Annotated in this window: 43 protein-coding genes, 1 CRISPR repeat array and 1 riboswitch (1 of these 45 only partly in view); of the genes, 32 read left to right on the forward strand and 11 right to left on the reverse strand. The window is 67.8% G+C overall.

Annotated features, from left to right (window positions below; genetic code table 11):
* Positions 1-54: 54 nt before the first annotated feature.
* A complete protein-coding gene (locus KGQ91_RS05190) occupies positions 55-324 on the forward strand; it encodes a hypothetical protein (protein WP_224420445.1) in 270 nt (89 codons plus the stop codon).
* Between the two features lie 9 nt (positions 325-333).
* Here the strand turns inward: KGQ91_RS05190 and KGQ91_RS05195 are convergent, their stop codons facing one another.
* Positions 334-2,229 carry a PHA/PHB synthase family protein gene (locus KGQ91_RS05195; protein ID WP_224420446.1) on the reverse strand — a complete coding sequence of 632 codons (1,896 nt, stop codon included), beginning with the start codon at positions 2,227-2,229 and terminating at the stop codon, positions 334-336.
* A gap of 555 nt (positions 2,230-2,784) precedes the next feature.
* Between KGQ91_RS05195 and cas3 the strand changes: the two genes are divergently transcribed.
* The 8 genes from cas3 to cas2e all read left to right on the forward strand — a co-directional run bounded on the left by cas3 (position 2,785) and on the right by cas2e (position 11,915).
* Positions 2,785-5,472: a CRISPR-associated helicase Cas3' gene (cas3, locus tag KGQ91_RS05200; RefSeq protein WP_224420447.1), complete on the forward strand. Its 2,688-nt coding sequence runs from the start codon at positions 2,785-2,787 to the stop codon at positions 5,470-5,472.
* 327 nt (positions 5,473-5,799) lie between these two features.
* Positions 5,800-7,458, forward strand: coding sequence for a type I-E CRISPR-associated protein Cse1/CasA (casA, locus tag KGQ91_RS05205; RefSeq protein ID WP_224420448.1), 1,659 nt, complete (start codon positions 5,800-5,802; stop codon positions 7,456-7,458).
* 5 nt (positions 7,459-7,463) lie between these two features.
* Positions 7,464-8,111 (forward strand): type I-E CRISPR-associated protein Cse2/CasB, encoded by a 648-nt coding sequence (gene casB / locus KGQ91_RS05210; protein ID WP_224421380.1) that lies wholly within the window; start codon positions 7,464-7,466, stop codon positions 8,109-8,111.
* Between the two features lie 29 nt (positions 8,112-8,140).
* The gene (gene cas7e, locus KGQ91_RS05215; protein ID WP_224420449.1) at positions 8,141-9,214 is read left to right on the forward strand and encodes a type I-E CRISPR-associated protein Cas7/Cse4/CasC; all 1,074 of its coding nucleotides are present in this window, start codon (positions 8,141-8,143) and stop codon (positions 9,212-9,214) included.
* A gap of 10 nt (positions 9,215-9,224) precedes the next feature.
* Positions 9,225-9,980: a type I-E CRISPR-associated protein Cas5/CasD gene (gene cas5e, locus KGQ91_RS05220; protein ID WP_224420450.1), complete on the forward strand. Its 756-nt coding sequence runs from the start codon at positions 9,225-9,227 to the stop codon at positions 9,978-9,980.
* Positions 9,980-10,672 carry a type I-E CRISPR-associated protein Cas6/Cse3/CasE gene (gene cas6e, locus KGQ91_RS05225; protein WP_224420451.1) on the forward strand — a complete coding sequence of 231 codons (693 nt, stop codon included), beginning with the start codon at positions 9,980-9,982 and terminating at the stop codon, positions 10,670-10,672. Before cas5e ends, cas6e begins: the two co-directional genes overlap by 1 nt.
* Before the next feature lie 24 nt (positions 10,673-10,696).
* Positions 10,697-11,617, forward strand: coding sequence for a type I-E CRISPR-associated endonuclease Cas1e (gene cas1e / locus KGQ91_RS05230; RefSeq protein ID WP_224420452.1), 921 nt, complete (start codon positions 10,697-10,699; stop codon positions 11,615-11,617).
* A 1-nt stretch (position 11,618) separates the two neighbouring features.
* Positions 11,619-11,915: a type I-E CRISPR-associated endoribonuclease Cas2e gene (gene cas2e, locus KGQ91_RS05235; RefSeq protein WP_224420453.1), complete on the forward strand. Its 297-nt coding sequence runs from the start codon at positions 11,619-11,621 to the stop codon at positions 11,913-11,915.
* 106 nt (positions 11,916-12,021) lie between these two features.
* Positions 12,022-21,943: a CRISPR direct-repeat array (repeat unit 29 nt; unit sequence CCGATCCCCGCAGGCGCGGGGATAACCCG).
* 380 nt (positions 21,944-22,323) lie between these two features.
* Here cas2e and KGQ91_RS05240 read toward each other — a convergent pair.
* From KGQ91_RS05240 to KGQ91_RS05250, 3 genes are all read right to left on the reverse strand, one after another.
* The gene (locus KGQ91_RS05240; RefSeq protein ID WP_224420454.1) at positions 22,324-22,500 is read right to left on the reverse strand and encodes a hypothetical protein; all 177 of its coding nucleotides are present in this window, start codon (positions 22,498-22,500) and stop codon (positions 22,324-22,326) included.
* A 57-nt stretch (positions 22,501-22,557) separates the two neighbouring features.
* Positions 22,558-22,761 carry a metallothionein gene (locus tag KGQ91_RS05245; RefSeq protein ID WP_224420455.1) on the reverse strand — a complete coding sequence of 68 codons (204 nt, stop codon included), beginning with the start codon at positions 22,759-22,761 and terminating at the stop codon, positions 22,558-22,560.
* A 248-nt stretch (positions 22,762-23,009) separates the two neighbouring features.
* Positions 23,010-23,318: a hypothetical protein gene (locus tag KGQ91_RS05250; protein WP_224420456.1), complete on the reverse strand. Its 309-nt coding sequence runs from the start codon at positions 23,316-23,318 to the stop codon at positions 23,010-23,012.
* Between the two features lie 183 nt (positions 23,319-23,501).
* Between KGQ91_RS05250 and KGQ91_RS05255 the strand changes: the two genes are divergently transcribed.
* On the forward strand, positions 23,502-23,963 hold the full coding sequence (locus KGQ91_RS05255; protein WP_224415981.1) for a DUF2231 domain-containing protein: 462 nt from the start codon (positions 23,502-23,504) through the stop codon (positions 23,961-23,963).
* Between the two features lie 51 nt (positions 23,964-24,014).
* Here the strand turns inward: KGQ91_RS05255 and KGQ91_RS05260 are convergent, their stop codons facing one another.
* On the reverse strand, positions 24,015-24,641 hold the full coding sequence (locus tag KGQ91_RS05260; protein ID WP_224415980.1) for an OmpW/AlkL family protein: 627 nt from the start codon (positions 24,639-24,641) through the stop codon (positions 24,015-24,017).
* A gap of 220 nt (positions 24,642-24,861) precedes the next feature.
* A complete protein-coding gene (gene typA, locus KGQ91_RS05265; protein WP_224415979.1) occupies positions 24,862-26,688 on the reverse strand; it encodes a translational GTPase TypA in 1,827 nt (608 codons plus the stop codon).
* Between the two features lie 179 nt (positions 26,689-26,867).
* On the opposite strand from typA, the gene KGQ91_RS05270 reads away from it, so the two are divergent.
* A complete protein-coding gene (locus tag KGQ91_RS05270; protein ID WP_224420457.1) occupies positions 26,868-27,506 on the forward strand; it encodes a periplasmic heavy metal sensor in 639 nt (212 codons plus the stop codon).
* Between the two features lie 10 nt (positions 27,507-27,516).
* On the opposite strand, the gene KGQ91_RS05275 is transcribed toward KGQ91_RS05270, so the two are convergent.
* Both KGQ91_RS05275 and KGQ91_RS05280 read right to left on the reverse strand, forming a co-directional pair.
* On the reverse strand, positions 27,517-28,506 hold the full coding sequence (locus tag KGQ91_RS05275; RefSeq protein ID WP_224415977.1) for a polysaccharide deacetylase family protein: 990 nt from the start codon (positions 28,504-28,506) through the stop codon (positions 27,517-27,519).
* An 80-nt stretch (positions 28,507-28,586) separates the two neighbouring features.
* Positions 28,587-29,150: a glycosyltransferase family 2 protein gene (locus tag KGQ91_RS05280; protein WP_224420458.1), complete on the reverse strand. Its 564-nt coding sequence runs from the start codon at positions 29,148-29,150 to the stop codon at positions 28,587-28,589.
* A 558-nt stretch (positions 29,151-29,708) separates the two neighbouring features.
* Here KGQ91_RS05280 and glnA point away from each other — a divergent pair.
* The 10 genes from glnA to KGQ91_RS05330 all read left to right on the forward strand — a co-directional run bounded on the left by glnA (position 29,709) and on the right by KGQ91_RS05330 (position 41,495).
* A complete protein-coding gene (gene glnA / locus KGQ91_RS05285; RefSeq protein WP_163647855.1) occupies positions 29,709-31,118 on the forward strand; it encodes a glutamate--ammonia ligase in 1,410 nt (469 codons plus the stop codon).
* A 135-nt stretch (positions 31,119-31,253) separates the two neighbouring features.
* Positions 31,254-31,850: a DUF4124 domain-containing protein gene (locus tag KGQ91_RS05290; protein WP_224420459.1), complete on the forward strand. Its 597-nt coding sequence runs from the start codon at positions 31,254-31,256 to the stop codon at positions 31,848-31,850.
* 203 nt (positions 31,851-32,053) lie between these two features.
* Positions 32,054-33,097 (forward strand): nitrogen regulation protein NR(II), encoded by a 1,044-nt coding sequence (gene glnL, locus KGQ91_RS05295; protein WP_224420460.1) that lies wholly within the window; start codon positions 32,054-32,056, stop codon positions 33,095-33,097.
* Between the two features lie 85 nt (positions 33,098-33,182).
* Complete coding sequence (gene glnG, locus KGQ91_RS05300; RefSeq protein WP_224420461.1) at positions 33,183-34,592, forward strand: nitrogen regulation protein NR(I); 1,410 nt, start codon at positions 33,183-33,185, stop codon at positions 34,590-34,592.
* Between the two features lie 426 nt (positions 34,593-35,018).
* A complete protein-coding gene (locus tag KGQ91_RS05305) occupies positions 35,019-35,969 on the forward strand; it encodes a hydroxymethylglutaryl-CoA lyase (RefSeq protein ID WP_224420462.1) in 951 nt (316 codons plus the stop codon).
* A 5-nt stretch (positions 35,970-35,974) separates the two neighbouring features.
* Positions 35,975-37,204 carry a CaiB/BaiF CoA transferase family protein gene (locus KGQ91_RS05310; protein WP_224420463.1) on the forward strand — a complete coding sequence of 410 codons (1,230 nt, stop codon included), beginning with the start codon at positions 35,975-35,977 and terminating at the stop codon, positions 37,202-37,204.
* A 22-nt stretch (positions 37,205-37,226) separates the two neighbouring features.
* On the forward strand, positions 37,227-38,222 hold the full coding sequence (locus KGQ91_RS05315) for a Bug family tripartite tricarboxylate transporter substrate binding protein (RefSeq protein WP_224420464.1): 996 nt from the start codon (positions 37,227-37,229) through the stop codon (positions 38,220-38,222).
* A gap of 8 nt (positions 38,223-38,230) precedes the next feature.
* Complete coding sequence (locus KGQ91_RS05320; RefSeq protein WP_224420465.1) at positions 38,231-38,692, forward strand: tripartite tricarboxylate transporter TctB family protein; 462 nt, start codon at positions 38,231-38,233, stop codon at positions 38,690-38,692.
* 13 nt (positions 38,693-38,705) lie between these two features.
* Positions 38,706-40,208: a tripartite tricarboxylate transporter permease gene (locus KGQ91_RS05325; protein ID WP_163647847.1), complete on the forward strand. Its 1,503-nt coding sequence runs from the start codon at positions 38,706-38,708 to the stop codon at positions 40,206-40,208.
* 234 nt (positions 40,209-40,442) lie between these two features.
* A complete protein-coding gene (locus tag KGQ91_RS05330; protein ID WP_163647846.1) occupies positions 40,443-41,495 on the forward strand; it encodes a class I fructose-bisphosphate aldolase in 1,053 nt (350 codons plus the stop codon).
* Positions 41,496-41,612: 117 nt separating this feature from the next.
* On the opposite strand, the gene tkt is transcribed toward KGQ91_RS05330, so the two are convergent.
* Positions 41,613-43,607 (reverse strand): transketolase, encoded by a 1,995-nt coding sequence (gene tkt, locus KGQ91_RS05335; RefSeq protein ID WP_163647845.1) that lies wholly within the window; start codon positions 43,605-43,607, stop codon positions 41,613-41,615.
* A 532-nt stretch (positions 43,608-44,139) separates the two neighbouring features.
* Between tkt and metK the strand changes: the two genes are divergently transcribed.
* The 4 genes from metK (at position 44,140) to KGQ91_RS05355 (ending at position 49,079) form a co-directional block, all read left to right on the forward strand.
* The gene (gene metK / locus KGQ91_RS05340) at positions 44,140-45,360 is read left to right on the forward strand and encodes a methionine adenosyltransferase (protein WP_163647844.1); all 1,221 of its coding nucleotides are present in this window, start codon (positions 44,140-44,142) and stop codon (positions 45,358-45,360) included.
* Positions 45,361-45,616: 256 nt separating this feature from the next.
* Entirely contained in the window at positions 45,617-46,009 is a 393-nt protein-coding gene (locus KGQ91_RS05345) for a hypothetical protein (protein WP_163647843.1), read from the forward strand.
* Between the two features lie 195 nt (positions 46,010-46,204).
* Positions 46,205-46,287: riboswitch (S-adenosyl-L-homocysteine riboswitch) on the forward strand.
* 26 nt (positions 46,288-46,313) lie between these two features.
* The gene (ahcY, locus tag KGQ91_RS05350; protein ID WP_377172873.1) at positions 46,314-47,717 is read left to right on the forward strand and encodes an adenosylhomocysteinase; all 1,404 of its coding nucleotides are present in this window, start codon (positions 46,314-46,316) and stop codon (positions 47,715-47,717) included.
* 105 nt (positions 47,718-47,822) lie between these two features.
* Positions 47,823-49,079: a cation:proton antiporter gene (locus KGQ91_RS05355; protein ID WP_224420467.1), complete on the forward strand. Its 1,257-nt coding sequence runs from the start codon at positions 47,823-47,825 to the stop codon at positions 49,077-49,079.
* Positions 49,080-49,089: 10 nt separating this feature from the next.
* On the opposite strand, the gene KGQ91_RS05360 is transcribed toward KGQ91_RS05355, so the two are convergent.
* Positions 49,090-49,548 carry a hypothetical protein gene (locus KGQ91_RS05360; RefSeq protein ID WP_224420468.1) on the reverse strand — a complete coding sequence of 153 codons (459 nt, stop codon included), beginning with the start codon at positions 49,546-49,548 and terminating at the stop codon, positions 49,090-49,092.
* Positions 49,549-49,730: 182 nt separating this feature from the next.
* Between KGQ91_RS05360 and KGQ91_RS05365 the strand changes: the two genes are divergently transcribed.
* The 6 genes from KGQ91_RS05365 (at position 49,731) to KGQ91_RS05390 (ending at position 55,565) form a co-directional block, all read left to right on the forward strand.
* Entirely contained in the window at positions 49,731-50,465 is a 735-nt protein-coding gene (locus tag KGQ91_RS05365; protein ID WP_224420469.1) for a DUF4396 domain-containing protein, read from the forward strand.
* A 313-nt stretch (positions 50,466-50,778) separates the two neighbouring features.
* On the forward strand, positions 50,779-51,030 hold the full coding sequence (locus tag KGQ91_RS05370; protein WP_224420470.1) for an SHOCT domain-containing protein: 252 nt from the start codon (positions 50,779-50,781) through the stop codon (positions 51,028-51,030).
* An 86-nt stretch (positions 51,031-51,116) separates the two neighbouring features.
* Positions 51,117-53,432, forward strand: a complete 2,316-nt coding sequence (locus KGQ91_RS05375; RefSeq protein WP_224420471.1) for a copper-transporting P-type ATPase — start codon at positions 51,117-51,119, stop codon at positions 53,430-53,432.
* 53 nt (positions 53,433-53,485) lie between these two features.
* Positions 53,486-53,824 carry a cation transporter gene (locus KGQ91_RS05380; RefSeq protein WP_224420472.1) on the forward strand — a complete coding sequence of 113 codons (339 nt, stop codon included), beginning with the start codon at positions 53,486-53,488 and terminating at the stop codon, positions 53,822-53,824.
* A 112-nt stretch (positions 53,825-53,936) separates the two neighbouring features.
* On the forward strand, positions 53,937-54,758 hold the full coding sequence (locus tag KGQ91_RS05385) for a UDP-2,3-diacylglucosamine diphosphatase (RefSeq protein ID WP_224420473.1): 822 nt from the start codon (positions 53,937-53,939) through the stop codon (positions 54,756-54,758).
* Between the two features lie 75 nt (positions 54,759-54,833).
* Positions 54,834-55,565, forward strand: coding sequence for an AraC family transcriptional regulator (locus KGQ91_RS05390; protein ID WP_224420474.1), 732 nt, complete (start codon positions 54,834-54,836; stop codon positions 55,563-55,565).
* A gap of 218 nt (positions 55,566-55,783) precedes the next feature.
* Here KGQ91_RS05390 and KGQ91_RS05395 read toward each other — a convergent pair whose 3' ends face one another.
* Positions 55,784-56,716, reverse strand: coding sequence for an AEC family transporter (locus KGQ91_RS05395; protein WP_224420475.1), 933 nt, complete (start codon positions 56,714-56,716; stop codon positions 55,784-55,786).
* A gap of 134 nt (positions 56,717-56,850) precedes the next feature.
* Between KGQ91_RS05395 and yddG the strand changes: the two genes are divergently transcribed.
* Positions 56,851-57,671: the 5' portion of an aromatic amino acid exporter YddG gene (gene yddG, locus KGQ91_RS05400; protein WP_224420476.1), read on the forward strand. Its footprint extends 67 nt past the window's final position; 821 of the gene's 888 nt are visible here — the first part of the coding sequence; it begins with the start codon at positions 56,851-56,853; its stop codon lies off the right edge, out of view.

Genomic DNA, 57,671 nt, shown 5'->3' on the forward strand with positions numbered 1-57,671 from the left:
TCTATCATAGTTAATGAGAATCATTATCAATTGTAGAAGCCGGCGGAGAACCCCATGTCCTATCGCATCCACAGCACCCTGCACGGTGCCAACCCCTGCCTGGAAATCCTCGACGCCAGCTCCGGCAGCGTGCGGCTGGCCTGGGAGTATCCGCGACGGCCTGCCGGTGGCGAGGTCGCCGATCCGGACCTGCTGGCCCTGGCGCGCGAGCGCGCCGTGCATCGGCTGTTCTGCCGACTGTTCCTGCTGACCACCGAGCAGTATCTCAAGGGCGAGCTCGACGACCGGCTGCCGGTCGGCGAGACGCCCCCGGTGAACGCTTGACCGCATGGCTCAGCGCTCGAGCACGTAGTCTCCCGGGGCCTCGCCCAGCGGCGGATAGCCCGCGTCCGGCTTGCCCAGCGGCGGCGGTGTGACCCGGGCGCCGGAGTGCTGGTGCAGCCAGGCCTGCCATTCCGGCCACCACGAGCCGGATCGCTCGGCGACCTGCTCGCGCCAGGTCTCGGCGCTGACCCGAGTGGCCGTGGCCGGCTTGTCGGCGACCTGGTAGACCCGGTGGTGATGGCCGGGTTCGCTCACCACCCCGGCGTTATGGCCGCCGCTGGTGAGCAGGAAGGTGACGTCGCCGCCGAGGTAGGACTGGTTGCGATAGACCGAGCGCCACGGCGAGATGTGATCCTTGCGGGTGGCGACGACGAAGCCGGGGACGCGGATGTCGCCGAGCAGCACCGGCTGGCCGTCGGCGCGATAGCGCCCGCGGGAGAGCGCGTTGTCGAGGTAGAGCCGGCGCAGGTATTGGGAGTGCATGCGATAGGGCATGCGGGTGCCGTCGGTGCTCCACGCCATCAGGTCGAAGGTCGGCTGGCGCTCGCCCATCAGGTACTCGCGCACCAGCCGCGACCAGATCAGGTCGTCGGACTGCAGCAGCTGGAAGGCGCCCTTCATCTGCCAGTCCTCCAGGTAGCCCTGCTCGCGCATGGTGTCCTCGAGGAAGTGCACCTGGCTGTCGTCGATGAACAGCTCCAGCTCCCCGGCCTCGGCGAAGTCGGTGAGGCTGGCGAGCAGGGTCAGGCTGGCCAGGCGCTCGTCGCCGTCGCGGGCCATCGCCGCCGCGGCGATCGACAGCAGGGTGCCGCCCAGGCAGTAGCCGACGGCATGGACCTTCCGCGAGGGCACGATGGCGTTGACGGCGTCGAGCGCCGCCATCACCCCGAGCCGGCGATAGTCCTCGAGGCCCAGGTCACGCTCCGCCTCGCCGGGGTTCTTCCACGACACCATGAACACCGTGTGACCCTGGTCGACCAGCCAGCGCACCAGCGAGTTCTCGGGCGACAGGTCGAGGATGTAGTACTTCATGATCCAGGCCGGCACGATCAGCAGCGGCTCGGCGTGGACCCGTTCGGTGGTCGGCCGGTACTGGATCAGTTCGATCAGCCGGTTGCGGTAGACCACCTGGCCGGGCGTGACCGCCACCGCCTCGCCGGGAGTGTAGCGCTCGGCGCCGACCGGCGGGCGATGCGCGGCGAAGCGCGAGGCGTCCTCCCAGGCGTGCCGGGCGCCCTCCACCAGATTGCGCCCGCCCCGTTCGGCGGTGCGCGACAGTACCGCGGGGTTGGTCAGCGGGGTATTGGCAGGCGAGAACAGGTCCAGCACCTGGCGGGTGATGAAGTTGGCCACCGCCTCGTGATGCGGCGTCACCCCCGGCACCCCGGACATGGCATCGTCCCACCATTGCTCGGTCAGCAGGAAGCCCTGATGCAGCAGATTGAAGGGCCAGTGCTGCCACTCCGGCTCGTCGAAGCGGTCGTCGCGCTCTGCCGGTTCGATGCAGTGCTCGCAGTCGCTCGTGCCCCAGGCCCGGGATGCGTAGTCGGTCAGCCGTGCCGCGCCGCGCTGGGTCGCGAGGGCCAGCTGGGCCTGCTTGCCCGGCGACAGCAGCAGGTGGGTCCACCAGTCGCCGTAGGCCTGCAGGATCGACGCCGGCGAGAGGCCGGCGGTCAGCCGGGCGATGGCGGCGTGGGTCTGCCGGTTCCAGGCCGTGAACGGATCGTCGGTGGATGCCGGCTCATGCGCTGCATCGGCCGCGTCGGCGTCGCCGGTGGCGGACGCGGATGCCGGTTCGTCGACGGCATCGGCGGTGGGGGCGAGCGGCCGTCGCCCGTAGTCCGGCGCGGGCTGTGCCCCGTCCCTGGCTGTCTGGGCTGACGTGGTCGAATCGTTCGTCGCCATGGCGGTCTCCCTGTCGCGTGCACGGGCCGCAGAACCCGGCGGTGGGCGGCTCGGGCGCCGATGGCGCCGTGCCGGCCTTCGCCTCGCCGGTCCCGCGGCCACGCGTCGTGAATGAACCTCCCTTGATTGCCTTGCTGACGCACCTTTCAACCATAGTGGCTATGACGCGCGAGTGCAGGGAGAGGTTCGCCGGGGCCGGTCATGTTCAGGGGGGCGGGAAAGGAGATACTTGGACGATATCCCGCACCGCTGCGCCGAAACTTGGCGGAAGAGGCGTTTTTGACATCGTTAAGAATCATGAAATTGACGATATGCTTCTTTCTTATTATTGGGGCGAGAGCCCTGGGTTTCGGCACCAATGTCTCGGGAATTCAATAACCCATCGGCTGACTTGGGGGCTCGTCATCGATTTCTGACAGGGGATGTAAGCCCGGGATTACAGGTAGATCATCGAGATCAAGGCAGCCTGAAAAGTTGACTGATTATTTGCCCTACTTCTGGAATGAGAACAGTGGTTCTGCTTTATTGGGTTAATCTTAATTCGGATTAGCCCATATGTATTACTATCTGTACTGGGGCAAGGCCCGGCCTGACGGCGCAGGTGCGCAGTGCCACCTTCTGCCCTATCACAGTCTGGACGTGGCCGCCGTCGGGTGGTACCTGCTCGCCCCCGAGCGTCCCTTGACCCAGCGGCTGGCGGCCCGGCTCGATATGCCGCCCGAGGCGCTGCGGCGTTTCTTCGTCTTCCTGCTGGGCCTTCACGACCTCGGCAAGTTCGCTCGCGCCTTCCAGGGACTGGCCCGGCCCGAAGGTGTCGAGTTGGTACCACCGATCGAGCGACTGGTCTATACCGAACGGCATGACCGGCTGGGTGCCCTGCTGTGGCAGACGTGCTGGATCGAGTGGTGGCAGGACGGCACTCTGGGAGGGGCTGGAGAGTTGCCACCGCGACACGAGCGTCGCCAGTTGGGTGAAACCCTGCGTGCCTTGCTGGCGCCGATGTTCGGCCATCATGGCCTGCCGGTGGAGGCTGGCCGGCTGGATCTTTCCCGGTTCTTTGGCAGCGGTGATATTGCCGATGATGTTCAGGCGGCACGACAGTTTGTTGCCGACTGGGCCGCCCTGATCGGGTTCAATTGGCCGGTCGACAAGCTGGTTGCTCCCCAGTGGCGGGAAGCCTTTCTGTCGGTGAGCTGGACGATTGCCGGCTGGGCCACCTTGAGCGACTGGCTGGGCTCCAACCGAGATCATTTCACCTACTGCCAGAATCCGATGCCGCTGGCCAAATACTGGCCCATGGCACTCGAGCGGGCCGAACGAGCGCTGGCCGAGACGGGATTTGCTCACCCTCCCGAGCCGATACCCTACGCCGGACTGGCCAGCTGGTTCGGCGGCCGGTCGGTCACACCGACTCCCCTGCAGCGGGAGGCCGAGACCCTGGTTCTCGGCGATGGTCCGCAGCTCTTCGTCCTCGAGGACGTGACCGGTGCCGGCAAGACCGAGGCAGCCTGTATCCTCGCCCAGCGTCTGCTGGCAGCGGGCCACGGCGAAGGGCTCTATTTCGCATTGCCGACCATGGCAACCTCCAACGCCATGTACGAGCGTCTCGGCCATCTGCATTGGCATTTCTACGCCGAGGCGTCGCATCCCTCCTGCGTGCTGGCACATGGTGCCCGCGAGCTCAACGATACCTTCATGCAGGCCATCGCCGCCGAGCAGCCGGGAGATCGTGATTACGCCGCCGACGACATGACGGCCACCACGCGCTGCAACCGCTGGCTGGCCGATTCCCGCAAGAAGTCGCTGCTGGCCGATGTGGGCGTCGGCACCATCGATCAGGCACTGATGGGGCTGCTGCCGTTTCGGCACCAGTCGCTGCGCCTCTATGGCCTGGCCCGCAAGGTGCTGATCGTCGACGAGGTGCACGCCTACGACCACTACATGCAGACCCTGCTCAACCAGCTGCTGGCCCATCATGCGCGTCAGGGCGGCAGCGCCATCCTGCTGACGGCCACCATGCCGCGTGCCATGCGCGAGGCGCTGGCCGCGGCATGGCGTGAAGGGTTGGGGCAGGCACCGGCCTCGCTGCAGAACGATGCATTCCCGCTGTTGACCCAGGTTGGCGACGGTCTGGAGCGCGAGACCCCGCTGGCCACGCGCCCGGAAGTATCGCGTGAGGTCGGCATCGACTGGCTGGCATCCGAAGAACAGGCGCTCGATGCCGTGATGGCGGCCGTCGAGGTGGGCGAGTGTGTCGCCTGGGTGCGCAATACCGTAGACGACGCTATTCGTGCCTACGAGCAACTCCGCCAACGCCATCCCGCCCCCGAGCGCTGCCTGCTGTTTCACAGTCGCTTCGCCATGCTCGACCGCCAACGTATCGAGTCGGATGTCATCGAGCGGCTGGGGAAGGCCTCCACCCCCGACCAGCGTCATGGCCAAGTCCTTGTAAGTACTCAGGTCTTCCAGGAATCCCTCGACTGTGACGTGGACTTCATGATCAGCGACCTGGCGCCTATCGACCTGCTGATTCAGCGTGCTGGACGCCTGCAGCGCCATGTGCGCGGCCCGCGTCGCGCACCGCTGCTGTCCGTGCTGGCGCCCGAATGGAGCGATGAACCGGATGGCCAGTGGCTGAAGCGTTCTCTGCCGGGCACTCAGGCGGTCTATCGCGACACCTCCCTGCTCTGGCTGACTCAGCGCGTGCTGCGCGAACTGGGCGCGATCCGCATGCCCGACGAGGCGCGGTCGCTGATCGAGGGCGTTTACGGCCCGGTTACTGACCTGGTGCCGGATGGCCTGCAGGAGGCGCGGTGGGAGCAGCGCGGCATGCAGGGCGTGGCCGTCTCGATGGCCAACTTCAACGCCCTGTCGCTTGAGCAGGGCTATCTTCGCCAGCCGGAAGTCGACCAGTGGCAGGAGGAGCTGGAGATCGGTACCCGGTTGGTCGACGAACCGTCGCTCAACGTCGTGCTGCTCAAGCGTTCGACCGATGGCGAACTGGCGCTGTGGGCCGAGGACGAGCGCCACGCCGCCATGCTCAGTCAGGTCAAGCTACGCCAGAGCCAGGCGGAGAAGCTGGCGGACCTGCCGGCCGGGGACCAACTCCAGTGGGAAGCGCTTCAGGAACGCGACAAGGCGCTGCGTTTCACGCGGCCCTGGCTGGTCGAGGCCGATACCGGCTGCGGCTATGACGCCCGGTGGGGAGTGAGGTTTTCGAGGGACGGTGAAAATCCCCGCTGATGCGGGGAACGAAGTAACGCATGAGTCTGGCGTATGAGCCAATACCGGCTTATCCCCACGTGGGTAGGGAGCGGAACAGATCATCTCATTGCCTTGGGCTGGATGTCTAAATATATGTTTGAGCTAATACCTTATTGATTGATGCTGAGCCTGAAGCTACCCTTTGGCTGCCATTTGCTGATGAGGAGGTGCGTTCGTGCGGGGCTGGCTTGAGGAAGCGTTATGGAAGATTGCCGAATGGGACTGGGTGAGTATCGCCGTGAAGGCTGTCTGTTTCTCTATCCCGCGAGTGATTCTTGGCCTCATCAAAAGAGGGGGAAAGAGGTAATGAACCTGCTCAATGACCCTTGGCTGCCTTTCCGTACCAGGGACGGTGCCATCGACTACCGGCCGCCCAGCGCGGTGGCTGATCCCGAGATCGTCGATCTCGCCCTGCCGCGGGCCGATTTCCAGGGTGCCGCCTACCAGTTCCTGATCGGCCTGCTGCAGACCGCGCTGCCGCCGCAGGATCACGGCGACTGGCTGGACCGCTTTCTCGAGCCTCCCAGCGTCGCCGATCTAGAGGCCGCCTTCGCGCCTTTCAGCGATGCCTTCGAGCTGGACGGTGACGGGCCGCGCTTCATGCAGGATCTCGATCCGCTCGAAGGCACTGACTCAAGCTCCGTGAGTGGGTTGTTGATCGACTCTCCAGCAACCCACTTTGTGAAACCAGGTACGGTAGATGCCCTTTGCGGGAAATGCTCAGCATTGGCTTTATTCAATATCCAGGCCAATGCCCCATCCGGGGGGCGTGGTCATCGGGTGGGGTTGAGGGGTGGTGGGCCTTTAACCACGCTGGTTATGCCTGATCACCCCGAGGAAAAGCTATGGGTTAGGCTGTGGATGAATGTGACAGTCAGCCAAAAAATAATCCGGCCTGGCCAGGCTTGGAAAAAGCCAAGTTCTGACAATGCTGACCTGTTTTTTTGGATGGGACCCACCCGGGTCAGTGAGAATAAGGGCTCGGAAATTTTCCCCGAGAATACGCATCCGTTACATCCCTTCTGGTCCATGCCGAGACGCTTCCGACTGATCTTTGAAGCGGAAGGCCGCTATTGCGACATATGTGGGGAAATGGAAAGCCGCACCGTGCGTCGGATCAAGTCTAAAAACTATGGGGCTAACTATGACGGGCCCTGGCTTCACCCGCTGACGCCCTACCGGCGCGACCCCAAGAAACCCAACGAACCGCCGTTGTCCATCAAGGGGCAGCCCGACGGCCTGGGCTATCAGCACTGGTCGAATCTGGTGCTGCACGATGCCGACGGCAGCGGCGCGCTGCCTGCATTGGTGGTGCAGGACTATGTATCCGAAAAGGTGCGGATTGTTGACGAGGAGCGTCGTTTCGGGGAGGAAATCGCCGCGCTACCCAAGCATGTGCGGCTTTGGGTCTTCGGTTATGACCTGGAGAAAATGAAGCCGCGCGGCTGGTACAACGTCGAGATGCCGCTGGTCGCGGTGCCTCCCGCCCAGCAGGAGCGGCTGCGCGCCTGGGTTCAGCAGCTCACCGACCTGGCTCGGCAGGTCGCCTGGAGGGTACGCACCCAGGTCAAGAATGCCTGGTTCGATCGGCCTTCCGAAGCCAAGGGCGATATGAGCCATATCGATCTCGCGTTCTATGACGCGACTCAAGGTGCCTTCTTTCATGCCCTGCGGAACTTCCAGGAAATCTTGTCAGCCGCTGACGATGCCTCGGACCTGCCTTCCGAGGTGGCCGAGCGATGGTATCTCACGCTCAAGCGCGAGGGCATGGCGCTATTCGAGGAGCAGGCCCTGAGCGGCGCCCTGGAAGCGGCAGACCTGAAGCGCGCAACCGCGGCGCGACGCCAGCTGCAAGGCTTCCTGGCCGGGCGCAGCAAGGACAGCAAGGTCATTCGTCAATTTGCCGAGATAGGTGGATTTTCATTAACCGCCGAGCCGGCAGCTACCGAGGAGACCGTGTCGTGAGTGAAATGCAACTCGCACCCACAGCAGAGGCACCGCCGCGCGTGCCCGAGTGGCTGCATGCCATCGAGCGCAGGGAGGCTGATGTTCTACGGCGTTGGTGGCAGCGGCTGACGCTGCCGGCAGAAACGCTGAAAACCCATACCGATGCGCCGCCCTGGCCCAAGGGCCTACGGGCGACGCTGCGTCGCTGCGACACCATCGAAGCGGCGATGCTGACGGAGGCGTTTCGCCATCTATGGCAGCAGTTGCCGGATGAGGGGGGTGAGCCCGAGTGGCGGCGCAATCAGCGGCTTCAGGCCTGGTCCTGTATCGCCCTGGTGGTGGCAGAACTTCGCGAGGATGCGCCCAGAATGCCCTTGGGAGCCGCTCTCGGCCAACAGAAGCGCGAGACTGGCAAGCCGTTCATGAGCGAACTGCGCTTTCAGCAGCTGATGACCTCGCGCACTCCGGAGGAGCTGGTGCAGCGTCTGCGCCGGGCCTTGGCGCTGATCGACAAGCGTGGCGTCAGCGCCGTCCACCTGGCCGACAACATCGCGCTGTGGTGGCGTGAATATCAGGGCGATGTCGCACCCAAGCCTACCAGGCGTCTGGGCTTTATCTGGGCCAACGACTACTTCGGCGCCACGACCGCCTATCGACAAGACAACCAGTGATTCGTCAACCACGTCAGGGAGCCAACCCCATGAGCCATTTCATCCAACTGCACCTGCTGACTGCCTACCCGCCGGCCAACCTCAATCGCGATGACCTGGGACGACCCAAGACTGCAATCATGGGCGGTGCCAAGCGCCTGCGTGTCTCGTCGCAGAGCTTGAAGCGGACCTGGCGGACATCGGCGCTGTTCGAGGAGGCCGTGGGCCAGCATCGTGGCATGCGCACCAAGCTGGTGGGCGTCCAGGCCGCCAAGCGCCTGCAGGAAAAAGACGTGAAAGAGAAGGATGCCCGCGCCTGGGCCACAGAGATCGCCAAGGTCTTCGGCGATGTGGCCAAGGGCGAGCTGGAAACCAGTCAGCTGGTCCATGTCGGCCCCGAGGAGCAGGCGGCGGTCGACGCCCTGGTCGAGACGCTGGCTGCGGAGAACCGCGCGCCGGAGAAGGAAGACCTGAATCTGCTGCGGCACAAGCCCTCGGCCGTGGATATCGCACTGTTCGGCCGCATGCTGGCGGCGTCGCCGGCCTTCAATGTCGAGGCTGCCTGTCAGGTCGCCCATGCCATTACCGTGCATGCCGCCGAGGTCGAGGACGACTATTTCACGGCGGTGGATGATCTGAACACCGGCGACGAGCATCGCGGGGCGGCGCATGTCGGCGAGGCCGGTTTCGGTGCGGGCCTGTTCTACAGCTACGTGTGCATCGACCGCCGGCAGCTGATCGAAAACCTGGGCGGCGAAGAGGAACTGGCCGACCGGGCCATCGCGGCCCTGGCCGAGGCCGCCGTGAAGACCTCGCCCAAGGGCAAGCAGAACAGCTTCGGTTCCCGGGCCCATGCCAGCTATGTGCTCGCCGAAAAGGGTGATCAGCAGCCGCGCTCGCTGGCGCCGGCTTTCCTGCGCCCCGTGGCCGGTCAGGATCAGGCGCTGGATGCCATCGGCCGGCTGGAGCGCCAGGCTCAGGCCTTCGATGATGCCTATGGGGCCGGCGCCGAGCAGCGTTTCGTCGTGGCGGCCGATCCCGACTATCGGGAACCGCAGCTGTCCGGTGGCGTGCTCAAGGGCAGTCTTGCCGAGCTGATTGACTTTCTCAATCGGGATCACTGAAGGAGTCGTCATGACGGAGTATCTGGTCTTTCGACTCTATGCGCCGCTCGCCAGTTGGGGCGAGGCGGCCGTGGGCGAGTCGCGCCCCACCGCCACCTATCCCGGACGCAGTGCCATTGTCGGATTGCTCGGCGCGGCGCTGGGCGTGCGCCGGGATGATGACGAGGGGCAGCGTCGGCTGCGCGATAGCATCGGCATCGCCATCAAGCAGCGCTCCCCCGGCATCCTGCTGCGCGATTACCACACCGTGCAGGTGCCGGCATCGCAGTCCAGGGTGACCTATCGCACTCGACGGGACGAGTTGAGCGCCCCGAAGAAAGTCATCAATACCATTCTTTCCAGCCGTGACTATCGCTGCGACGGGCTGTGGACCGTCGCCGTCTGGCTGACACCACAGGCCGAGTTGACGCTCGAGGCGTTGGAACAGGCGCTCAAGGCGCCGCACTTCCCGCTCTATCTGGGACGCAAGGCCTGTCCGCCGGGGGCACCGCTCGCACCGCGGCGCGAGGCGTTTTCTCGGCTACGCGATGCCTTGGATGTCGACTTTACGCCGCTGTGCGGGAGAAACGCCGAAGAGGAGCGCCGCGCGTTGCGGCTGCCGGATAACGCGCTCTATGCCTGGGAAGGCGATGCCAGGGACCTGGATGGCAATGGCCAGGGTGTGGAGTCCAGTGAGTCCTGGGATATGCCGCTCAATCGCCGCCGCTGGCAGTTCGGACCGCGTACCGAATATCGCCGCGTGGTCCGGGCACGGGAGGAGCACTGATGTACCTTTCTCGAGTGCGAGTCGACCTCAACGGCCTGTCCCGAGGGGCCTTGTTCGACATCATGGATGGCAGGGCCTATGCCGCCCACCAATTGCTGTGGCGACTGTTCCCTGAATATCAGGGACCTCGGCCATTCCTGTTTCGTCAGGAAATGGAGGAATCCGAAGACGGAGGCGCGCCGCGGGGGTTGCCGCTGTTCTATGTGCTCTCCGAGCGAGAGCCGGTGCCGATTGCCGGGCTGCTGGAGGCACAGTGCAAGCCGTTTTCCCCGGTGCTGGAACCCGGGGAGCGGCTTGCCTTTCGCCTGCGGGCGAATCCTACAGTGGCCAAGTCAGTATCAGGCAAGCGGGGACAGCGTGCCGACGTGCTGATGGCCGCCAAGTATCCCTTCGAGGCCGGCGGCCAGAGGAAAAGCCAGGCCTGTGTCGAGGCGATGGATGCGGCCGCTCGCGAGTGGCTGACAGAGCGTGCCGAGTCCTGGGGATTCCGTTTACCGATGTCGCCTGAAGTGGGGGCCTATCGTCAGCATGCGTTATCGAAGGACAAGGGCCGCCCCATCCGGTTTTCCAGCGTCGACTATGAAGGCCTGCTGGAGGTCACGGATTCCGGCCGGTTGATCGAGACTCTGGCGCAGGGTGTCGGACGAGCCAAGGCCTTTGGCTGTGGCCTGATGCTGTTGCGTCGTCCCTGACCGATAGCGGACAAGGAGTGCAGGATGGGGTTCATTCCGCTCAAGCCGATCCCCGAGAAGGATCGCATGTCGATGATCTTCGTCGGCATGGGGCAGATCGATGTGCGCGATGGCGCTTTCGTCGTCATCGACGAGGTCAACGGCGAGCGCATGCATATTCCCGTCGGTTCGGTTGCCTGCCTGCTTCTCGAGCCCGGTACTCGGGTCTCCCACGCTGCCGTGAAGCTGGCCTCGGTGGTGGGAACATTGCTGATCTGGGTCGGCGATGCCGGCGTGCGGCTCTACAGCGCCGGCCAGCCGGGTGGGGCTCGCTCCGACAAGCTGCTCTATCAGGCGCAGTTGGCACTGGATGACACGCTGCGTCTGAAGGTGGTTCGCAAGATGTTCGAGCTGCGGTTCGGCGAACCACCTCCCTCGAGGCGCAGCGTCGAGCAACTTCGGGGCATGGAAGGCGCCCGGGTTCGCAAGACCTACCAGCTACTCGCCAAGCAATATGGACTCAAGTGGCAGGGGCGGCGCTACGATCCGACGCAATGGGATGCATCGGACGTCGCGAATCAGTGCTTGTCTGCCGCGACGGCCTGTCTCTATGGCATCACCGAAGCGGCGGTTCTGGCGGCGGGCTATGCACCGGCGATCGGTTTCCTGCATACCGGCAAGCCGTTGAGTTTCGTCTACGATATCGCCGATATCGTCAAGTTCGAGACCGTGGTTCCGGCGGCCTTCCGTGTCGCGGCACGCAATCCGCCGATGCCGGAAAGGGAAGTGCGAATCGCCTGTCGAGATGCCTTCAAGCAGACACGGCTGTTACAGCGGCTGATACCGATGATCGAGGAGGTATTGGCAGCCGGCGAGATCGAGCCGCCGCCTCCCGCTCCGGAAGCGGTACCGCCGGCGATCCCCGAGCCGGAATCGATCGGCGATAGCGGGCATCGGAGTAAGTGATATGGCAATGGTTGTCGTCGTGACCGAAGCGGTTCCACCACGCCTGCGCGGGCGCCTGGCCGTCTGGCTGCTAGAGATTCGTGCCGGCGTCTACGTGGGCGATGTCAGCAAGCGGATTCGCGAAATGATCTGGGAGCAGATCGAAGCCCTGGGCGAGGAAGGCAATGTCGCCATGGCCTGGGCGAGCAATCATGAGTCCGGCTTCGAGTTCCAGACTTATGGTACCAACCGTCGTGAACCCGTTGATCATGATGGCCTGCGCTTGGTGCGTTTTTTACCGCCAGAGCCAACTAGCTGATTTTTAAGGCTCTTTAACAATGCAGTCTGGTCAAAAAGTGATCAAAATCGCTGGTGGAAACCCCGCTGGTGATTTTCTTCATTATAAACAAGTGGCTACAATTAGTCCGATCCCCGCAGGCGCGGGGATAACCCGTTCGTGTTCCACGCGTTGCTGCTGCTGTTCTCCCGATCCCCGCAGGCGCGGGGATAACCCGCTGAGCCTGGCGGGGCGGCTTCAGGACGAGTGCCCGATCCCCGCAGGCGCGGGGATAACCCGGTCGCCCCGGTCTCGATGGCCAGCTGACGGCGCCCGATCCCCGCAGGCGCGGGGATAACCCGATCCACCGGCCGTGGGGCATCCAGGGCGGCGACCGATCCCCGCAGGCGCGGGGATAACCCGAACACGGCATGTGTCATGCCGTGGTCCGATGCCCGATCCCCGCAGGCGCGGGGATAACCCGCACTGCCGCTGCTGCCGTGATCGTTACAGGCCCCGATCCCCGCAGGCGCGGGGATAACCCGGAATTGACCGATCAAGCCCACACTGCCGGTGTCCGATCCCCGCAGGCGCGGGGATAACCCGGACATCAGCGAGGCCTATCGTCGCGGCGACATCCGATCCCCGCAGGCGCGGGGATAACCCGTTCCTGTCCTCAATTACGCCTGCTGCACGTATCCGATCCCCGCAGGCGCGGGGATAACCCGCTCATCGCGCTCGGCGCGGGTCGCGTCGCGAACCGATCCCCGCAGGCGCGGGGATAACCCGGATCTGCCGCGGGGCGCCCAGGTCAACGTCATCCGATCCCCGCAGGCGCGGGGATAACCCGGGTGACCCAGGAACGTACCAGGACCCCGGTCACCGATCCCCGCAGGCGCGGGGATAACCCGGCTGGGCAGTTCTTCCAACTCCGTATTGGATCCCGATCCCCGCAGGCGCGGGGATAACCCGCAGGTGCTCGACGACATCGCGCAGCAGCAGCGCCGATCCCCGCAGGCGCGGGGATAACCCGGAGACCGCCACCATGATCAACCACTACCAGGACCCGATCCCCGCAGGCGCGGGGATAACCCGAACTACTGCTGCAGCCTACGAGAAAGATCGGTCCGATCCCCGCAGGCGCGGGGATAACCCGCGCATGAAGACCTCGGCGCCGCGCATGGAGAACCGATCCCCGCAGGCGCGGGGATAACCCGCCCGACGGCACATTCGTGTCGCGTTCCTGCGGCCGATCCCCGCAGGCGCGGGGATAACCCGATCAAGAAGTGCTTGCGGCTGGCGCAGTCGAGCCGATCCCCGCAGGCGCGGGGATAACCCGACCCGGCGCTTTGGCCGGGTCGTGGTGGATGCCCGATCCCCGCAGGCGCGGGGATAACCCGTCCCAGACGATCTGCTCCCAGGTGGTCAGCGGCCGATCCCCGCAGGCGCGGGGATAACCCGATGCTGGCGACGTTGAAGCCGGCGCCGCGCGCCCGATCCCCGCAGGCGCGGGGATAACCCGGCCGTGTCGATGCAATTCCTGGTCTGCCTCGGCCGATCCCCGCAGGCGCGGGGATAACCCGGTCGGCGCCTTCCCCGAGCTGACCACCAGGGCCCGATCCCCGCAGGCGCGGGGATAACCCGGGGCCATCGGCAAACATCCCGCGCGTATGCTCCCGATCCCCGCAGGCGCGGGGATAACCCGCACCGCCGCGGCGTCGAAATAGACCGACCGCCCCGATCCCCGCAGGCGCGGGGATAACCCGCATCCCGGCCGCTGGCTGGGCACCGGCAACCGCCGATCCCCGCAGGCGCGGGGATAACCCGCCCGCAAACCCCCTCGACTTGGCCATCGTGCCCCGATCCCCGCAGGCGCGGGGATAACCCCCGCGCGAGCTGGTGGCGGTGGTGCGCACGGTCCCGATCCCCGCAGGCGCGGGGATAACCCGGACGCCGCCTTGATCGACCTGCGCAACCGCTACCGATCCCCGCAGGCGCGGGGATAACCCGCGACATGCAAGGCGCCCAATGACGTCGCTCAGCCGATCCCCGCAGGCGCGGGGATAACCCGACGAGCGGCATGCACCCCGAGGACCTGATCATCCGATCCCCGCAGGCGCGGGGATAACCCGCCGATCCCTGTCATGAGGGCGGAGACCACGACCCGATCCCCGCAGGCGCGGGGATAACCCGGCGTCGCGTCCCGGTTTCATCACCACCGCCCACCGATCCCCGCAGGCGCGGGGATAACCCGTTTCTTCACGGTGCCGAGGTGCTGGAGATCGACCGATCCCCGCAGGCGCGGGGATAACCCGCCCAGCGCCGAGCCCGCGAGTACGTCGACGAGCCGATCCCCGCAGGCGCGGGGATAACCCGCCCAGGTCCTCCAGGGGCGGCACCGGCGTGTACCGATCCCCGCAGGCGCGGGGATAACCCGGCCGAAAAGGACACGAAAACCGGCTCTCATTACCGATCCCCGCAGGCGCGGGGATAACCCGTTGACCCCGCGGCTGACCGGGGCGATGGTCCACCGATCCCCGCAGGCGCGGGGATAACCCGATCGTCCTCGCCGGCAGCGGCGACAACGCCAACCGATCCCCGCAGGCGCGGGGATAACCCGCGCCGACGTTCCTTGGCCTCCAGCCGGGCGAGCCGATCCCCGCAGGCGCGGGGATAACCCGCGCACCCGCCGGCTGACGCTGATCGCCAACCGCCGATCCCCGCAGGCGCGGGGATAACCCCGCACGGGCAGCCTTGGCAGCATCCTTGATCGCCCGATCCCCGCAGGCGCGGGGATAACCCGTCCACATACCAGCGCGTCGCCAAGCACCGCGCCCGATCCCCGCAGGCGCGGGGATAACCCGCCGAGAGCGCCCGGGCGGCTGAAGCGAATGCCCCGATCCCCGCAGGCGCGGGGATAACCCGTCGTCGCGGATTTCCGGGAGCTTGGCGCCGACCCGATCCCCGCAGGCGCGGGGATAACCCGTCGACCAGGTCGAACCGGTTGGCCAGGTCGTCCCGATCCCCGCAGGCGCGGGGATAACCCGCGGATGATGTCATTGCCGTGTTCTGTCAGGAACCGATCCCCGCAGGCGCGGGGATAACCCGTGCCGGGCCTCGAGGCGACGATCCTGATGGAGCCGATCCCCGCAGGCGCGGGGATAACCCGGGGTTCGCCGCAGCCCGAGAGATGAAGAACGGCCGATCCCCGCAGGCGCGGGGATAACCCGGGCTCAGAATAGGTGGCCAGCTTGTCGTTACTCCGATCCCCGCAGGCGCGGGGATAACCCAGCATCTCATTCGTGCTGACCGAGGCGCTGCGCCCCGATCCCCGCAGGCGCGGGGATAACCCGCAGATCAGCGGCATCGCGGCGCTGTTCCAGGATCCGATCCCCGCAGGCGCGGGGATAACCCGGTATTCGAGGCCCGGTCGGCGTCATCGACGATCCGATCCCCGCAGGCGCGGGGATAACCCGTCGCGGTTACTCGTGACGGGCAGCTGTGGCGCCCGATCCCCGCAGGCGCGGGGATAACCCGCCAGGGTGCCATCGATCGGATCCTCGACAAGTCCGATCCCCGCAGGCGCGGGGATAACCCGACATCGGCCTGCCCCTCCTTGTCGACGTTAAACCGATCCCCGCAGGCGCGGGGATAACCCGCCGGTGACGACCCCGGCGGATTGACGGTCGATCCGATCCCCGCAGGCGCGGGGATAACCCGGCCGTGCGCGCCGGGCTGGTCAGGGCAGTGTCCCGATCCCCGCAGGCGCGGGGATAACCCGGTCTGGCCTCCATGTTCATGGCGTCGCGGCCGCCGATCCCCGCAGGCGCGGGGATAACCCGTACCTCGCCCGTCACCCACTTCCGAAAAGGTTTCCGATCCCCGCAGGCGCGGGGATAACCCGCGCGAGTGTTGCCGCACATAGACCGCTTGGCTCCGATCCCCGCAGGCGCGGGGATAACCCGTGGCAGAAGCCGGGGCCGGGCTGCTCGACAGCCCGATCCCCGCAGGCGCGGGGATAACCCGACCGGCCACGCAGATCTCGCGTGGGCGACGATCCGATCCCCGCAGGCGCGGGGATAACCCGCGCACGCGGACGTTGTCGGCGGTGCCCATCAGCCGATCCCCGCAGGCGCGGGGATAACCCGACGATGGCCAAGTCGGCCATCGCCTCTTCCACCCGATCCCCGCAGGCGCGGGGATAACCCGGAATAACACGCCCAGTCGTCCTAGCAACTGCCCCGATCCCCGCAGGCGCGGGGATAACCCGAACACGCCAGATGGTGCGCAAAGTCTTGCCAGCCGATCCCCGCAGGCGCGGGGATAACCCGGACGGCCTTGACCTGCTTCGCGTAGCGATACCCCGATCCCCGCAGGCGCGGGGATAACCCGACCCCCAGGCAGTCATCCATGGTCGAGTAACCCCGATCCCCGCAGGCGCGGGGATAACCCGCTGCTGCGCGGTCGCTCCCTGGTCTACCTCGACCGATCCCCGCAGGCGCGGGGATAACCCGGCGCGCAGCTGCTGGAGGATCGGCACCATGGCCCGATCCCCGCAGGCGCGGGGATAACCCGGTCGGTCGTTCTATGTCGGCAAGCAGGCGGGTCCGATCCCCGCAGGCGCGGGGATAACCCGGGGGCCGCTCGCGGTCTGGATCTCGCGTTGAACCGATCCCCGCAGGCGCGGGGATAACCCGGTCGCCGTAATCCCCTGCACCGCCAACGCCAGCCGATCCCCGCAGGCGCGGGGATAACCCGTATCAATATCACCTACAACTATGCGCCGCACTCCGATCCCCGCAGGCGCGGGGATAACCCAGGCGAATCGCGAGGTCCACCTATTCAGCGGCCCCGATCCCCGCAGGCGCGGGGATAACCCGAGCTGGTTGGAGTTGGTCAGGGCGTTGTCGAACCGATCCCCGCAGGCGCGGGGATAACCCGCCCGGCAGTTCGCCGTAGGTGGCGATGTACAGCCGATCCCCGCAGGCGCGGGGATAACCCGCCGGAGATCAGCACCGGCCCCCGCATCATCCCCCGATCCCCGCAGGCGCGGGGATAACCCGGAATTGTCAGGAAACACCAATAATGCAGGAATCCGATCCCCGCAGGCGCGGGGATAACCCGGACGCCGCCGAGGTCTACGGCTTCACCGGGCACCGATCCCCGCAGGCGCGGGGATAACCCGTCGGGGTGGTGGTCGCTCCACTGAATGGTCGGCCGATCCCCGCAGGCGCGGGGATAACCCGGTCCAGGCCAACGCCTACAACCCCAACGCTGTCCGATCCCCGCAGGCGCGGGGATAACCCGGGGGCACGACAGAACGAGATGGTGTTGAACAACCGATCCCCGCAGGCGCGGGGATAACCCGGCTTCCTGGCTCTGTCGCGCCTCAGCGATCGACCGATCCCCGCAGGCGCGGGGATAACCCGCTGTGACCCGAATCCGCGAGCAGTACCAAGGACCGATCCCCGCAGGCGCGGGGATAACCCGAAATCCTCGAACGTTTGGCTGAGCGGCACCTGCCCGATCCCCGCAGGCGCGGGGATAACCCGCACTGGGTGACGCCGGATTCTCTGGCGCTGCCCCGATCCCCGCAGGCGCGGGGATAACCCGCACTGGTTCACCACCAACGACGGCGGCGGCAACCGATCCCCGCAGGCGCGGGGATAACCCGATCAGTCGGGTGGTGTGGTGCTGCCCGGTCTCCCGATCCCCGCAGGCGCGGGGATAACCCGCCAGGGCGTGGTACAGCTCGCTCACCTCGGGCCCGATCCCCGCAGGCGCGGGGATAACCCGATCATCGTGCCGCGTACCGGCGGTGTCGGCTCCCGATCCCCGCAGGCGCGGGGATAACCCGTGCTTGCTGTAGTGGGCCGCCTTTTCGAGTAACCGATCCCCGCAGGCGCGGGGATAACCCGCAGGTCATGCATTTTGTTGAGACGTTCGATATCCGATCCCCGCAGGCGCGGGGATATCCCGGTTCTCCATGAGCGCGACGAGGCGAAGGGTGTCCGATCCCCGCAGGCGCGGGGATAACCCGCCCAGCCGATCCGCTTGATCGGCGACCCAGCGCCGATCCCCGCAGGCGCGGGGATAACCCGTACCCTCGCTGGGTCTCGGATGCCTTGCGCTCCCGATCCCCGCAGGCGCGGGGATAACCCGGCCGGCAAGTAATGCTCGGCGACGACGACTGGCCGATCCCCGCAGGCGCGGGGATAACCCGGACGCCCGCTGCCTGAACGACATCCTGGCGGACCGATCCCCGCAGGCGCGGGGATAACCCGCTCACCGGCGATAACCCGGTTATCGTCCTCATCCGATCCCCGCAGGCGCGGGGATAACCCATTCCCGCTCCTCCTCACATCGACCCGTCATGCCCGATCCCCGCAGGCGCGGGGATAACCCGTTCATCCGCACCAAGAATCGGCTGGTCTGGTACCGATCCCCGCAGGCGCGGGGATAACCCGGCTTTTGTGCCTGTACTTCGACGACATCGAAACCGATCCCCGCAGGCGCGGGGATAACCCGCCACCGCTCGTTGTTCAGGTACGTGGTCGGGTCCGATCCCCGCAGGCGCGGGGATAACCCAGAGATTCACGACATGCTGCTGGACATCATGGAGCCGATCCCCGCAGGCGCGGGGATAACCCGGTCGTGGACATCCCGCGACAGCTTCAGATCGACCGATCCCCGCAGGCGCGGGGATAACCCGCAGGCGCTGATGACGATCGTGGACGATGCCCACCGATCCCCGCAGGCGCGGGGATAACCCGGTTGCCTGCTGTTGCCGTTTGTTGCCTGAGCGCCGATCCCCGCAGGCGCGGGGATAACCCGGCCGGCATTGATCGTCTCGATCAGGAAGATCGCCGATCCCCGCAGGCGCGGGGATAACCCGCCCGGTCATCTTGTGGACGGCTTGCTGTTTGCCCGATCCCCGCAGGCGCGGGGATAACCCGGCGCGCGCTCAGGCATGGGCGAAGCAGGTCGACCGATCCCCGCAGGCGCGGGGATAACCCGCCAACGTCTGGCCACCATTGCCGAGCGCTATGCCGATCCCCGCAGGCGCGGGGATAACCCGCCCTTCCCTTGGCTTCATAGTCGCTGGTTTCACCGATCCCCGCAGGCGCGGGGATAACCCGTCAGGGAAAAGCGAGGTCCGCAGGTGGAGGATCCGATCCCCGCAGGCGCGGGGATAACCCGGAGCACCCAATTGGAGGGAGGGCCGCATGCCTGCCGATCCCCGCAGGCGCGGGGATAACCCGGCCGTGTAGACGCTCAGGAGCGCTCCGAGATCCCGATCCCCGCAGGCGCGGGGATAACCCCGCCGTCTTCCGACTGGAACTTCCCCGCCAACGCCGATCCCCGCAGGCGCGGGGATAACCCGCCGGGGTGCTTGTAAGCCGACCGACCCCAACGCCGATCCCCGCAGGCGCGGGGATAACCCGCGGATGATGTCATTGCCGTGTTCTGTCAGGAACCGATCCCCGCAGGCGCGGGGATAACCCGTGCCGGGCCTCGAGGCGACGATCCTGATGGAGCCGATCCCCGCAGGCGCGGGGATAACCCGGGGTTCGCCGCAGCCCGAGAGATGAAGAACGGCCGATCCCCGCAGGCGCGGGGATAACCCGCATTACCCGCCTGACCCACTCTAGGAGGATTGCCGATCCCCGCAGGCGCGGGGATAACCCGTAAAGCTCGACGCTCATGTCACTGGTCCGGACCCGATCCCCGCAGGCGCGGGGATAACCCGACGCGCACGCCCTGGTCTCGCAGGCAGCGCGCCCGATCCCCGCAGGCGCGGGGATAACCCGGCATCGGGACGCTGGCCGAGTGCCCGGTTGATCCGATCCCCGCAGGCGCGGGGATAACCCGCCAGGGATGCTCTACAACTTCAGCCCGGACCACCGATCCCCGCAGGCGCGGGGATAACCCGCCACCAGCGTGTAGTCGGCGGTACCGCTGTCCCCGATCCCCGCAGGCGCGGGGATAACCCGTCCTATGAGCAGGACGGCAAGGGGATGGAGGACCGATCCCCGCAGGCGCGGGGATAACCCGATTCTCAGCCGCGCTGACCAGCGTGAAAGCCCCCGATCCCCGCAGGCGCGGGGATAACCCGCTGGTCGACTGGATCCGCAACGACCAGCGCCACCGATCCCCGCAGGCGCGGGGATAACCCGGCCGCAAGTTCGCCCAGGGCGGGCTGTTCACCCCGATCCCCGCAGGCGCGGGGATAACCCGATTTCCGCCCATACGTAGTCGCCGCTCTGGGACCGATCCCCGCAGGCGCGGGGATAACCCTCAGGTAGTCCTGGCCGTGGCGCTTATCGATCTCCGATCCCCGCAGGCGCGGGGATAACCCGAAGGGGCGTTCGGTGGCCGAGTTCGAGCAGCTTACCGATCCCCGCAGGCGCGGGGATAACCCGGTGAAGCCCGGCACGCTTGTCGGGGCTAGGCGCCGATCCCCGCAGGCGCGGGGATAACCCGGACTGGACGGCCTTCGCCGACGCCGCCGACGCCCGATCCCCGCAGGCGCGGGGATAACCCGGGCTTGCCGTTGACGTTGACGGTGTCGGACCCCCGATCCCCGCAGGCGCGGGGATAACCCGGCGTCCAGCTTGGTCTCCATGCGAGCCAGGGTCCGATCCCCGCAGGCGCGGGGATAACCCGCGCACTGGCGTCAGCTTCCAGACTGCGCACCTCCGATCCCCGCAGGCGCGGGGATAACCCGCACTTTTGGCGTATTGGCCCAGTAGGCTGGATCCGATCCCCGCAGGCGCGGGGATAACCCGCTGGTTGGCGAGAGACAACTCATCATGACCACCCGATCCCCGCAGGCGCGGGGATAACCCGCGATAGCCGGTCACGCGCAGCGTCCGGCCGGCCCGATCCCCGCAGGCGCGGGGATAACCCGCCGCCCGCGACGGTCAGCGACAGGTCGGTGAACCGATCCCCGCAGGCGCGGGGATAACCCGGATCAGGCCAAACGCCTGGAGCAGCTGGTCAGCCGATCCCCGCAGGCGCGGGGATAACCCGAACACGGTGAACCTATTCCATTTGGCGTTGGACCGATCCCCGCAGGCGCGGGGATAACCCGCAGCGACGCACATCTCGAAGGACGTCCGCCAGCCGATCCCCGCAGGCGCGGGGATAACCCGCTGTGGGATGGCATCAAGGGCGCTGCCGAGTGCCGATCCCCGCAGGCGCGGGGATAACCCGGCCGACGCTCAGGTGGGCTGGTCTGCTCTCGGCCGATCCCCGCAGGCGCGGGGATAACCCGGCTGTCGTGGTCGCCGCGGGGTGATTGCGGCTCCGATCCCCGCAGGCGCGGGGATAACCCGGACAGCGACGCCGCCAAGACTGGGCTCGAGACCCGATCCCCGCAGGCGCGGGGATAACCCGAAAGGAGAGCGACACGAGGCCCCCCGCGAAGCCCGATCCCCGCAGGCGCGGGGATAACCCGGCACTCCGCTGGCCGCGCCGTCGCCGGGTTCGCCGATCCCCGCAGGCGCGGGGATAACCCGGTGCGGGGTAGGCTTCCCCCGGTGCGGCGTCGCCGATCCCCGCAGGCGCGGGGATAACCCGGCGTCGACGATCGCCTCGCGGGCGAAGTAGAACCGATCCCCGCAGGCGCGGGGATAACCCGGGTTCTGGCGCGAACTGGAGTTCAATGAGTGGCCGATCCCCGCAGGCGCGGGGATAACCCGCGCCTCGGCCTGGCCTTCAAGGCCATGGTGGACCGATCCCCGCAGGTGCGGGGATAAGCCGTACGGGTCGATGAAGGCGCTGCCGCACGAGATCCGGTCCCCGCAGGCGCGGGGATAACCCGTGCATGGCGAAGCCCTGACCTGGTCGACCGGCCCGATCCCCGCAGGCGCGGGAATAACCCGAACACCCACCTGAGCCGCGAGGTTCGCGAGGTCCGATCCCCGCAGGCGCGGGGATAACCCGAACACCCATCTGAGCCGCGAGGTTCGCGAGGCCTGATCCCCGCAGATGCGGGGATAACCCGCTGCTGCGCAGCAAGGCGCGCAAGAACACCGCCCGGTCCCCGCAGGCGCGGGGATAATCGTTTGCGTTCGCTGCCGCCCAGACAGTCCAGAAAGCAGTTCCTGCTGTAGGAAAATACGTCTCGAGAATACGAGCGTCTTTCCACACAGGGAAAAGACGCTCATTTTTCTATCCACGCCTGATCGGGGCGGGCGGTGTAGATGGTTGAGGGGCCGATCCTTTCGCAGACGTTTCGGTGGAATCGTCAGTGGCTTGCGTTCTGGTATTCAACCGTCGATCGATATGAGCGAGAAGCAGCAGTTGCAGGGCGAGGAAGCCGAAGCAGGTGGTGACACTGAGTGCCATGGGGGCGTACTCGAAAACGGCGGATGCCGCTCGTGGAGTATAGCCGGTGCAGGGCGTTCGGCGAGGGCGGTCAGCCCGCCGGAGCGGGCTGCGGGGCTCAGTGTTCGTCGTTCTCGAAGCGCTCGGCGGCGCGCAGCGCTTCGTCCTGGGTGTCGTGCTCGGAGACGACATTCTCGTTGTCGGGCTGGCTCTCGTCGATCACGACCCAGCCGGTGATCTTCTCGTTCATGTCGCGGGCGGCGAATACCGGTTCCACACGGGCTTGTTTCTGCATGGTCGCTCCTTGGCCGGAAATGATGGGGGCGGTTTTCCTCTTTCGGTACGTTTCGGCTCAGACGCCGTCGCGGGGTAGATCGCCGGCAGCCGGACGGTTGAGTTCGGTGCAGGGGCAGCCTTCGTGGACGCAGGACATGCCGTCGGGGTGACCGGCTGCGCAGGCCGAGCAGCAGAAGGCCTGGCCTTCGCTCATCGCGCTCTGCTCGCTGGTGACCTGGTGTTCGCAGCCCACGCAGGCGCAGGTTCCCAGATCGGCCATCGTTGTCTCCTGTTTGGCGGATTCACCAATCAAGGTAGTCAAGCCGCGGGGCGCTTTGCCAATCGATCGGGCAGCGTGTGGTAGGCGGCGAGCACCTCGCGAAAGGTGGCGCGACGAGGCTCTGAAATCGGGCGGCGTCGCGTCGCTGGCTCGAGTAACCAGCGACGCGCGACACAACAGACCGATGAAGCGCGGTGCGTCCGGCACCGCGTTTCAGCATGCGTCCTGACGGGGGCGGGTATCGAGTCTCAGTTGTCGGCGTCGGGGGCGGCCGGCTGAAAGGCCCGCTTGTCGTCGGGCAGGCGCACCATGTCGCCAAGATTCAGCTCGCCGAGCGACTTCATGCGTTCGCCGCTGTCGGGGTCGATCAGCGCGACAACCTCGCCGATGCTGGTGGCGTCGCGGTAGGCCTCGACGCGCACGCGCACGCTGACGCCGCGGTAGCGGCCGGTGAGGATGCTGCCGGGGTGGGGCTCGCCGTAGTCGTTGGGGTCCTTGGCGTAATGCGCGCTGACGCTGCCGGCGCCGGGGGAATCCCATTCGATGTGCTTGTGCATGAAAATCTCCTGTTGCGGGATGAAGTTACCGTCAGGGTAGCGCGCCAGGCGTGGCTCGCCCATGGGGTGGCGGACATTCGGTCATTAAGCCAGTGTTAAGACGAATGCGCTGTGCTGGGGTAGCGAATTGACGCTAACGGCGTGGCCGTCCGGCGGCCATGCCTCGGTAACGGGAGGTACCCGATGTCGATGGCCCATATTCATCCCATGCTGGTTCACTTTCCCATCGTGCTCTGGCTGCTGGCCGTGGCCTGCCAGTGTCTGGTGGTGTTGCGCGGGGAGACGTTCGAGCGACGGCGAAGCTGGCAGAAGGCGTCGCTGTGGCTGCTGGTGCTGGGCACGCTCGGGGGCCTTGTTGCGGCCGGCTTCGGCGATGCGGCCTTCGATATCGCCCGAGAGAAGGGTTTCCCCGCGGCGCCCATCGAGTCCCACGAGGAGCTGGCGATGACCACGCTGACCGTGTTCGGGCTGCTCACCCTGGTTCAGGCGGTGGTCTACTGGCGGCGCATTGCGCTCAACCGGGCGCTTTCGTGGGTCATGCCGGTGGCGGGCCTGGCAGGGGTCGTGCTGATGCTGATGACCGCGGATCACGGTGGCGACCTGGTCTACGAGATCGGCGTCAACGTGGCGGCGGCACATCCCTGACGGCGTCTGCGCGCCGCCCCGGCACGCTGGCCGGGGCGGCCTGAAGCCGACTCAGAAGCGGAAGCTGAGCCCGCCCATCACCACGACCGGGTCGATCTCGACGTTGGCGTCGTAGTTCACGCCGCCCACGGTAGCGGTGGCATCGCTGTCGATATCGAGGTACCAGGCGGCGGCGTTGAGCGCCCAGTGCTCGTCGATCAGCAGGTCGACGCCGACCTGGGCGGCGGCGCCCCAGGAGTCGTCGAGGTTGAGCGTGCCGACATCGAGCGTCTCGTCGGAGAAGTGGGTGTAGTTGATGCCGGCGCCGAGATAGGGCTGCACGCGCGAGGCGGTGCCGCCCAGCGGGTAGTACTGCAGGGTCAGGGTCGGCGGCAGGTGCTTGGTGGAGGCGAGGTTGTCGCCGTTGAGCGCGATATCGTGCTCGAAGGGCTGGGCGGCGAGCAGCTCGACACCCAGCGTGTCGGTGAAGCGGTAGCCGAGGGTGAAGGCGAAGGCGCTGTCATCGCCGACGTCGACGTCGAGCCCCAGGTCGCTGAAGCGGCCGTTGTCGCCGGTGGGATCGACCTTGGCGACCCCGAAGCGGGTGAACAGGTCGCCCTGGCCGTAGGCGAGGGCGGAGGCACTGGTCATCAGGCCGCCGGCGAGCAGGGCGGCGGAAAGCAGGGCGGGGGTGCGCATCTCGAAGTCTCCTGAGCAGGGGTGGATCATGGCCGCGCGACATGACGCGCCGCCGGGATGAACCCCGCCACAATAACCCTTCAGTTTGTGTGGATATTTGCGCTGGGACAAGTTTGGGGCCCGGTCGTGGGCCCGGCGATTTCGAAACCTGTTGCAGGTCAAGAAACGACGACCCCGCCGGGGCGAGGCGCCGGCGGGGTCGTCGTGAGGCGGGGCGTGCTTACTTCTTGCGGGCGCGCTTGCGCTCGTTCTCGGTCAGCAGCTTCTTGCGCAGACGGATGTGGTTGGGCGTGATCTCGACGAGCTCGTCGTCGTCGATGAACTCGATCGCCTGCTCGAGGGTGAAGCGCACCGGCGGGGTCAGGACGATGTTCTCGTCGTTGCCCGAGGCGCGCATGTTGTCGAGCTTCTTGGCCTTGGTGGGGTTGACCACCATGTCGTCGGCGCGGTTGTTGATGCCCACCAGCATGCCTTCGTAGACCTCGGTGCCGTGCTCGATGATCAGCTTGCCGCGATCCTGCAGGGCGTAGAGGGCGTAGGCCAGCGCCTTGCCGGGGACCATCGAGACCAGCACGCCGTTGCGCCGTTCGATGGCGGCGTCGGGCTTGAGCGGGCCATAGTGGTCGAAGCGGCTGGTGAGGATGCCGGTGCCCGAGGTCAGGGTCAGGAACTGGCCGCGGAAGCCGATCAGTCCGCGCGCGGGGATGATGAAGTCGAGCCGCACGCGCCCCTTGCCGTCGGGGTTCATGTTGGTCATCTCGCCCTTGCGGTAGCCGAGCTCTTCCATCACCGCGCCCTGGTGCTGCTCCTCGCAGTCGATGATGACCTCTTCGTAGGGCTCCTGCCGGACGCCGTCGATCTCCTTGATGATGACTTCCGGACGGCCCACGGCCAGCTCGTAGCCCTCGCGACGCATGGTCTCGATCAGCACCGACAGGTGCAGCTCGCCGCGCCCGGAGACGGTGAACTTCTCGGGCGACTCGCCCTGCTCGACGCGCAGCGCGACGTTGTGGATCAGCTCCTGCTCGAGGCGGTCGCGGATGTTGCGGCTGGTGACGAACTTGCCGTCCTTGCCGGCGAACGGCGAGTCGTTGACCTGGAAGGTCATCGACACGGTGGGTTCGTCGACGGTCAGTGCCGGCAGCGCCTCGACGGCGTTCGGGTCGCACAGGGTGTCGGAGATCGCCAGATCCTCGATACCGGTGATGCAGATGATGTCGCCGGCTTCCGCCTGCTCGGTCTGCACCCGCTCGAGGCCCATGTGAGTCATCACCTGGCCGATCTTGCCGCGGCGGCTCTTGCCCTCCTTGGTGAGTACCGTGACCTGCTGGTTGGGGCTGACGCTGCCGCGCTTGATGCGGCCCAGGCCGATGACGCCGACGTAGCTGGAGTAGTCGAGCGCCGAGATCTGCATCTGGAAGGGGCCGTCGAGCTCGACCTTGGGCGGCTCGACGATGTCGATGATCGACTGGAACATCGGCGTCATGTCGTCGGCGAGGGCGTCCGGCTCATGGCCGGCGATGCCGTTGAGCGCCGAGCAGTAGATGATCGGGAAGTCGAGCTGCTCGTCGGAGGCGCCGAGGTTGTCGAACAGGTCGAAGATCTGGTCGATCACCCAGTCGGGGCGGGCGCCGGGGCGGTCGATCTTGTTGACCACGACGATCGGTTTCAGGCCCTGATCGAAGGCCTTCTGGGTGACGAAGCGAGTCTGCGGCATGGGGCCATCGACGGCATCGACCAGCAGCAGGACCGAGTCGACCATCGACATCACGCGCTCCACCTCGCCGCCGAAGTCGGCGTGTCCCGGGGTGTCGACGATGTTGATGTGATAGACCTCGTCGTCGGGTGCCTGCCAGCGGATCGCCGTGTTCTTGGCCAGGATAGTGATACCGCGTTCCTTTTCCTGGTCGTTGGAGTCCATGATGCGCTCCTGCCCCTCGGCCTTGCGGTCCAGGGTGCCGGACTGCTGGAGGAGCTTGTCGACCAGGGTGGTTTTGCCGTGGTCGACGTGAGCGATGATGGCTATGTTGCGAAGTTTCTCGATCACGACGGGATCCTGCAGGGAAATAAGGGGCGCATTATAGTGGCTAGCCCCCGGCCCCTGCCACCATTGGGCGCGGCTTTCGGCCACTTTGTCGATGTCGTGATCCACGTCAAGCCGTCCTGCCGGTCTTCTTCCTAGTCTGGAGGAGCACGTTTTCGAGACGATCTGCAAGGAGGTTGGTGATGAAGGCATGGCTCTTGGGCGGTTTGCTGGCGGCGTCACTGGGTCTGGGTTCCGGCGTGGCGTTGGCTCACGGCAATGACGGCGGCCGGTTCGATCATGGCGGCTACGGCGCGGGCATGGGTCCGGGCATGATGGGCGGCTACGGCGCGGGCATGGGTCCCGGCATGATGGGCGGTTATGGCGCGGGCATGGGCCCCGGCATGATGGGCGGCTACGGCGCGGGCATGGGTCCCGGCATGATGGGCGGCTATGGCGCGGGCATGGGCCCCGGCATGATGGGCGGCTATGGTCCGGGCATGGGCCCCGGCATGATGGACGACGATGACGATGAGGCCGGCGGCTGGTACGGGCGCGGCATGCGGGGCAACCCGTCGTGGCAGCGGGGGCCGCAGGGCGAGAAGCTGCGCCAGCTCCAGCGTGACTTCTTCAAGGAGCAGCAGCCGCTGATGGAAAAGATGATGGAGCAGCGCCTGCGACTGCGGGAGCTGTCGCTGGACGACAAGGCGGACCCGGAACAGGCCGGCAAGGTCTATGCGGAGATCTTCCGCCTGCGGCGCCAGATGCAGGAGAACGCCCGGCAAATGCACGAACAGCTCTACCAGATGATGGAGCAGAACCAGCAGGACCAGTCGCCGTGAGTGTTCGGGCTCACAGCTGTCCGAGCAGGTAGTCGAACAGCCGCCCGGGGCTCTGCGCCAGCGGCTGGGTCAGCGGGATGCGGGGCAGGGCAAGCGGGTCGCTGCGTGGCGACAGCCAGCCACCCTGCCCGGCCAGCGCCAGGCTGACGCCGCACTGGCCGACCAGCCGCCGTAGACGCGGCGAGGGTTGCCGGTCGGGATAGGCGAAGACCGGCAGCGGTTCGCGGCACAGCCGGGCGAGTTCCTGGCGGGCGCGCTTCACCTGGCGGCGTACGGCGTCATCGTCGAGCGGCTCCAGGTCGTTCAGGCCCACGCCGCGCCAGCCGAAGCGTACCAGGCCCTCGTGTTCCAGCCGGCGGATACTGAAGGGGTCGAGGTTGTGGGGCGCCTCGTCCAGTTCGCCGTGCAGGTAGTCGGCCACCGCGGCGAGACGGCGCGGGTCCTGGCCCTCGAGCTGCGTCAGGTAGCGGGCCAGGGCGCGGCTGTAGGCGGTGTCGGGGCACGCGGGCGGCAGGGGCGGTCGCGGCAGGCCGGCATCGGCCAGGGTGTCGTGGATGCGTCGGGCGGCGTGCCCCTCCCACAGGCCTTCGCCGATGGTGAGGCGCCAGCAGCCCCGCGGATGGCGCAGCCAGCCGGTACTCAGGAACACGCTGGCGGGGATGGCGTAGTGCGCGAGCAGCGGCATGGCCACCTCGAGCGTGCTGCGCCAGCCGGCATCGAAGGTCAGGGCGATGCGGGCCTGCGGATCATGATGGGGTTGCAGTGCCGTGCCCAGGCAGACCAGCCGGGCGATGTCGCTCAGGTTGATCAGCAGCCGCTCCAGGCTCTCGCGCCCCAGGCACCAGGGAGCTCGATGCGGCAGCCGGGCCTCGGCATCTCTGGGCAGCACCCGGGGCAGCACGAGAATCGCACTGCGCCCCCACAGCGGTTCCGCCTGGCTGCGCCGCCAGTGCCCGCGCAGTCGGCAGGCCAGTTCCTGCGCCATATCCAGCCCGTTCATGGCATTTTCCTCCCCGCGCGTTCGGCGCGCGCCACCTCCGTGTCTCGTCAGTCTATCCCAGGACCCAACATCGTCGCTGTTCATCCTGCCGAGCGCTGGCCGTCTCCCATGCGTCGTTGCAGCACGCTGGCATGACAGGCACGCAGGCGAACCAGCAGATCGCGCTCGGCCGTGCCTTCCCGCTCCGGGTCGAAGCCGCCGACCCGTTCGAACCAGCTGTGGCGCATCGCCAGCAGCCGAATCCGCCCGCCGCCGCCGGGCAGGCGCGACAGCCAGTGCGTGGCGAGCCAGCCATTGCTGACCAGGGCAACGACATCCCACTGCGGCGAGGTCAACGCCTGGTCGACCAGGGTCAGCCAGCCCGGCGGCGGGTCGATCGCCGGATCGAGAAACAGCAGGACGTCGGCCTGGCTGCGGTTGGCGGCGATGTTGAGGCGTTGTCCGCGCGTCAGGTCGGGCAGCAGCAGCTGCCGGGCGCCATGGGTATCGGCCAGTCGCTCGATGCGACTGCGAGACTTGTCGACGAGCAGCCAGATCTCGTGACGGGTGGGCGTCTGGCCGAAGTCCCGCGCGAGGCCGGCCAGGCAGCGCCCCAGGCGTGCATGACCGCGGCGGGCGTCAAGGATGACACTGTAGGAATGCATAATGGCGGTCCAGTGACGGTGCCGACCGGTTGCCGTGTCGCCGGCCGCCCGAAGCACCGCGCCCTTGGCGCTCGGTAGTGGTTTGTCAGCGTGCCCTGCCGTCCCGCGCGTTGTTTGTAATAAAGCGTAGCCAGTGGTTTCAGAGGGTATCAATGTGGCAGCCTGCTGATTTTGCACGCCTTCGCGGCTGATTTTTTCCTGTGCGCACGGTTGAGAAGTCCCATCGGGGGAGCCGTTCGGGGCGTGGCGATCAAGCGCACCATTATGGTGCATTGGTGGGAGCGGGTGATCGTTCATGGTGCATGAGCGCGGCCAGGACGGGGGCTACCATTCCGGCCTCCGGCATTCCGGGACACACCTGGTCTCGCCGAGGCGAGGTTTGTTGCTGTATTTCAATGGGTTGCAAGGGGGTGGCAAAGCGATGCGCCATTTTGGCACGGTGTCTGCATTTCATTTTCCAGAACGGCACGTCATGGGCAATCCTGAAGCGGCGTGCTACAACGACGCTGGACACGCAAGCCATCGATTCGAGCTATCGGCTCATTTGTGGAGGACATCATGTCTGAGAAGACACTCGCCCTGATCGAAGAACACGACGTCAAGTGGGTGGACCTGCGCTTCACCGACACCAAGGGCAAGGAGCAGCACGTCACGATTCCGGCCGGCGCCGTCGATGAAGAGTTCTTCGAGAACGGCCAGATGTTCGATGGCTCCTCCATCGAAGGCTGGAAGGGCATCAACGAATCCGACATGATCCTGCGTCCGGAAGATGGTTCCGGCTTCCTCGACCCGTTCACCGAGGACGCCACCCTGGTGCTGCGCTGCGACATCATCGAGCCGGCCACCATGCAGGGCTACGAGCGCGACCCGCGCTCCATCGCCAAGCGTGCCGAGGCCTACCTGCAGTCCACCGGCCTGGGCGACACCGCCTTCTTCGGCCCGGAGCCGGAATTCTTCATCTTCGACGAAGTGCACTGGAAGACCGATCTCCAGGGCGCGATGTACAAGATCACCTCCGAGGAAGGCGCCTGGGCCACCGATTCCACCAACGTGGAAGGCGGCAACCTGGGCCACCGCCCGCGGGTCAAGGGCGGCTACTTCCCGGTCCCGCCGGTGGACAGCTTCCACGACATCCGCAGCGCGATGTGCAACACCCTGGAGGCGATCGGCCAGTCGGTGGAGGTTCATCACCACGAGGTGTCCAACGCCGGCCAGAACGAGATCGGCGTGAAGTTCAACACCCTGGTCAAGAAGGCCGACGAGGTCCAGGAGCTCAAGTACGTGGTCCACAACGTGGCCCATGCCTACGGCAAGACCGCGACCTTCATGCCCAAGCCCATCGTCGGCGACAACGGCTCCGGCATGCACGTCCACCAGTCCTTTTGGAAGGACGGCAGCAACCAGTTCGCCGGTGACGAGTACGCCGGCCTGTCCGAGATGGCGCTGTACTACATCGGTGGCATCATCAAGCACGCACGGGCCCTGAACGCCTTCACCAACGCCTCCACCAACTCCTACAAGCGTCTGGTGCCGGGCTTCGAGGCGCCGGTCATGCTCGCCTACAGCGCGCGCAACCGCTCCGCGTCCATCCGTATCCCGTACACCGCCAGCCCCAAGGGCAAGCGCGTCGAGGCTCGCTTCCCCGACCCGACCGCCAACCCCTACCTGGCCTTCGCGGCGATGCTGATGGCGGGCATCGACGGCATCAAGAACAAGATCCATCCCGGCGACGCGATGGACAAGAACCTCTACGACCTGCCGCCGGAAGAGGGCAAGAAGGTGCCGACCGTGGCCAACAGCCTCGACCAGGCCCTGGAAGCCCTGGACAACGACCGGGCCTTCCTCACCGAAGGCGGCGTGTTCACCGACGACATGATCGATGCCTACATCGAGCTCAAGGAAGAAGACGTCCAGCGCCTGCGCATGGCGACGCACCCGGTGGAGTTCGACCTCTACTACAGCTGCTGATCCCGCGTCCCCGTCCGGCGCACTCGCGCGCCGGACGTGCCGCGACACGGAGCCCGCCAACCGGCGGGCTCTTTTTTTGCGTTACACTCGGACGCGACACGCGGCCGTGTCGTCACGCCATGGAGGAGGGCTCCCATGAATCGCTGCCTGTCGGCCGTGCTGCTGGCCGTCTGCCTAGTAGCGGGTGCGGCACCGAGCGTCGTTTCGGCGGCCAGCGTCTATCGCACCACCGATGCCCAGGGCAATGCGGTCTTCACCGACCGACCGGTGGAACAGGGCGAGCGTGTCGAGCTGGAGCCGCTGAGCGTGCTGCCATCCGCCCCCGTGCGCGAACCCGCGGCGCGTGATGTCGAGCGCGAAACGGCCCGGCAACCGGCGAGTGCCGACACGCCGTTCATGCCCTACACCACCTTTCGCATCGCGCAGCCCGAGGATGGCGAGACGCTGCCCACCGGCGCCGCCGGCAATGTCCAGGTGGCGCTGGCCATCGAGCCCGCCCTGCGCCCGGATCACAAGGTGCGCCTGCTCGTCGACGGCCGGGTCAGCCAGTCGGCGCTGCACGCCCGGGTGTTCATGGTCACGGGGCTGGTGCGCGGCGAGCACACCCTGCAGGCGGAACTGCTCGACGCCCGGGGGCAGGTGCGCCATCGCAGTGCGCCGGTGACCCTCTATGTGCAGCGTGCCAGCGTTCATTTGCCCGCCAACCCCAACAATCCCGCCCGATCGCCCTGAGCGAGGTGCCTCTCTCGACCGTCGATACCTGCGGTTGATACGTCGCATTCGCCACCTTGGCGCAGCGCCTGTGGCGTATATGCACCATAATGGTGCGCCAGGAGGCGCGTCATCGACTTCCATCCCGCTGAATGCCGGGCTGCCCGGCATGGCGCGCTTCTTGCACTGCTTGTTGCGAGATGGCCCGACGGGGAGAGCGCACCATGTATCAACGCCTGCTGGAGAACCTGACCACCGCGGTCGTCTACCTGGACGACGCGCTGCGCGTGCGCTGGCTGAATCCCGCCGCCGAGGCGCTGCTGGCGGTCAGCGAGAGCCGGGTCAGGGGCACGCGCCTGGACTGCCTGGAAGGCGACGGCGGCGCCATCGCGGCGGTGCTGTCCAAGGCGCTGGCGGCCCGGCATCCCTTCACCCAGCGCGAGGCCGTGCTGCTGCCCGCCGGCGGCGAGCCGGTCACGGTGGACTTCACGGCCACGCCGCTGTCGGACAATGAGCTGCTGCTCGAGATCGAGCCTCGCGACCGGCTGATGCGCATCTCCCGGGAGGAGGCGCTGATCACCCGTCAGGAGACCATCAAGGTGCTCTCGCGCGGGCTGGCTCACGAGATCAAGAATCCGCTGGGCGGCATCCGCGGCGCCGCCCAGCTGCTCGAGCGCGACCTGCCGGACCCGCAGCTGGCCGAGTTCACCCGGGTGATCGTCGAGGAGGCCGATCGCCTGCGCGATCTGGTCGATCGCATGCTCGGCCCCAATCGCCCCATCGGCCACGAGCCGCTCAACATCCACAAGGTGCTCGAGCGGGTCCGGGCCCTGCTCGAGGCCGAGCACCCGCGGGTCGAGTACGCGCGCGACTACGACCCCAGCCTGCCGGACCTGCACGGCGACGAGGCGCAGCTGATCCAGGCGGTGCTCAACGTCGCCCGCAATGCCGTGCAGGCCCTGGAGGAGAGTGCCGTCGCCGCGCCGCGCCTGACGCTGCGTACCCGGGCCCGGCGCCAGTTCACCCTGGGCGCCGAGCGCCATCGGCTGGTCTGCGAGGTGGCGGTCATCGACAACGGCCCGGGGATTCCCGCCGCGCTCCAGGAGACGCTGTTCTACCCGATGGTCTCGGGGCGTGCCGAGGGCAGCGGGCTGGGGCTGTCGATCGCCCAGTCGATCCTGCACCAGCACCAGGGCCTGATCGAGTGCGACTCGCAGCCCGGGTGCACGGAGTTTCGCCTGCTGATTCCGCTGGAGTGTTGCGCATGAACCGGCAGACATCCCATCGCGCCGCCGGCGCGCCCCTCGTGACGTTCGCCGGAGGCGAACCCGCTGCTACCCGCTGGAGGGCCTCATGACCGACGCCGCTCGCATCGTCATCGTCGACGACGACCGTGCCATTCGCTGGGTGCTGGAGCGTGCCCTGGCCCAGCCCGACCTGGACGTGACCAGCTTCGACCGCGCCGACACGGCGCTGGAGAGCCTGCTGCACCGGCCGCCGGACGTGCTGCTCACCGATATCCGCATGCCGGGGCTGGACGGCCTGGACCTGATGGCGCGGCTGCGCGAGGCCCATCCCGACCTGCCGGTGATCGTGATGACCGCGCACTCCGACCTGGACAGCGCGGTGGCCTCCTACCAGGGCGGGGCCTTCGAGTACCTGCCCAAGCCGTTCGACGTCGACGAGGCGCTGGCGCTGGTGCGCCGCGCCGTGGCCCACGCCCGCGAGCGCCAGGCCCCGGCCCGCCCGCCGGAAGGGCTGACCACCGAGATCATCGGCGAGGCGCCGGCCATGCAGGAGGTGTTCCGCGCCATCGGCCGGCTCTCGCAGTCGCACATCACCGTGCTGATCAACGGCGAGTCGGGGACCGGCAAGGAACGGGTCGCCCAGGCGCTGCACCAGCACAGCCCGCGCCGGGCACACCCGTTCATCGCCCTGAACATGGCGGCGATCCCCAAGGACCTGATGGAGTCCGAGCTGTTCGGCCACGAGAAGGGCGCCTTCACCGGGGCCACCGCCCAGCGTCGCGGGCGCTTCGAGCAGGCCGACGGCGGCACGCTGTTCCTCGACGAGATCGGCGACATGCCGCCCGACACCCAGACCCGCCTGCTGCGCGTGCTGGCCGACGGCGAGTTCTACCGGGTCGGCGGCCACACGCCGGTCAAGGTCGACGTGCGGATCATCGCCGCCACCCACCAGAACCTCGAGAAGCTGGTCGAGGACGGGCGCTTCCGAGAGGATCTGTTCCATCGCCTCAACGTGATTCGCGTGCATCTGCCCAGGCTCGCCGAGCGCCGCGAGGACATCCCGCGGCTCGCCCAGCACTTCCTCGCCGAGGCCGCCAGGGAGCTGGCCACCGAGCCCAAGGTGCTGACCCGCGAGGCCGAGCAGCATCTCACCCGGCTGGCCTGGCCGGGCAACGTGCGCCAGCTCGAGAACACCTGCCGCTGGCTGACGGTGATGGCCTCGGGCCGCGAGGTGCTCGTCGACGACCTGCCGCCGGAACTGCGCGACGTCGAGGGCACCGAGGCCGCCGGCGGCGACTGGCGCGGCGCCTTCCGCGAGTGGGCCGACCGCGCCCTGGCCGCCGGCCACACCCACCTGCTGGAGGAGGCGGTGCCGGACTTCGAGCGCATCCTCATCGAGACTGCGCTCAAGCACACCGGCGGGCGCAAGGGCGAGGCCGCCGAGCTGCTGGGCTGGGGGCGCAACACCCTGACCCGAAAGCTGAAGGTGCTGCTGCCGGCACTGGCCGAGGAATGAACAGCGACGTCGCCGTCTCATCCGTAGAAGTTGGAACGGCTGGTCTGGGGGCGCAACACCCCCTCTTTATCAGGTCCGGCAAGCTGAAGGTGCTGCTGCCGGCGCTGGCCGAGGAGTGAACAGTGACGTCGCCGTCTCATCCGTAGAAGTTGGAACGGCTGGTCTGGGGGCGCAACACCCCCTCTTTATCAGGTCCGGCAAGCTGAAGGTGCTGCTGCCGGCGCTGGCCGAGGAGTGAACAGTGACGTCGCCGTCTCGGCCTGAGGCGTGAGGCGTGAGGCGTGAGGCGTGAGGCGACGGCGCGACGCGGCGTAGTCGAGGGTTTCGGGGCTGTCACGAACGACCAAAGTCGCGCTTTTGCGACGCGGCTTGGCAAGGGTAGGCTCATATACCACCGGCAATCTGGTTTACGAGGTCCCCCCTGCCATGGATCAGTCCCAGCCGATGCCATCGCGAGTGCACGTCACCGAAGTGGGCCTGCGCGATGGCCTGCAGAACGAAGCGCGGCACCTGAGTACCGAGGACAAGGTGGCGCTGGTGCGTGCGCTGGTGGCCGCCGGAGTCCGCGAGTTCGAGCTGACCTCCTTCGTCAGCCCGCGGGCGGTGCCCGCGCTGGCCGATGCCGCGGAGCTGGTGGCGGCGCTGGAGGATGTCCAGGGCGTGCACTGGTCGGCGCTGGTGCCCAACGTGCGCGGTGCCGAACGGGCGCTCGCCGCCGGTGTCGACTCGGTGGTGCTGTTCGTCTCGGCCTCGCAGACCCACAACGCCCGGAACGTCAATCGCGACATCGCCGCCTCGCTGGCCGGTTTCACGGAGATCGCGCGACTGCTCGAGGGCAGCGGCGTCGAAGTGCGCGGTGCCATCGCCACGGCCTTCGGCTGTCCCTTCGAGGGCGATGTCGACGTCGCCGCGGTGGGCGACATCGCCCGCGCCTTCGTCGATCTCGGCGCGCGGCGCGTGTCGCTGGGCGACACCACCGGCATGGCGACGCCGCCGCTGGTCACGGAACGCATTCGCCACCTGCGCGAGGTGGCGCCCTCCCTGTCGCCGACCCTGCACTTCCACAATACCCGCGGCATCGGCCTGGCCAACGTGATGCAGGGGCTGTCGCTGGGCATCGCCCGTTACGAGAGTTCCATCGGCGGGCTGGGCGGCTGCCCCTTCGCGCCCGGGGCCACCGGCAATATCGCCAGCGAGGACCTGGTCTACCTGCTTACCGAGATGGGCATCGACACCGGCATCGATCTGCCGGCCCTGATCGAGGCGTCGGGGCTGGCCTCGCGGCTGATGGGCCGAGCGTTGCCCGCCCAGGTGTCCAGGGCCGGGCCACGGCTGTCACTCAGCGACGGCGACGCCGTCGCCACGGCCCGGGGGTAGGCAGGATGCAGGCATCGCCGACGACCGGCTCCCTCGAGGGCATCCGCGTCATCGACCTCACGCGGGTGATTTCCGGCCCCTTCTGTACCCAGATGCTCGGCGACCACGGCGCCGACGTGATCAAGATCGAGCCGCCGCAACACGGCGACGTGGTGCGCTCCCAGGGCAACAAGGTCCGGGGCTTCAGCTGGTACTTCGCCCAGTTCAATCGCAACAAGCGCTCGCTGACGCTGGACCTGCGCAGCGCGCGCGGCAAGGCGATCCTCTGGCGGCTGCTCGAGGAGGCCGATGTGCTGGTCGAGAACTTCCGCCCCGGCGTGCTGGGCAAGATGGGGCTGGACGATGCCACGCTGCGCGAGCGCTTCCCGCGCCTGGTGGTGGGGCGCATCAACGGCTTCGGTTCCGAGGGGCCGTATCGCGACCGCCCGGCCTACGACTTCATCGCCCAGGCCATGAGCGGCTTCATGAGCGTCAACGGCCCGGCCGACGGCGAGCCCATGCGCGCCGCGCCGCCGCTCAGCGACATGGTCGCCAGCCAGAACCTGGCCTTCGGCATCTGTGCCGCCCTGGTGCGCCGCGAACGCACCGGCCGGGGCGATATCGTCGAGACCGCGCTGACCAACGGTCTGATCAGCATGATGGGCTATCTCGCCGCCGAGTATTTCGCCACCGACCAGGTGCCGGCGCGTACCGGCAACGACCATCCGATGGTCTATCCCTACGGCCTGTTCAAGGCCAGCGACGGCGACGTGGCGATCGCGCCCAGCAACGACACCATGGTCGAACGGCTGCTGCGCGCGCTGGGCTGCCTCGAGCTGCTCGACGACGCGCGCTTCGCCGACAATGCCGGGCGCATGGCCCATCGCGAGGCGCTGCGCGAACGCCTCAATGCGATCATCGGCACGCGCCGCGTGGCCGAATGGATCGAGCATCTCAACGCGGCCGGGGTGCCCTGCGGGCGCGTCCACAGCCTGCGCGAGACCTTCGACGACCCCCAGGTTCAGGCCCAGCAGATGCGCCTGGAGCTCGATCAGGGCGAACACGGCCGGGTGCCCACCACCGGCTTCCCGGTCAAGATGAGCGAGGCGCCGGCCGCGGTCTACCGCCCGGTGCCGGCCCTGGGGGAACACACCCGCGAGATCCTGGCCGGGCTGGGACTCGATGACGCGGCCATCCAGGCACTGCACGACGAGGGCGTGATCGGAACCCTCGACACTCCAGCGACCCCGAGATGACACCGACACAAGGAACAACAACATGGCTATCTCTCCGCGATCCCTGCACACCGTCGCCGCCGCGGCCCTGCTGGGGCTGGGCCTGAGCGTCAGCACGCCGAGCCAGGCGCTGCCCATCAGTGAATGCATCGCGCCGGCCGACCCGGGCGGCGGCTGGGACTTCACCTGCCGCAGCGTCGGCAAGCTGCTCTACGACCTCGACCTGGTCGACAATCCCGTCAAGGTGGTCAACATGCCCGGCGGGGTGGGCGCCGTGGCGTTTTCCAACGTCGCCGGCAAGCGCGCCGACGACAGCGACCTGATCGTGGCCACCAGCACCGTGGGGATCACCCAGATCGCCCAGGGGCGCTACCCCGGCGGCGTCGACACCATGCGCTGGCTGGGCATGCTGGGCACCGACGTGGGCGTGGTGCTGGTCGATGACGACAGCCCCTACCAGTCCCTCGACGGCCTGCTCGAGGCGATGGTCGACGACCCTTCCTCGGTGGTCATGGCTGGCTCCAGCGGGGTCGGCGGCTGGGACCATATCCGCGCGCTGATGCTCGCCGAGGCGGCGGGGCTGCCCGATGACCAGATCGGCAGCGTGCGCTGGGTGCAGTTCGATGGCGGCGGCCCCGCCGTGACCCAGATGATGGGTGGCCACGTGGATGCCGTGTCCACGGATCTGGGCGAGATCGCCGGCTTCATCAAGTCGGGCGATGTCCGTGTGCTGGCCGTGCTCGCCGACAAGCCGCTGGCGCCGCCCTTCGAGGACCTGCCCACGGCGGTGTCCCAGGGCTATGACGTGACCGGCTACAACTGGCGCGGCTTCTATACCGGCGGCGAGGTGTCGGATGCCGACTACCGGTCGATGGTCGACACCCTGAAGACCCTCTACGACTCGCCGGAATGGAAGCAGGTCGCCGAACGCAACGGCCTGGTGCCGCTGTGGCGCGGCGGCGACGAGTTCAACGCCTTCGTGCGTGACACGGCCGACAAGGTCGAGAGCATCTCCCGGGAGATCGGGGTCATCCAGTGACGGTGGATGTGCCTTCACCAGCGTCGCACGCCTCGGCCCTCGGCGATCGCCTCGCCGGGGCCGTGCTCCTGCTGCTGGCGATCGCGGCCTGGTGGCACGCCCGGACCTTCGTGACCGGCTTTCATCAGGCGGTGGGGCCGGACGTGTTCCCGCGCCTGGTCTGCGTGCCGCTGGGGCTGCTGGCGCTGTACCTGCTGGTGCGCCCCGGCATCAACGAGCGCTGGCCCGGACGGGCGGCGCTGCTGCGCCAGGCCGGGCTGCTGGTGCTGCTGGGCGGCTACGCCGCCTTTCTCGAGCCCTGGGGCTTTCTGCCGGCGACGCTGGTCGGCAGCGTGCTGCTGATGCGGCTGTTCGATGCCGCCTGGCGGCAGGCCCTGGTCAGCGGCGCGTCGCTGACTGTCATCCTCTACCTGCTGTTCGAGTTCGCGCTGGGCATTCCGCTGCCCGACATCCCCGGCCTCGGCCTCTGAGAGCGGACATGACATGGAGATTCTCGGCTTTCTGCTGCACGGGTTCGCGGTCGCCCTCGAGCCCCAGAACCTGCTTCTGGCCCTGATCGGCTGTGCCGTGGGCACGCTGATCGGGGCTCTGCCGGGGCTGGGGCCGGTCAACGGCGTGGCGCTGCTGATCCCGCTGGCGTTCAACTTCGGGCTGTCGCCCACCGCCGCGCTGATCCTGCTGGTCAGCGTCTACTACGGCACCATGTACGGCGGGCGCATCAGCTCGATCGTGCTCAACATCCCCGGCGACGAGCCGGCGATGATGACCACCCTCGACGGCTACCCGATGGCGCTCAAGGGGCGCGGCGGCGAGGCGCTGGGTCTGTCCGCCGTGGCCTCGTTCGTCGGCGCCACCGTGGCGACCATCGGTCTGACACTCTTCGCGCCGCTGCTGGTGGGGTTTGCCATCCGCTTCGGCCCCGCCGAGTACTTCGCGCTGTTCATGCTGGCCTTCGCCACCATCGGCGGCGTGACCAGCGGCAGCTTCACCAAGAGCCTGCTGGCCGCCTGCCTGGGCCTGCTGCTGGGCACCGTGGGGCTCGACCCGGCCAGCGGCGTGTCGCGCTACACCTTCGGCTGGTACGAGCTGTATGACGGCATCGACTTCATCGCCGCGCTGGTCGGGCTGTTCGCCATCTCGGAGTGCCTGCTCTTCCTCGAGGATCGCCACCAGACCACCGGCGCCAGCCGCGAGCTGGGCTCGGCGATCCCCGGCATGCGCCGCGCCGGGGCGTGCAAGGCGACCATCGCCCGCGGCTCGCTGATCGGCTTCATCGCCGGCGTGCTGCCGGGCGCCGGGGCCTCGCTGGGCAGCTTCCTCTCCTACACGCTGGAGAAGCGCTGGCTGGGGCGCCAGGGTGACTTCGGCAACGGCGACCCGCGCGGCGTGGCGGCCCCCGAGGCCGGCAACAATGCCGCCGCCGGCGGTGCGCTGATCCCCATGCTGTCGCTGGGCATTCCGGGCAGCGGGACGACGGCCATCCTGCTGGCGCTGCTGCTGTCCATGAACATCACGCCGGGGCCGCTGCTGTTCGATCAGCAGCCCGACATGGTGTGGGGGCTGGTGGCGGCGCTGTTCATCGGCAACGTCATGCTGCTGGTGCTGAACGTGCCGCTGGTCGGGCTGTTTGCCCGGGTGCTGCGCGCGCCCTCGTGGCTGCTGATGCCGGTGGTGATCCTGGTGGCGTTCGTGGGCGTCTACTCGCTCAACAACAGCCCCTTCGATCTCTACGTCATGCTGGCGTTCGGCGTGCTCGGCTATGGGCTGCGCAAGCTGCACATGCCGGCCGTGCCGGTGGTGCTGGGGCTGCTGCTGGGCGGGGAGATGGAGTTCAACCTGCGCCGTGCCCTGGCGATCTCCGGCGGCGACTGGAGCATCCTGGTCGGCAGCGGCATCTCGGTGGGCATCTATGCCTTCGCCGCCACCCTGATGGTGGCCGGGCTGGTCTACGCCTGGTGGATCAGGCGAACGCCCGAGGCGGGGTGACCGCCGGGCCTGCAAGTCAGGGGAAATCGAGGTTGGGGATGGCAAGGGGGCCTGGGAAAGGTTCATGGCGCCCCGGGCCGGCCCCGTTCGCAGACCTGTCGCCGTGTTAGCCCGAGTCGAGGCGGCGCTATGCCTTCAGGCTGGAAAGCATTCGCGCGAGACGTCAAGATGGGAGGATGGACCCCGCGATCGCGGGTATTGCAAGGACCACTCTCTAGGGAGGAGCGCAAGATCATGACGGATATCGCCAAGCTGCTGGGTGACGAGGCCGACAGCCTGCTCAACCACACCTGCCGGGGCTTCCCCCGGGATACCCTGCACCTGCCGGGACCGGACTTCATCGATCGGGTGATGACCGATACCGATCGCAGCCCGCACGTGCTGCGCAACCTCCAGTCGATCTTCAACCACGGACGGCTGGGCGGTACCGGCTACGTGAGCATCCTGCCGGTCGATCAGGGCATCGAGCACTCCGCGGGCGCCTCCTTCGCCCCCAACCCGCTCTACTTCGACCCGGCCAACATCATCGAGCTGGCGATCGAGGGCGGCTGCAACTGCGTGGCCTCGACGCTGGGGGTGCTGTCGTCGGTGGCGCGGCGCTACGCCCACAAGATCCCGATGATGCTCAAGCTCAACCACAACGAGACGCTGACCTACCCGGCGCTCTACGACCAGACGCTGTTCGCCCAGGTGGAGCAGGCGCATGCCATGGGCTGTGTGGCGGTCGGCGCGACCATCTACTTCGGCTCGCCGGAAAGCCGGCGCCAGATCGAGGAGATCAGCGAGGCCTTCGAACGCGCCCACGAGCTGGGCATGGTCACGGTGCTGTGGGCCTACCTGCGCAACCCGGCCTTCAAGAAGGACGGCACCGACTACCATGTCGCCTCGGACCTGACCGGCCAGGCGATCCATCTGGCGGCCACCCTCAAGGCGGACATCGTCAAGCAGAAGCTGGCCGAGACCAACGCCGGCTATCGGGCAGTGGGCTTCGGTCACACTCATGACAAGGTCTACGACGAGCTGACCTCCGAGAACCCCATCGACCTGGCGCGCTATCAGGTGGCCAACTGCTACATGGGGCGCATCGGCCTGATCAACTCGGGCGGCGGCTCCAAGGGCCATTCCGACCTGGGCGAGGCGGTGCGCACCGCGGTGATCAACAAGCGGGCCGGCGGCATGGGCCTGATCTCCGGTCGCAAGGCGTTTCAGAAGCCGATGAAGGAAGGCGTCGAGCTGCTCAATGCCATCCAGGACGTCTATCTGGCGAAGGACGTGACCGTGGCCTGACGCGCCCGCGGTTCATCAGTGGCCTGAAACAGCGGGTCCGAAACGACAGGGGGCACGGCCGATGGCCGTGCCCCCTGTTGCTTTCTCGCCGCGTCCGGTGTCAGCGGCGACGCGCGGTCATTCCGCGAGCAGCGCCTCGACCTCGGCGACGACGTTGTCGACGGTGAAGCCGTAGTACTTGAACAGATCGCCCGCCGGGGCGGATTCGCCGAAGCTGTTCATGCCGATGATGCGCCCGTCCAGCCCCACGTACTTGTACCAGTAGGCGCGATGGCTGGCCTCGATGGCCACCCGCTTGCGCTGGGCCGGCGGCAGCACGCTGTCGCGGTAGCTCTGCGGCTGGGCGTCGAAGGTGTCGGTCGACGGCATCGACACCACACGGATCGCCTTGCCCCTGGCCTCCAGCTCATCGGCGGCCTGCATCGCCAGGTCGACCTCGGAGCCGGTGGCGATCAGCACCGCCTCGGCCGGGTCGTCGCTGTCCTTGAGCACGTAGCCGCCGCGCTGGATGTCGGCCAGCTGGTGCTTGTCGCGCTGCTGGGCGGCGAGATTCTGGCGCGAGAACACCAGCGCGGTGGGCGCGCCGCGGCGGTGCAGGGCGGAATGCCAGGCGGCGGCGGTCTCGGTGGCGTCGCACGGGCGCCAGGTCGAGAGATTGGGGGTCGAGCGCAGGGCGCTGAGCTGCTCGATCGGCTGGTGGGTGGGGCCGTCCTCGCCCAGGCCGATGGAGTCGTGGGTGAACACGTAGATTGCCTGGCGATTCATCAGCGCGGCCATGCGCACCGCGTTGTGCATGTACTCCATGAACGTCAGGAAGGTGGCGCCGTAGGGGATGAAGCCGCCGTGGGCGCTGATGCCGTTCATGATCGCGCCCATGGCGAACTCGCGGACCCCGTAGTGCAGGTAGTTGCCGTCGTGATGGTCACGATTGATGGCGCGGGCGCCCTTCCAGAAGGTCAGGTTGGACGGTGCCAGGTCGGCGCTGCCGCCGAGCAGTTCGGGCAGCTGCGGGCCGAGCGCGTTGAGACAGCCCAGCGAGGCCTTGCGGCTGGCCAGGGTCTCGGCCTTCTCCTGGGCGTCCTGGATGAGCTTCTCGCTGGACAGCGGGCTGGGCAGCTCGCCCTTGAGGCGCCGGCTGAGCTCCTTGGCGAGTTCCGGGTGCTCGGCCTGGTAGCGCTCGAAGCGGCTCTGCCAGTCCTGCTCGACGGCCGCGCCGCGCTCGGTGGCGTCCCAGGCGCCGTAGAGCGCCTCGGGCACGTGGAAGGGCGGATGCGGCCAGCCCAGCTGCTGACGCGCCGCGGCGATCTCGTCGTCGCCCAGCGGCGCGCCGTGGCAGGACTCGGTGCCCTGCTTGTTGGGCGCGCCGAAGCCGATGACCGTCTTGCAGATGATCAGGCTGGGGCGGTCGTCGTGAGTGCGCGCCATCTCGATGGCCGCCTTGATCTCCTCGGGCTTGTGACCGTCGACGTTGGGCACCACATGCCAGCCGTAGGCCTCGAAGCGCTTGGCGGTGTCGTCGGTGAACCAGCCTTCGACCTCGCCGTCGATGGAGATGCCGTTGTCGTCGTAGAAGGCGATCAGCTTGCCCAGGCCCTGGGTGCCGGCCAGCGAGCAGGCCTCGTGGGAGATGCCCTCCATCAGGCAGCCGTCGCCCAGGAACACGTAGGTGTGATGGTCGACCACGGTGTGGCCGGGGCGGTTGAACTGCGCCGCCAGGGTGCGCTCGGCGATGGCCATGCCCACGGCATTGGCCAGGCCCTGGCCGAGCGGGCCGGTGGTGGTCTCCACGCCCGGGGTGTAGCCCAGCTCCGGGTGGCCCGGCGTGCGCGAGTGCAGCTGACGGAAGTTCTGCAGGTCCTGCAGGGTGACGTCGTAGCCGGACAGGTGAAGCAGCGAATAGAGCAGCATCGAGCCGTGACCGTTGGACAGCACGAAGCGGTCGCGGTCGGCCCAGTGCGGATTGGCCGGGTTGTGCTTGAGGTAATCGTTCCACAGCACCTCGGCGATGTCGGCCATGCCCATGGGGGCGCCGGGGTGGCCTGACTTGGCCTTCTGCACGGCGTCCATGGACAGCGCGCGGATGGCATTCGCCAACTCGAAACGGGACGGCATTCTCTAGCTCCTCGCCTGCGGCAAATGGGCAGCGGTCGCGGCTGTGCGTGCGGGTCGGGCGGCCGCGTACCTCTTCCTGATTGGCTGGAGCGCGCCGCCGGGCGGGCGACACGCGGAAATCAGCGCCGTATTGTCGCCGAGAACCTGCCCGCCATCAAATCGCCACGGCCCGTGTGGCGGGGCTATCGACGTTGTTAATAGCGATGAACCGGTAACAGGTCGTAAAGGGGGTTTTTGGCCATGGATGGCCAAAGTAGTGCCCATGGAAGGGTTTATAGCGCCCCTCGTAGACCTGTTGCCGGTTCAGCCTGAGCCATGCCGCTATCTGCGCTTGCTCCGGGCCCGCGCGGCGGGGCCTCGCTAGGCAGCCGGACGGGCAGCGTGTAGACTCGGGACCCCCGGGCCCGGCGATGCCTCGCCGCGCCGGAAGGTCGCACGTTGCCGCCCTGTCGTCTCAGGGGCGTGACGCCGCAGCAAGTCACCCTTCATCATCTGACGCTAACGGACAGCCTAAGAGAGGGTCGAGCACGTCATGAGCGAATACTCCCTGTTCACATCCGAATCCGTGTCCGAAGGGCATCCGGACAAGATCGCCGACCAGATTTCCGACGCGGTGCTGGACGCCATCATCGCCCGCGACAAGCAGGCACGCGTGGCCTGCGAAACCATGGTCAAGACGGGGGTGGCGATCGTCGCCGGCGAGATCACCACCAGCGCCTGGGTCGACCTCGAGGACCTGGTGCGCAAGGTGATCCTGGACATCGGCTACGATTCCTCGGATGTCGGCTTCGACGGCGAGACCTGCGGTGTGCTCAACCTGATCGGCAAGCAGAGCGTGGACATCGCCCAGGGCGTCGACCGCACCAAGCCCGAGGATCAGGGCGCCGGGGACCAGGGGCTGATGTTCGGCTACGCGACCAACGAGACCGAGTCCTACATGCCGGCGCCGATCCACTACGCGCACCGGCTGGTCGAGCGTCAGTCGGAGCTGCGCAAGAACGGCATGCTGCCGTGGCTGCGCCCGGACGCCAAGAGCCAGGTGACCTTCCGCTACGGCGAGGACGGCAAGCCGGTGGCGGTGGACGCGGTGGTGCTCTCGACCCAGCATGACCCGGAGATCGACCAGGACGACCTGCGCAAGATGGTGCGCCGCGAGATCATCGAGCAGGTGCTGCCGGCCGAGTGGCTGACGTCGTCCACCAAGTACCACATCAACCCCACCGGCAAGTTCGTGATCGGCGGGCCGGTCGGCGACTGCGGGCTCACCGGGCGCAAGATCATCGTCGACACCTACGGCGGCATGGCGCGTCACGGCGGCGGCGCCTTCTCCGGCAAGGACCCCTCCAAGGTCGACCGCAGCGCCGCCTATGCCGGGCGCTACGTGGCCAAGAACGTGGTCGCCGCCGGGCTGGCCGACAAGTGCGAGATCCAGGTCTCCTACGCGATCGGGGTTCCCGAGCCGACCTCTGTGTCGATCAACACCTTCGGCACCGGCCGGATCAGCGACGACAGGATCATCGAGCTGGTGCGCGAGCACTTCGACCTGCGTCCCTACGCGATCACCCGCATGCTCGACCTGCAGCATCCCATGTATCAGCTGACCGCCTCCTACGGCCACTTCGGTCGCGAGCCGTTCGAGCACACCTATACCTGGACCGACGTCAACGGCGAGACCCAGCACGAGACCTTCACCGCCTTCCCGTGGGAGAAGCTCGACCGTGCCGAGGCGCTGCGCGCTGCCGCCGACCTCTGAGCCGGCGCCACCAGCGACCGCCTTCCCTCGATGCCCCGCCCCGTGCGGGGCATCTTGCGTCGGGCTGGCGCCGCAAGGGGAACCCATGCCATCATGCGATGTCGAACAGTGTTCGAGAAGGCCGTGCCTGCCCGGGCCCGGGACTCGCACTCGCGGTTTGGGGAAACGGGCAGGGGCCGTCTACGCTGAGAGAACAACAGGTCCATCAGGGAATGACAATGAAGGGTTCGTTTATCCACGGAATGAGGATTCGACCATGCTAGATCGCAAGATACCCTGGATTGCCGCGCTGGCTCTCTCCGCCGTGCTGCTGGCCGGCTGCGGCGACGACAGCGATGACGCGGCCGGTGACGGCGGCCAGTCGTCCACGGCCACCGAGACGTCGAGCACCGCGTCGTCCGGCTCGACGGAGGGTTCCGCCACCGGCACGAGCGAGGCATCGAGCACCTCGCAGAACAGCACTTCCTCGGAGACCGGCCAGACGGGTGACATGGCCGACTCCAGCGACAACATGGACATGCAGAGCGACTCGGGCGACAGCGCGAGTACCACCGGCGAGATGCAGAACGGCTCCGGCGGTGACGGCTCGACGACCCAGGAAACCGGTACCGGCGAGGCCGGCAGCGACGAGGAGGACACCACCCAGTAGGACGATGGACGCCTGACCGCCATCGTTGTCCTCCGGGGCGGCCATCACGGTCGCCCCGTTCTCTTTCAGTACCGACCCCCCTGCGGGGGGTGACTGCGTGCAGGCGACATGCGCGTAGGCGACGCGATTGCAAACCCGGCCATCCTGTAGTGAACTGCTGGCACGGTCGCGTGCCGTATCGGAGTCGTGAAGCTGCCGTCCGAGGGGCGCTGCAGCGCATGAGACCCATGCGCGAGGCTCGGACAGGCGGTCGTCAATCGCAACGGCGCCCATTCCCCCGGAATGGAGTAAGACGATGACAGCAATGGCCAACGCGCAATCCGCTACCCTGCCGGACCACCGGGTCGCCGACATCGACCTGGCCGAGTGGGGGCGCCGCGAGATTCGCATCGCCGAGACCGAAATGCCGGCGCTGATGAAGATCCGCGCCAAGTATCGCGATCAGCAGCCGCTGGCGGGCGCGCGCATCGCCGGCTGCATCCACATGACCATCCAGACCGCGGTGCTGATCGAGACCCTGATCGAGCTCGGCGCCAGCGTGCGCTGGTCCTCCTGCAACATCTTTTCCACCCAGGATCACGCCGCCGCGGCGATCGCCGCCGCCGGCATCCCGGTGTTCGCCTGGAAGGGCGAGACCGAGGAGGAGTTCTGGTGGTGCATCGAACAGACGGTGGAAGGCCCGGACGGCTGGACGCCCAACCTGGTGCTCGACGACGGCGGCGACCTGACCGCCCTGCTCCACGACAAGCGCCCGGAGCTGCTCGAGGCCATCCACGGCATTTCCGAGGAAACCACCACCGGCGTGCACCGCCTGCAGGAAATGCTGCGCGAGGGCACGCTCAGGGTGCCGGCGATCAACGTCAACGATGCCGTCACCAAGTCCAAGAACGACAACAAGTACGGCTGCCGCCACAGCCTCAACGATGCCATCAAGCGCGGGCTCGACCACCTGATGGCCGGCAAGCAGGCGCTGGTGGTCGGCTACGGCGACGTGGGCAAGGGCTCGGCGGCCTCGCTGCGCCAGGAGGGCATGATCGTCAAGGTCAGCGAGATCGACCCGATCTGTGCCATGCAGGCCTGCATGGACGGCTACGAGGTGGTCTCGCCCTACGCCGACGGCGTCAATCGGGGCGTCGAGAGCATCGACCGCGACCTGCTCGGGCGCATCGATCTGGTGGTGACCTGCACCGGCAACATCAACGCCTGCGATGCGCCGATGCTCAAGGCGCTCAAGAAGGGCGCGGTGGTGTGCAACATCGGTCACTTCGACAGCGAGATCGACACCGCCTACATGCGCCGCCAGTGGCACTGGGAAGAGGTCAAGCCGCAGGTCCACAAGATCTATCGCGACAGCGACCCGGACGACTACGACCCGACCAGCGACGACTACCTGATCCTGCTCTCCGAGGGGCGCCTGGTGAACCTGGGCAACGCCACTGGCCACCCGTCACGCATCATGGACGGCTCCTTCGCCAACCAGGTGCTGGCGCAGATCCACCTCTTCGAGCACAAGTTCGCCGAGCTCACCGACGACGCCAAGGCCGGCGGGCTGAGCGTCAGCGTGCTGCCCAAGGCGCTGGACGAGGAAGTGGCCCGCTACATGGTCGAGGGCTTCGGCGGCGTGGTCACGCGCATGACCGAGGACCAGGCCCGCTACACCGGGGTGGCGGTCGACGGCCCCTACAAGCCGGACGCCTACCGCTACTGAGCCCGCCCGACTTCGGGCGCTCAACCGACGCCGCCCCGTTCCCGGGGCGGCGTTTTCGTGGCCGGGCCACCAGGTCCCCTGGCCAGGAAACGTCGAGGACATCTCATGCTGGATCTCATTGCGATCGTGGTCTCGCTGACGGCGGCGCTGGCGTGGCTCAATCATCGCGTCGTCGGCCTGCCCAGCCCCATCGGGGTGATGGCCATCGCCCTGGTGCTGTCGGGGGCCCTGCAGGGCGCGGCCTGGCTGGGGCTGCCGGCCATCCACGCCGAGGCCGAGGCCTGGCTGTCGCGGATCGACTTCACCCGGCTGCTGATGGACGGCATGCTCTCGCTGCTGCTGTTCGCCGGCGCCCTGCATGTCGACCTGGCGGCGCTGCGCCGCTACCGCTGGTCGATCGGTTTCCTGGCGACGCTGGGGGTGGCGGTCTCGACCCTGGCGATCGGCGCCGCGGCCAAGGGGCTGTGCACGCTGTTCGGCCTGGCGGTGCCGTGGCTCGCGTGTCTGGTGTTCGGGGCTCTGATCGCGCCGACCGACCCCATCGCCGTGCTGGGCATCCTGCGCCGGGCCGGGGCGCCGGAGGATCTGGAGCTGCGCATCGTCGGCGAGTCGCTGTTCAACGATGGGGTGGCGGTGGTGGTGTTCACGCTGCTGCTGGACGGCCTCACCGGCGAGACGCCGCTGACGGCGGCCCACGCCGGCACGCTGTTCCTGCAGGAGGCCGGCGGCGGGGCGCTGCTGGGGCTGGGCATCGGCGGTCTCGCCTATGTGACGATGCGCGGCATCGACGACTATCGCGTCGAGGTGTTGATCTCGCTGGCGGTGGTGCTGGGCGGCTATGCCCTGGCCCGGCAGCTGCATGTCTCGGGGCCCATCGCCATGGTCGTCGCCGGCCTGCTGGTGGGCAACAAGGCACGCCACAGCGCCATGTCGACGACCACCCGCCGCTATCTGGACGCGTTCTGGGAGCTGGTCGACGAGATCCTCAATACCCTGCTGTTCGTGCTGATCGGCCTCGAGGTGCTGCTGATCCCCTTCGAGCCGGCCTACCTGTGGGTGGGCGCCGGGCTGGTGGTGGCCGTCCTGGCGGTGCGCTTCGTCACCGTCGGGATCCCGGTCGTGCTGCTGCGCGAGCGCCTCGGCTTTCGCCGGGGGTCGACACGCATCCTCACCTGGGGCGGGCTGCGCGGCGGTATCTCGGTGGCCCTGGCGCTGGCCCTGCCGGAGGGCGAGGCGCGCGACGTGCTGCTGACCGTGACCTACCTGGTGGTGCTGTTCTCGATCCTCGTCCAGGGGCCGACCATCGGCCGGCTGGTCACGCGGTTGCTGGGAAAGGCGGACGCGTCACGCACGGCGCCTTGAGGGGCGCGCCCTACAGATCCTCCATCCGCTCGGCGTCGCGGACCAGGCGCATGGTCTCGTGCTCCTCGAGGGAGACCAGGTTGTCGATCAGCTCGTGGGCGGTGGGCGTCTCGACCTGGTCGCGCAGGTAGCGGAACAGCTCGCCGATGTGTTCGTGCTCGGCCAGCACCTTGCGCATGATGGCGTCCGGCGCCAGATCGCGGAAATCGCTCGCCTCGTGGCTCTCGGGGTGGCTCGGTGCATTCTCGAAATACTCGTAGCACCAGGTGTGCAAGGCCGCCGGCGAGGCGTCGTGACGCGCCATTTCCAGCGTTTCGCTCAGTGTGCGTTCGTGCTTGGCCAGGTAGGTCAGCAGCATCTGCGCGCGCTCGTCGTTGACCTTGCCCAGGTCACGCTCGATCTGACCGGCCAGCCGCACATGGGTGCGTCGCGCCCACTCCAGGGCATCCTCCAGGGTTTCGACACGCATCGTGACCCTCCACATCGACGAGATGGCGATATCTTCATTATGGGTCAAGTCGGGGCGGCGGGCTTGATGCGCGTCAAGCTTGCGGATGCCGCGCCCCGGCTTGCCCCGGTGCCGGACAAGGGGTCTACCTTGGGTAGGGATTGCGTATTCCATTCATCATTGTCGTGGAAAGGAGTCCCGTCATGATTCCCGACTGGTTGACCGTACTGGCCTGGATTTCCGTGCTGCTGGGCTTCGCCAGTGCCCTCTACGTGATCGGCGACCTGCGCCGGCATCCGCAGCACATGACCATCATGAACGTGGTGTGGCCGGCCTGCGCGCTGTTCGGCCACCTGCCGGTGCTCTACGCCTATCGCAAGTACGGGCGTCTGGCCGCCGACGAGATCGCTCATCCGGCCATGCAGAAGGGCGAGACGCCACCCCACAAGCGCGACACGCCGTTCCCGGTCAAGGTGGCCAAGGGCACGCTGCATTGCGGCAGTGGCTGCTCGCTGGGTGACATCGTCGCGGAGTGGGCGGCCTTCCTGATGCCGACCATCGCCGTCTGGCTGGGCTGGAAGGGCATCTTCGAGGACAAGATCTTCGCCGTCTGGGTGCTCGACTACATCCTCGCCTTCCTGTTCGGCATTGCCTTCCAGTACTACTCGATCAAGCCGATGCAGGACCTCTCGCCGGGCCAGGCGCTCGTCCAGGCGATCAAGGCCGACACCCTGTCGCTGACCGCCTGGCAGGTGGGCATGTACGGCTTCATGGCCTTTGCGCATTTCTACCTCTTTGCGGTGGTCTTCGGGATGAAGCTGCACGTCGACACCATCCACTTCTGGTTCATGATGCAGATCGCCATGGGCTTCGGCTTCCTGACCGCCTACCCGGTCAACTGGTGGCTGATCCAGCGCGGCGTCAAGGAGGCGATGTAAGCGCTTCTCGCTGCCTCCGCCGCAATGGCACGGAAGGGCCCGCTCGCGGGCCCTTTTTCGTGGCCCGGCGGCGCGTGTCGAAGGTCGGGGCGGGCGAGTTCAAGAGAGGCACAAGAACGGCTTTCGTTGACCGGGGTCATGGGAGCGTCTTGATGGCCCGCCTTCCCGGACGTTGCCACTTGACCCTTGGGCAACCCGCAAGTCTTACGCTGTTCTTCAAGCCCGGCCATGATGGCCCGGGCGTCGGATGGCCGGCAGGGGGATGCCATTGTGCGGCCGTGGATGGTGGAGCCGACAAGTCGGGGAGGCAGCCATGTGGCATGACATGACGGGATACATGAGCGGCGCGGGCTGGGGGCACATGCTCTTCGGCGGCGTCATGATGGTGCTCTTCTGGGGGCTGGTGATCGCGCTGATCGTGATGCTGGTCATGCGCCTCACCGGCCATCGCGCCCGTTCGCACCGGACGGCGCCGGATGCCCTGGAGCTCCTTCGCCAACGCTACGCGCGCGGGGAAATCGACCGCCAGGAGTTCGAGGCGCGCAAGCGCGACCTGTCGGAGTGATGCCTCGCCCTCGCCGTTGATCGGCCGCGTGCCGGGGGCGGCGAGGAGTCTTTCGTTGCGTTCTTCCTCCCAGGCAGGAGGTGGCCATGCCCCCGAAACACCACGCCGTTCACGCCTCGCCCCATGCCGCCGAGGCTCAAGAGGCACCGCCGGATACGCCCAGGGATGCCGAGCCGGGCGGTTACACCTGCCCGATGCATCCCGAGGTGCAAAGCGACGCCCCGGGCGAATGCCCGAAGTGCGGCATGGCACTGGAGCCGGTGGCACCCCAGGCGCCGGCCACCCGCACCGAGTGGACCTGCCCGATGCATCCCGAGATCGCCCGTGACGAACCGGGAAGCTGCCCGAAATGCGGCATGTCCCTGGAGCCGCGTCAGGTCACCGCCGAGGAGGAGAAGAATCCCGAGCTGATCGACATGACCCGGCGCCTGTGGGTCGCCCTGGCCCTGGCGACACCGGTGTTCCTGCTGGCGATGGGCCAGCACGTGCCCGGCCTGTCGCTGGAGGCCTGGATTCCGCACGAGGTGCGCATCTGGCTGGAACTGGCCCTGTCGACGCCGGTGGTGCTGTGGTGCGGCTGGCCGTTCTTCGTGCGCGGCTACCGCTCGGTGATCGGCTGGAATCCCAACATGTTCACCCTGATCGCGCTTGGCGTCGGGGTCGCCTATCTCTACAGCCTGGTCGCCACGCTGTTCCCGCAGCTCTTTCCGCCCTCCTTCCGCGACGCGACGGGGCAGGTGGGCGTCTACTTCGAGGCCGCCGCGGTGATCGTGACGCTGGTATTGCTCGGCCAGGTCATGGAACTGCGTGCACGCAGCCAGACCAACAGCGCGATCAAGGCCCTGCTGGGGCTGGCGCCCAGGACCGCACGGCGTATCGCCGACGACGGCAGCGAGTCCGATGTGCCGCTGGAACAGATCCGGATCGGCGATCGGCTGCGCGTGCGCCCCGGCGAGAAGGTGCCGGTGGACGGCGTGGTGGTCGAGGGCAGCTCCTCGGTGGACGAATCGATGATCACCGGCGAACCCATGCCCGTCGAGAAGGGCGAGGCCGAGGAGGTCATCGGCGCGACCATCAACGGCACCGGCTCGCTGGTCATCGAGGCCCGGCGCGTCGGCAGCGACACCCTGCTGTCGCAGATCGTGCAGATGGTCGCCGATGCCAGCCGCAGCCGGGCGCCGATCCAGAACCTGGTGGACGTGGTCGCCGGCTACTTCGTGCCCACCGTGGTGCTGGCCGCCGTGGTGACCTTCGCGGTCTGGGCGCTGTGGGGGCCCGAGCCGGCGATGGCCTATGCGCTGATCAACGCCGTGGCGGTGCTGATCATCGCCTGCCCGTGCGCGCTGGGGCTGGCCACGCCGATGTCGATCATGGTGGCCAGCGGCAAGGGGGCCTCGGCCGGGGTGCTGTTCAAGAACGCCGAGGCGATCCAGACCCTGCGCCGGGTCGACACCCTGATCGTCGACAAGACCGGCACCCTCACCGAGGGGCGCCCGCGGCTGCAGGACGTGGTCGCCGGCGAGGGCTTCGCGGAGGACGAGGTGCTGCGCCTGGCCGCCACCCTGGAGCGCGGCAGCGAGCATCCGCTGGCGACGGCGATCGTCCAGGGGGCGGCGGAGCGCGACATCGCTCCCGAGCGCTACACCGACTTCGAATCGGTGACCGGGCAGGGCGTCAAGGGCCGGGTCGGCGACCGGGTCGTGGCGCTGGGCAACCGCGCCCTGATGGACGCCGAGGGCGTCGAGGCTGACTCGCTCGCCGAGCGTGCCGAGGCCCTGCGCGGCGAGGGCAAGACCGCGATGTTCGTCGCCGTCGACGGCCGGCCCGCCGGGCTGGTCGCCGTCGCCGACCCGATCAAGGCGACGACCCGGGAAGCGATCGAGGCGCTGCATGACGAGGGCATCCGCATCGTCATGCTGACCGGCGACAGCCGGACCACGGCCCAGGCGGTCGCCGGTCAGCTGGGCATCGATGAGGTGATCGCCGGGGTGCTGCCCGAGCAGAAGGCCGAGAAGGTCAAGGCGCTGCAGGCCGAGGGGCGCTTCGTGGCCATGGCGGGCGACGGCATCAACGATGCCCCGGCGCTGGCCCAGGCCCAGGTCGGCATCGCCATGGGCACCGGTACCGACGTGGCCATGGAGAGCGCCGGGGTGACGCTGGTCAAGGGTGACCTGCGCGGCATCGTGCGCGCCCGCCGGCTCAGCCGCGCCACCCTGCGCAACATCAAGCAGAACCTGTTCTTCGCCTTCGTCTACAACAGCGTGGGCGTGCCGGTCGCCGCCGGTGTGCTCTATCCGGCCTTCGGCATCCTGCTGTCGCCGATCATCGCCGCGGCGGCGATGTCGTTCAGCTCGGTATCGGTGGTGGCCAATTCCCTGCGACTGCGTCACCAGACGATCTGAGCAGGATGCCTGTGTTTCCAAAGTCTTACCCAGTCGACAAGAGGAGGTTCTGCATGTCGGACAAGGAACGCCGCCTCGGTGTCTCCGAGGCCAACCTGGTGACCCGCAAGCTCAGGCTCAGGGCCTGCAGCGAGTCGGCCCTGCAGGCGGCCATCGGCGAGATCGATGCCCTGTTCGGTCTCGAGAGCGTCACCTACCTGCCGCGCAAGCGGCGGCTCGACGTGGCCTACGACGCGACGCGGCTGTGTCTCGATCACATCCGGACGATCCTGTCGCGTCACGCCATCACGGTCAGCAACGGCTGGTGGGAGCGGGTCAGGGAGAACCACTACCGCTTCGTCGACCAGAACATCAAGGACAACGCCAGCCAGGAGCCCTGGAGCTGCCACTGATCCCGCCGATGGGTGGTGCGGCAGGGCGTCGTCACCGAATCATCATCGGGGTGCCACCCAGGAGTCATCGACATCGCGGAACATGGGGCCGCGCTTGTCAGGAGGCCCTTCCATGAGCACCCCGTCCGAGATCGTCGACGCCTGCCGCACCCTGTTCATCTCCGATGTGCATCTCGGCACGCCGGACTGCCAGGCGGCACTGCTTAGCCGACTGCTGCGCCGCGCGCGTCCCGAGCGGCTGTATCTGGTCGGCGACGTGGTCGACCTGATCGCCATGCGCCGGCGGGCGGTGCTGCCGCCCGCCCAGCAGCAGCTGGTGGCGCGCATCCTGCGCCTGGCACGCGGCGGCTGCGAGGTGATCTACATTCCCGGCAACCATGACGCGGCCTTCCGGCGCCTGAGCGGGCTGCGCATCCACAATGTGCGCATCGAGCGGCGCTGGATCCACGAGCTGGCCGACGGCCGACGCTTCCTGGTCAGCCACGGCGACGAGTTCGACACCCATGTGCGCATCGCGCCCTGGCTGCTGGCGCTGGGCGACGGCATGCACCAGTTCGTGCTGCGCCTCAATCGCTGGTGCAACGGCCTGCGGCGCACCCTGGGGCTGCCCTACTGGTCGCTGGCCAGTGCCCTCAAGCGGCGCCTCGGCAGCGCCCGGCGCTACATCGCCCAGTTCGAGCAGGCCGCGCTGCATCAGGCCTGGCGCGAGGGGCTGGACGGCTACATCGGCGGGCATATCCACCAGGCCGGGTTCCGGGCGGGCTATGGTGTGCTCTATGCCAACGACGGCGACTGGGTGGAGCACTGCACGGCGCTCGCCGAACTGCCCGACGGCCGCCTGCGGCTGGTCGACTGGCAGGGGCGCACGCTGGCCACCGAGCCGCACGTGGTGCCGGCGCCGCCGCCCACGCCGGGCGTGCTGATCAACGCCTGAGGGGCGGGTATATCCCTCTGAGACGCCCGCATCTGTGGCACACTGGCGGGCCAGCTTCGAGAACGGGAGTCCCGGGTGGCCACCACCGTCCCGCTGGTCGAGGCGCGCGACTATCCCGACCGCGTGCTGAGCGATCGCCATGAATTCCACCAGCTGCTGCTGGGCCTCGACGGCCACGTCGAGCTCGAGGCGGCGGGGCGCGCCACCCGCGTCGCGCCCGGGGTGCTGGCGCCGGTGGCCGCCGGCGACGTCCACCATTATCTGGCCCCGGGCGACAACCGGGTGCTGGTGCTCGACCTGCCGGTCGCCTGGTGCCAGTCGCTGGCGCTGGAGGGGCTGGTATCGCGGCCGGCGCGTCGCCTGTCCCGGGCGCTGGCCGAGCAGGGGCGTGGTCTCGACGGCCGGACGCCCTCGGCGCTGGCCGGCTGGCTGGAGGCCGTGCTCGCCACCGGCGGGCGTGGCGTGGCGTCGCCCCGCTTGCGCCTGCTGCATCTGCTGCCGGCGATTCGCGCCGATCTCGCCCATCCCTGGCGCGTCGCCGAGATGGCGGCGTGCTGTCACCTCGCCGAGGCGGCGTTCGCCCGCCAGTTCCGTGCCCTGACCGGGCAGTCGCCGCATGTGTGGCTGACCGCACAGCGGCTCGCCCGGGCCCGCGAGCTGCTGCGCGATCCCCGCGCCTCGCTCACCGAGATCGCCCTGGCCTGCGGCTTCGCCGACGCGGCGCACTTCTCGCGGGTCTTCCGCCGTCATGTCGGCCGTCCGCCCGGTGAATGGCGCCGGGCCTTGAGGGACCGAGCTTCCAGCTAGCCGTGTAAACCCACCGGACTGGTCACGGGGGCCCACCCGGCTAAACGGGGGCTGGTCGGCCTGGCGGGGAAGAAGATTTATCCCCGACGGTGCGGGCCCTGAAGGGGCTTGTGGGAGAGGATGCCTCCTCGACTGCGGCGGCCCGGTGGCGCCTTCATCGCGACTGAAGTCGCTCCCACGGCCAGGCTCCGCATGAACAGCCTGCCGAGAGATCACCGCTAGCCTAGCCCCGCGAGAGAAAGCAGCGCGTCGAGCCAGAGCGGGATCACCAGTGGCGCGGCCAGGGTGGTGAGCAGCACGGCGACGGCGCCCTTGGCGGGCGGGATGTCGAGCTCCATGGCGATGACCACCACATTGGCGGCCATCGGCACCACGCCCAGCAGCAGCAGGGCGGTGGCGAGGGTGGCATCGATGCCCAGCGTGGCCTGCAGCAGCCACACCGCCAGCAGGCTGAGCAGCGGCCACAGGCCAAAGCGCGCCAGCACGCAGGCGGCGATGAAGCGGGCGTCGACCGCGGCGAGCGTCACCCGTCCCAGGGTCATGCCGATGATCATCATGCCCAGCACGGTGTAGCTGGACTTGAAGTGGTCGAGGCCGTCGAGCAGCGCCGCGGGCAGCGGCACCGCCAGGGCGTTGACCAGCAGGGCGGCGGCGAAGGCGTAGAGCAGCGGCAGGCGGACGATGCGCGAGAGGCTCTCGCGCACCGAGAAGCGCCCCCGGGCGCTGAGGTAGAAGCCCACCGTGAACTCGTAGAGGGTGATGCCCAGCAGGCAGAACAGGTACTGGGCCACGCCCTCGGGCGGCAGCAGCACCAGCGCCAGCGGCAGGCCGAAGTAGCCGGTGTTGCCGGTGCCGGCGGAGAAGGCCAGCACCGCGGCCTCGGGTGGGGCGAACCAGGGCCGCGCCAGGCGATGGACCGTCACGGCGATGAGGCTGGCCAGGGTGAACAGCCCGGCGGTCAGCAGCAGGTCGGCGGGGCCGGGATCGCCCTGCACCAGACCGCGGAAGAAGGTCAGCGGGGCGATCACGTAGATCAGCAACGTGGCGATGGGCCGCGGGTCGACGCCGAGCCGCCGGGCGACGAGCCAGCCCAGGCCGACGAAGGCCAGCAGCATCCACAGCGGTTGGGTGAGGTCGGCCTGTGCGGTCATCGCGATCTCCCGGGCAAAAGCGCCATGATGCCCGCTCGCGGCGGGCGGCGACAGGTCAGGAATCGACAAGCCGATCGCGCCGCGAGGCGGCAGACTGGGCGTTTCCGTCATCCGTCTTCATGGGAGCCGCTGCCATGACCGCGCGTCACGAGACGCCCGCCGATCCCCGTGCCACGGCGATCGGCGCCACCACCGTGCTCAACTGGGCGCTGCTGGCCACGCTGACTCAGCTGGCCGGGCCGGTGCCGCCGTTTCTGCTCACCGCCCTGGCGTTCGCCATCGCCTTCGTCTGCTTCGCCGTCTGGCTGGGCGTGCGCGGGCAGTCGCTGATCGCGCCGCTGCGCCAGCCGCCACGGGTCTGGGCGCTGGGTGTCGGCGGCCTGTTCGGCTATCACGCCCTGTACTTCGTCGCCCAGCAGAACGCGCCGCCCGCCAACGCCGGGCTGATCAGCTACCTGTGGCCGCTGCTGATCGTGATTTTCGTCGCCCTGCTGCCGGGCGAGCGGCTGCGCACCAACCATGTGGTCGGCGGTCTGCTGGGCTTCGCCGGTGCGGCGCTGCTGGTGGGCGGCGACGTGTCGGCGGCCGGCAGCGTGCTGGGCTATGCGGCGGCCTTCGCCTGCGCCTTTCTGTGGAGTGGCTATTCGGTGCTGTCGCGGGCCAATCGTGCGGTGCCGACCGCCGCGGTGGGCGGCTTCTGCCTGGTCACCGCGCTGCTCGCCGCGCTCTGCCATGGGCTGTTCGAGCCGGCGCGCTGGCCGCAGGGGCTCGGCTGGCTGGGTGTGGTCGGCCTGGGTCTGGGGCCGGTGGGCAGTGCCTTCTTCACCTGGGACGTGGGTGTCAAGCACGGCAACCTGCGTCTGCTCGGGCTGCTGGCCTACTTCACGCCGCTGCTGTCGACCGTGGTGCTGATCGCTGCCGGCTATGCCGCACCGACGCCGTGGCTGGCGCTGGC

Origin of the sequence: Modicisalibacter tunisiensis, from assembly GCF_020148005.1 — a bacterium.
Taxonomy (GTDB): Bacteria; Pseudomonadota; Gammaproteobacteria; order Pseudomonadales; family Halomonadaceae; genus Modicisalibacter; species Modicisalibacter tunisiensis.

Excerpts from the sequence above, each read along its gene's own strand:
- KGQ91_RS05190 (WP_224420445.1), top strand. The coding sequence starts at position 55 with ATGTCCTATCGCATCCACAGCACCCTGCACGGTGCCAACCCCTGCCTG.
- KGQ91_RS05195 (WP_224420446.1), bottom strand. The coding sequence starts at position 2,229 with ATGGCGACGAACGATTCGACCACGTCAGCCCAGACAGCCAGGGACGGG.
- cas3 (WP_224420447.1), top strand. The coding sequence starts at position 2,785 with ATGTATTACTATCTGTACTGGGGCAAGGCCCGGCCTGACGGCGCAGGT.
- casA (WP_224420448.1), top strand. The coding sequence starts at position 5,800 with ATGAACCTGCTCAATGACCCTTGGCTGCCTTTCCGTACCAGGGACGGT.
- casB (WP_224421380.1), top strand. The coding sequence starts at position 7,464 with ATGCAACTCGCACCCACAGCAGAGGCACCGCCGCGCGTGCCCGAGTGG.
- cas7e (WP_224420449.1), top strand. The coding sequence starts at position 8,141 with ATGAGCCATTTCATCCAACTGCACCTGCTGACTGCCTACCCGCCGGCC.
- cas5e (WP_224420450.1), top strand. The coding sequence starts at position 9,225 with ATGACGGAGTATCTGGTCTTTCGACTCTATGCGCCGCTCGCCAGTTGG.
- cas6e (WP_224420451.1), top strand. The coding sequence starts at position 9,980 with ATGTACCTTTCTCGAGTGCGAGTCGACCTCAACGGCCTGTCCCGAGGG.
- cas1e (WP_224420452.1), top strand. The coding sequence starts at position 10,697 with ATGGGGTTCATTCCGCTCAAGCCGATCCCCGAGAAGGATCGCATGTCG.
- cas2e (WP_224420453.1), top strand. The coding sequence starts at position 11,619 with ATGGCAATGGTTGTCGTCGTGACCGAAGCGGTTCCACCACGCCTGCGC.
- KGQ91_RS05240 (WP_224420454.1), bottom strand. The coding sequence starts at position 22,500 with ATGCAGAAACAAGCCCGTGTGGAACCGGTATTCGCCGCCCGCGACATG.
- KGQ91_RS05245 (WP_224420455.1), bottom strand. The coding sequence starts at position 22,761 with ATGGCCGATCTGGGAACCTGCGCCTGCGTGGGCTGCGAACACCAGGTC.
- KGQ91_RS05250 (WP_224420456.1), bottom strand. The coding sequence starts at position 23,318 with ATGCACAAGCACATCGAATGGGATTCCCCCGGCGCCGGCAGCGTCAGC.
- KGQ91_RS05255 (WP_224415981.1), top strand. The coding sequence starts at position 23,502 with ATGTCGATGGCCCATATTCATCCCATGCTGGTTCACTTTCCCATCGTG.
- KGQ91_RS05260 (WP_224415980.1), bottom strand. The coding sequence starts at position 24,641 with ATGCGCACCCCCGCCCTGCTTTCCGCCGCCCTGCTCGCCGGCGGCCTG.
- KGQ91_RS05270 (WP_224420457.1), top strand. The coding sequence starts at position 26,868 with ATGAAGGCATGGCTCTTGGGCGGTTTGCTGGCGGCGTCACTGGGTCTG.
- KGQ91_RS05275 (WP_224415977.1), bottom strand. The coding sequence starts at position 28,506 with ATGAACGGGCTGGATATGGCGCAGGAACTGGCCTGCCGACTGCGCGGG.
- KGQ91_RS05280 (WP_224420458.1), bottom strand. The coding sequence starts at position 29,150 with ATGCATTCCTACAGTGTCATCCTTGACGCCCGCCGCGGTCATGCACGC.
- glnA (WP_163647855.1), top strand. The coding sequence starts at position 29,709 with ATGTCTGAGAAGACACTCGCCCTGATCGAAGAACACGACGTCAAGTGG.
- KGQ91_RS05290 (WP_224420459.1), top strand. The coding sequence starts at position 31,254 with ATGAATCGCTGCCTGTCGGCCGTGCTGCTGGCCGTCTGCCTAGTAGCG.
- glnL (WP_224420460.1), top strand. The coding sequence starts at position 32,054 with ATGTATCAACGCCTGCTGGAGAACCTGACCACCGCGGTCGTCTACCTG.
- glnG (WP_224420461.1), top strand. The coding sequence starts at position 33,183 with ATGACCGACGCCGCTCGCATCGTCATCGTCGACGACGACCGTGCCATT.
- KGQ91_RS05305 (WP_224420462.1), top strand. The coding sequence starts at position 35,019 with ATGGATCAGTCCCAGCCGATGCCATCGCGAGTGCACGTCACCGAAGTG.
- KGQ91_RS05310 (WP_224420463.1), top strand. The coding sequence starts at position 35,975 with ATGCAGGCATCGCCGACGACCGGCTCCCTCGAGGGCATCCGCGTCATC.
- KGQ91_RS05315 (WP_224420464.1), top strand. The coding sequence starts at position 37,227 with ATGGCTATCTCTCCGCGATCCCTGCACACCGTCGCCGCCGCGGCCCTG.
- KGQ91_RS05325 (WP_163647847.1), top strand. The coding sequence starts at position 38,706 with ATGGAGATTCTCGGCTTTCTGCTGCACGGGTTCGCGGTCGCCCTCGAG.
- KGQ91_RS05330 (WP_163647846.1), top strand. The coding sequence starts at position 40,443 with ATGACGGATATCGCCAAGCTGCTGGGTGACGAGGCCGACAGCCTGCTC.
- tkt (WP_163647845.1), bottom strand. The coding sequence starts at position 43,607 with ATGCCGTCCCGTTTCGAGTTGGCGAATGCCATCCGCGCGCTGTCCATG.
- metK (WP_163647844.1), top strand. The coding sequence starts at position 44,140 with ATGAGCGAATACTCCCTGTTCACATCCGAATCCGTGTCCGAAGGGCAT.
- KGQ91_RS05345 (WP_163647843.1), top strand. The coding sequence starts at position 45,617 with ATGCTAGATCGCAAGATACCCTGGATTGCCGCGCTGGCTCTCTCCGCC.
- ahcY (WP_377172873.1), top strand. The coding sequence starts at position 46,314 with ATGGCCAACGCGCAATCCGCTACCCTGCCGGACCACCGGGTCGCCGAC.
- KGQ91_RS05355 (WP_224420467.1), top strand. The coding sequence starts at position 47,823 with ATGCTGGATCTCATTGCGATCGTGGTCTCGCTGACGGCGGCGCTGGCG.
- KGQ91_RS05360 (WP_224420468.1), bottom strand. The coding sequence starts at position 49,548 with ATGCGTGTCGAAACCCTGGAGGATGCCCTGGAGTGGGCGCGACGCACC.
- KGQ91_RS05365 (WP_224420469.1), top strand. The coding sequence starts at position 49,731 with ATGATTCCCGACTGGTTGACCGTACTGGCCTGGATTTCCGTGCTGCTG.
- KGQ91_RS05370 (WP_224420470.1), top strand. The coding sequence starts at position 50,779 with ATGTGGCATGACATGACGGGATACATGAGCGGCGCGGGCTGGGGGCAC.
- KGQ91_RS05375 (WP_224420471.1), top strand. The coding sequence starts at position 51,117 with ATGCCCCCGAAACACCACGCCGTTCACGCCTCGCCCCATGCCGCCGAG.
- KGQ91_RS05380 (WP_224420472.1), top strand. The coding sequence starts at position 53,486 with ATGTCGGACAAGGAACGCCGCCTCGGTGTCTCCGAGGCCAACCTGGTG.
- KGQ91_RS05385 (WP_224420473.1), top strand. The coding sequence starts at position 53,937 with ATGAGCACCCCGTCCGAGATCGTCGACGCCTGCCGCACCCTGTTCATC.
- KGQ91_RS05395 (WP_224420475.1), bottom strand. The coding sequence starts at position 56,716 with ATGACCGCACAGGCCGACCTCACCCAACCGCTGTGGATGCTGCTGGCC.